The sequence below is a fragment of the Quisquiliibacterium transsilvanicum genome, from assembly GCF_014202215.1.
Classification (GTDB): Bacteria; Pseudomonadota; Gammaproteobacteria; order Burkholderiales; family Burkholderiaceae_E; genus Quisquiliibacterium; species Quisquiliibacterium transsilvanicum.
This window is the reverse complement of record NZ_JACHGB010000006.1, coordinates 268,521-324,417: the sequence shown is the minus strand read 5'-3', so window position 1 is coordinate 324,417 and position 55,897 is coordinate 268,521. Positions and strand designations below refer to the sequence as shown.

Below are 55,897 nucleotides of genomic sequence, written 5' to 3'. Positions count from 1 at the left end.
CGCTGGTCACGATGGACGCCGAAGTGGTCGACGCCGCCACCGGCGCACCGCTGGCCACCGCCACCTCGTCGGTGTTCATCCGCGGCGAGGGCGGCTTCGGCGGCGAGCGCACCCCGTCGCCGCCGTCGCGGATCCCCGAGCGCGCGCCGGACTTCGAGCGCGTGGTCGCCACGCGGCCCGACCAGGCGCTGCTCTACCGTCTCAGTGGCGACCGCAACCCGCTGCACAGCGACCCCGACTTCGCCGCGCGCGGCGGGTTCTCCCGGCCCATCCTGCACGGCATGTGCACCTACGGCATCACCGGCCGCATCCTGCTCAACCGGTTCTGCGACGGCGACCCCGACCGGCTGCGTTCGATGCAGGGCCGCTTCACCCGTCCGGTGCTCCCCGGCGACACGCTCAAGGTGCAGGCCTGGCAGGAGGCGGACGGAATCCGCTTCCGCACGCTGGCCGAGAACGGCCAGCCGGTGCTCGACCAGGGGCTGATCGGGCTGGCGCCATGAGGATCGCGCTGCTGTCGGACCTGCACCTGTCGGTGCAGGGGCTCGAGCATCCGCGCACCGATGCGGACGTGGTGGTGCTGGCCGGCGATCTGGCCCGCCCGGCCGCCGCGATGGCCTGGGCACGGCACTACGAGCAGCCCACGCTGTTCGTCGCCGGCAACCACGAGTTCTACGGCAGCGACCTGGTCACCACGCACGCGCTGCTGCGCGAACATGCGCAGGGCAGCACGGTGCGCGTGCTCGAGCGCAACGTCTGGGTGCACCAGGGGGTGCGCTTCCTGGGCTGCACGCTGTGGTCCGACCACCGGCTCTACGAGTCGCCCGAGCACAAGGAAACCGGCCTGCAGCAGGCGCTGGCCTTCAACCGCGACTACTCCCGCATCCGGCTCGCGCCGGACTTCGACCAGCCCTTCTCGCCGGCCGCATCGCAGCTGCTGTTCGACGCCTCGGTGGCCTGGCTGGAGGAGCAGTTCGCGCAGCCGCACGCGGGACCGACGGTGGTGGTTACCCACTTCGCGCCGGCGCGCGGCAGCATCAACCCGCGCTTCGCGGGCTCGCCGATCAACGCCTGCTTCGTGTCCGATCTCGAGGCGCAAATCCTGCGCTGGCAGCCTGCGCTCTGGCTGCATGGCCACATGCACGACAGCTCCGACTACCGCGTCGGCGCCACCCGCGTGGTGGCCAATCCGCGCGGCTACGCGCCCAAGGGCGAGATCGAGAACAAGGCCTTCGATCCGGAGCTGGTGCTGGAGGTGTGAACCGGGCTCAGTGGACCCCGCGGCCCTCGCCTGCCCAGTACTTCGCCCGCAGCGCCTTCTTGTCGGGCTTGCCCAGCGCGGTCACCGGCAGGCTCTCGGCGAAGTCCACCGTCTTGGGCGTGTAGACCGAGCCCTTGTGCTCGCGCACCAGCGCGGTCAGTTCCTCGGCCTGCACGCTGGCCCCCGGGCGCAGCACCACCACCGCTTTCACCGCCTCGCCCCACTTGTCGTCGGGCACGCCGATCACCGCCGCGGAAGACACCGCCGGGTGCATGGTCAGCACGTCCTCGACTTCCTTCGGGAAGACGTTGAAGCCGCCGCTGATGATCATGTCCTTCTTGCGGTCGACGATGTACAGGCGGCCCTGCTCGTCGGCGCGGGCCACGTCGCCGGTGTGCAGCCAGCCGCCGGCCATGGCTTCGGCGGTGAGCTCGGGCTGCTTCCAGTAGCCGGCCATCGCATGGCCGGCGCGCACGCAGATCTCGCCGGGCTCGCCCTGCTTCACCTCGTTGCCGGCGTCGTCGAGCAGCTTCACCTGGCAGGCGGCGGTGGGGAAGCCGCAGGCCGCCAGCAGCTCCGGGCGCTTCACATCGTGGTCGGCCTTGGGCAGCGAAGCGATCGGATAGCACTCGCTCTGGCCGTAGAGCTGCGAGAACACCGGGCCGATGTTCTCCAGCGCCTCGGCCAGCCGCGTTGGCGACATCGGCGAGGCGCCGTACAGCAGCAGCTCCAGCGAGGACAGGTCGAAGGACTTCAGCTTCGGGTGGTCGAGCAGCGCATAGACCATGGTCGGCACCATCAGCGTGAAATCGATGCGCTCGCGCTCGATGGTGGCCAGCACCCGCTCGGGGTCGAAGCCGCTCATCAGGTGCACGGTGCCGCCCTTGATCAGCGTGGGCATCACGTTGCTGCCGGCCACGTGGCTGATCGGCGCCACCGCCAGGTAGGCGGGCCGCCTGGGGAACTCGAACTCTGCCAGCACCGCGAGGTTCGACAGCGCCAGCGTCGCGCTGTCGCGGTAGGCGCCCTTGGAGCGTCCGGTGGTGCCGCCGGTGTAGTTGAGCGACGCGAGGTCGTCGGGGCGTGCCAGGTCGCGCGCGGTCTGCGCGCCGGCGTCGCGGGCCAGCGCCAGCAGGTCGCCGCCGCGCGCGCCGAGGTCAAGCGCGCCGCCGACGGTGAACACCTTGAGCTGCGGCAGGCGCGCGGCAAGATCGCCGGCCCGGTCGCGATAGACGCTCACGTCCGCCACCAGGGTGTCGACCCCGGCGTCCAGCAGCTGGAACTCATGGCTCTCCAGCGAGCCGATCGGGTGCAGCGGCGTCACCGCTGCGCCGAGCGACTGCGAGGCCAGGCCTGCGCACCAGCTGTCCCAGCGGTTTGCGCTGAGCAGCGCCACCACGCTGCCGCGGCCCACGCCGCGGGCGCTCATCGCCGCCTGCATGCGGGCGACGGTGTCCAGCGCCGCGGCGTAGCGGACGTCGGTGTCGCCGGAACGGAAGGCGACGCGATCGGGGAAGCGCGCCAGCGCGCGCAGCGCGATCGACGGATAGGTGGGGCCGGGCAGGGGTGCGGTCATCGTGGACTCCAGGGGGCGCGGCGCCAGGCCGCGCGGAACGTCGGTTGATCGTGGCCGGGCGGGGCGCGCCGACGGGTCAGGCAACCGCGCGACCCTGGCCGCCCCAGTACTTCGCGCGCAGCGCCTTCTTGTCTGGCTTGCCCAGGCCGGTGACCGGCAGGCCGTCGGCGAAATCGATGGTCTTGGGCGCCTGCACCGCGCCCTTGGCGTCGCGCACCAGCGCGATCAGCTCCTCGGCGCTCACGCTGGCCCCGGCGCGCAGCACCACCACCGCCTTCACCGCCTCGCCCCACTTGTCGTCGGGCACGCCGATCACCGCCGCGGCAGCCACCGCCGGGTGCGTGGTCAGCACGTCCTCCACTTCCTTCGGGTAGACGTTGAAGCCGCCGCTGATGATCATGTCCTTGGAGCGGTCGACGATGTAGAGGAAGCCGTCCTCGTCAGCGCGGGCCAGGTCGCCGGTGTAGAGCCAGCCATGGCGCATCGCCTTCGCGGTCTCCTCCGGCTTGTTCCAGTAGCCCTTCATCACCAGCGGGCCGCGCACGCAGATCTCGCCGACCTCGCCGGTGGGCACTTCCTTGCCGTCGTCGTCGAGCAGCCTCACCTGGCTGTCGTAGATGGGGCGCCCGCAGGACGCGAGCCGCTGCGGGAAGCGCTCCGGGTCGTGGTCGATCCGGCGCAGCACCGTCACCGCATTGGGCGCCTCGGACTGTCCGTAGAGCTGCATGAACACCGGCCCGAACACCTTCATTCCCTCGATCAGGCGGGCCGGCGACATCGGCGACGCGCCGTAGATGATGGTCTGCAGCGACGAGAGCTCCGCGCCCGCAAGCCCCGGGTGGTCGAGCAGCACGTAGATCATCGTCGGCACCAGGAAGGTGGCGGTGATCCGGTGCTTCTTCACCAGCGCGAAGAACTTGTCGGCATCGAAGCCCTTGTTCATCACGAAGGTGCCCGAGCGCATCATCACCGCGACGATCATCGCGCCCGCCGCGTGCGTGATCGGCGTCATCGCCAGGAAGCGTACTTCCTGCGGCCAGTCCCACTCGGAGAGCTCGGCCATCACCATCGACACGTGCACCCGCTGCGTGTGGATCACGCCCTTGGGCTTGCCGGTGGTGCCGCCAGTGTAGATCAGCGTGCAGAGGTCTTCGGGGCTCGCCTCGGCCACCAGCGGCAGGGGCTCGAAACGCGCGGCCTCGGCCAGGATGTCGTCGCCGAAGTCGTTGGGTCCCAGGCCGACCACCGTCCGCAGCGCAGGCAGCCGCGCCTTCAGCGCATGGGCGCGTTCGGAAAAGGTGCCAGGGTCGGCGACCAGCGTGGTGACGCCGGAGTCCTCGAGCAGGTAGGCATGGTCGTCCTCGGAGCCCAGCGGGTGCATCCAGGTGATGCGCATTCCCATCAGGTAGGACGCCGCCGTGCCCAGGAAGGCCTCGGGCCGGTTCGACGACAGCACCGCGATGGCGTCGCCCCGGCCCAGGCCACGGGCCTTGAGCGCCTGCACGAAGCGGCTGAGCAGCGCGCCGAACTCGCGGTAGGTGAACTGCTGTTCGTCCAGGATGAAGGCCACCCGGTCGCCGCCGCGCTGGATGGCGCGGATCAGCAGGTCGCCCATGTTGCAGGGCTGGTGGAAGGGGTCTGGGGCGGTCATCGGGGTTCTCTCCTGGGCAGAGCGTCTGCCGGGATTCTCCGATAGCTGGCCGGTCGAGGGGTTCCGGAAAGCCAAGTGTCGAAGGAGGCGCGGCCGGCTGCACCGAGTCGTGCATCTGCCGAGTGGCCAGAGCGGACCCGGCTTCCGTCATGACTTCGTGCTCAGCGCCACCCCGCCGCAGAAAACTGCATCGATTCCGTATCGCGCCGCAGGGTCACCTTGTTCTGCGACACAGCCAAGAACCAGGTCTGCCGCTCGGCATGGGGCCTGGGCCGGGCAAAGCCTGCGGGCGTGAGCAGCGCCAGGCACCAGGACGGCTGCGGATTGCGCACCGACCGATAGAGGATGCCGCCGGCATCGGCCTCGCGGGTCACGCGCGCGAACTGCTGCGTCGGCCCGTACTCGGTCGGATGCTGCCAGATCGCTGCATCGGCGCTGAACGGCGTGCGCTGCAGATCCACCACCGGGGCCGCAACCTCCACCCGGAAAGCCGTGTGCGCCACCGGCTCGATCCGCTCGAGGTCGACGGCGTCCTGCAGGAATCGCCAGCGCCAGTAGCCCAGTTCTGCGCCAGCAGTCCGGACCGATTCCGCGCCGTAGAAGACGCCGGGATCGGTGGCCGCTCGAAAGCGTGACCCGCCCCGCCTTGGGGGATAGCGAAAGGGCGTGGCCAACAGGTAGTCGAGGCCTGCCGTACCGCCTGGCTGCGCCGGCTTGCCAGATTCCAGCAGGGACTCGAGCAGGTCCTGTTCCTCGCGGTTGTCGACCAGCTTCATGGTGGCGGCAATGTGCTGCGACTCCACCATGCGCCAGACCTGGCCGCGCCAGGCAAACGCCTCAGACGAGACCGCGGGAGGCGTCCAGGTAGTGAACGACACGAACGAGCCCTTCGGTCTGACGGATCAGGTCGACCGGGCGGCCGTTTATGCGCCGGTTCTCACTGTTGAGCCATTTGCTCGCGCTGTGCTCGTCACCGACGATGCGTTGGAGTCGCGCGCGGGCGGGCCGCGCCCCCGCACGCCTGTGCTCACTTCCGCGCGCCAGCCTGCAGCGCCCGTCTAGCCTCGCCTTCGCGTCTCAGCGCCTCGATGCGCTCGGGGTCGATTCGCGCGTACACCTCGCGCCACGACTCGTCGTCGCTCCAGCGCCAGGGCGTCTGCACCGTCGTGCGGGGCAGGAAGGCGTGCTCGAGGAGGTCCAGCGCAAACCCCACGGTGGCGTGCTGCATCGCCGCGTCGTACGGTTTGCCGACCGGATTTCCGAGCGGAAAGTCCGTGAACAGGAAGCGGGCAACCCCGCACTCCTCGACGATGTCGCGCGCACTGCCCATGACGACGGTCGGGATGCCGCGCGACTCCAGGTACCGGCTGACCAGACTCACGGTCTGGTGGCAGACGGGTCAGAGCGCTGCGAGCAGGACGACGTCGACCCGGTCCTCGCGGCACATCGCCTCGATGGCGGGGGCGTCCTCGCGCAGCGTGCGCGACTGCGAGTATTCGGTCGGCACGCCGTAGAAGCGCGGGCCGGCGTCGGCGATCCGGCCCGCCTCGGCATGCGCCTTCAGGTGCCCGATCGGCAGGAAGGACTGCACGTCGCGGGTGTGCGTGCTCTCCTTGTCCCAGGAACGGTTTTCGGTGAGCAGGCGTTCAGGGACGCTGGAGGCGTCGCCCGCCCATACCCCGCTGCGCTCGAAGGGCTTCGGAAGCGCGGCCGGGTCGTCGTTCCAGGGGCTCGTGGTGGTGACCAGCGCTGCCCGGCACTCGGACAGCGGCCTGGCGAGCCGGGCGAACGGCGCGTCGGTGTGGTGCGCGTACTGGTACGGTCGCTCATAGCCGAGCGCGGCGTAGTAGGCCCGCGTCCGGTCGATGTAGCTGACGTGGGTTCGGTGCGTGACTCCCATCGGATTTCCTCCAGGGGTGCGGTGCGCAGGGGGGCGGCAGGTCGAAGATACGCCAACGCCGGCCGCCGCGGCATCTGCCCGGGCCGGCCGGGTGCGCGGCGGGCGAGCATCGGCGCCTGCCGATGAAACAGAGCGGAATCAGAGCGCGCGCAGAACGCGCAGCACGGTGGCGTCGTCAGGAACCGGTTCGGTCTTGAATCCGAGCTCCTGCGCCAGCGCGAGCATCGCGGTGTTCTCGGCGATCACGAAGCCCTCCATGAACGCGTAGCCATCGCTTTTCGCCCGGTCCACCAGGCTGGTCAGCAGCTCCCTGCCAAGACCGCTGTCGCGCCAGTCCTCGGCCACGGTGATCGCGAACTCACACGTCCTGTCCCTGGGTTCGCCTGCCTGCACGTATTGCGCGGCACCCACGATGTCGATCGCGTCGGCCGCCGGCGTCGTGGCCACGAACACGAAATCGAGCCCGGGCCGCGGATGCACCCCGCGCTGGAGGGCGGCCTCGTCGAGCCGCTTCTTGTACCTCATGAAGCGGAAGTAACGCGATTGGGCTGAGAGTCGCGCGAAGGCCTGGACGATCGCGGCTGCGTCGGCTTCGACGATCGCGCGCAAGGTCACCTCGCGGCCGTCACGCAGGGTGATCCCGCGCGGGCAACAGTTCGCCGTCACGTGCGTCTCAGGCGCGCCCGGCCTCAGCTCCCGAACGCGATTGCGCCCTTATCGTGCAGCCCCGCGATCCGTTCCGCGGAATACCCCAGCACCTCGCCCAGCACCTCGCGCGTGTGCTCGCCGATCCGCCAGGGCGCCGGCCCGGTCGGCTTCACCGGCCCGCCGTCCAGGTGGAAGGGCTGCGCGGTGATGCGCGCCTTGCCGCCGGCGCCGTGCGGCACGTCCTGGAAGAACTGACGCTGCGCGAGGTGCGGGTGGTCGATCATCTCCTCGGCCAGGGTCACCGGAGCCGCGGGCATGCGGGCCGCGCTGATGGCCGCCACCGCCTCTTCCACGCTGGCGTAGCCGCTCAGCCACTCGCGGATGATCTCCTCCAGCGCATCCCAGTGCACGCGGCGATCGCCGGGGGTCTGGAAGCGCGGATCGTCGGCCAGCTCGGGGCGGTTCATCAGCTTGAGCAGGCGCGGCCACATCGCCGCACCGCTGCCCAGCTGGGTGGCCACGTAGCGCTCGCCGATCTTGTGCACCACCATGCCGCGGCGCGGCCGGCGATCGACGCTGCCGCCGTTGAGAATGGCGCCGTAGTTGACGTCGTCCGCGGCGATCATGCATTCGAGCATCGACACGTCCACGTATGCGCCCTGGCCGGTGCGCAGCTTGCGGATCATCGCTGCGCAGATCGCGCCAAAAGCGTGGGCGCCTGCGAGCACGTCCGCGGCCTGCAGGTTGGAGGCGCGCGGCTCGAAGATGCCGCCGCGCTCGAGCTCCATCATTCCCGAGAAGGCGTTGATCAGGTGCGCGTACGCCTGCATCGAGGACAGCGGGCCCTTCTGGCCGAAGCCGGAGATGGAGCAGTAGACGATGCCGGGCTTGATCGCCGACAGGCTCGCGTAGTCGAGCTGGTACTTGGTCATCACGCCGGGGGCGAAGTTCTCCACCACGATGTCGGCTTTGGCGAGCAGATCGAGAATCACTTCGCGCGAGGCGGGGTTGGCCAGGTCGATGCCGACGCCGCGCTTGCCGGCGTTGATCCGGGAGAAGTACGCGCTCTGGTCGGTGCTGCCTTCCTGCAGCTGCTGGCCGACGTAGCGCACCTCGTCGCCTTCGCCCGGACGCTCGATCTTGATGACGTCCGCGCCAAGGTCCGCGAGCAGCCGGGTGCTGTAGGGACCCGCGAGCACGCGGGTGAAGTCGAGCACGGTGATCCCGGACAGGAGGGGCTCGGCAGCAGTTGCGGGATTGGGCATGGAGAACGGCTCGTGGAAGGATGATCAAGCCGTCGATTCTGTGCGTAGCGCCGCCCGCGCGGAACGCTGCCATGCTTGCGACCGGACCGGTTCGGTCCGTTTTTCCCGGGGAGGTGCGAGAATCCGCCGCGCCAGCCGCCGCGATTGCGGCCGGTGGCGCAACCCCGTCGCCGGGGATCAGCCGGCGCGACGGCGCCTGATCATCCCGAGCCCGGCCAGCCCAAGGCCCAGCAGGGCCAGCGAGGCCGGTTCCGGCACGGCCGTGGCCGTGTAGAACTGGAAGTATTCGTTGGTGTTGGTCGCCCCGTCTTCCTCGCGCACCGTGACCTTGTTGAAGGCGAGGTCGCTGGCGAAGCCGATGAACTTGCCCTGGGCGAAGGGCGCGGTGCTGGTGAACTGGGTGGAGCCGACATTCGTCGCGCCGTTGAAGAAGGTCAGCGTGAACACGCTGATCGCGCTGTCGTCGGCGTAGTTCATCGCGAACGCCGTCTGCGGCGACGCGAAGAGGATGTCGAAGTTCTCGTCGCCGCTGATGGCGTATTCCATGCCCGCCAGGGGCGACGCCGCCCAGTTGGTGTAGGTGGCGTTGGTGGTTGCCGGATTGCCCGTCCCGGAGGCCGTGTCGAGGGTGACGCTGCCGCCCGCGCTGACGATGTTCGCCGTCGTGAATGCAGTGTCCGGGAAAGCGACCGCCGTCAGGTTGAAGTCCGCGGGGTTGGTCGAGATGACGATGGCGGCGCTGGCCGTCGCGCTTGCAGCCATGGCCACGAGGCCGATCGCCGCATTTTTCAGGAAGCTCGAATTCACGCAGTATCTCCGGGGTAGGCACGTGCCGGAGCGCAGAAGAATCGCGCCCGACGAACTTGCTAGTGAAAGCAAGAAACGCGCCGACCTGCATCGATAGCCATTTAAGTTTCAATCATTCAATGACTTGCGAAAAATTGTTCGAGTCTCGTACCAGGATTTCCGGTGACGATGTAAAGCACGCCGACAACCGGTCGCGCCGGTCGCGCAGATCTGGGCCATGAAGATCGACCACCTCTCAGAGACGATGGCCGCCCATGGCGCCGGCCCTGCCCATCGACGGCTGCTGCTGCGCAACTGGGCGCGCGCGGAGCCGCTGGGCCGCGGCCGCCAGCGCCCCGAGGACTTCATGCCCGCGCGGCTGCGAGATGCGCTGCCCGCGCTTGCGCAGACGCTCGCTGCGGTGGCGCGCGTGCGTTCGGAGCACCCGGGCGAGGATGGCTCGGCGCGCCTGCTGGTGGGGCTGGCCGACGGGCAGGCGGTCGAGAGCGTGCTGCTGCCGCGCGACGGGGTCTGCGTGTCCACCCAGGTCGGCTGCGCGGTGGGCTGCGTGTTCTGCATGACCGGCCGCGACGGGCTGCTGCGCCAGGTCGGCAGCGCCGAGATCGTCGCGCAGGTGGCGCTGGCCCGTGCGCGGCGTCCGGTGAAGAAGGTGGTGTTCATGGGCATGGGCGAGCCGGCGCACAACCTCGACAACGTGATGGAGGCGATCGAGCTGCTGGGCACCGAGGGCGGCATCGGCCACAAGAACCTGGTCTTTTCCACGGTGGGCGACCGGCGGGTGTTCGAGCGCCTGCCCGAGGGGCCGGTGCGGCCCGCGCTGGCGCTCTCGCTGCACACGACCCGCGCAGCATTGCGCGAGAAGCTGCTGCCGCGCGCGCCGCGCATCGACCCCGCGGAGCTGGTCGAGCTGGCCGATGCGTACTCGCGCGCCACCGGCTACCCGGTCCAGTTCCAGTGGACGCTGCTGGAGGGAATCAACGACGGCGACGACGAGGTGGAAGGCATTGCACGGCTGCTCGCCGGCCGCTACGCGGTGATGAACCTGATCCCCTACAACGCGGTGGACGAGCTGCCGTTCAGGCGGCCGTCATGGGAGCGCGCGGCGGCGATGGCGCGGGCGCTGCACCGGCGCGGCGTGCTCACCAAGCTGCGCCACTCCGCTGGGCAGGACGTGGAGGGCGGCTGCGGGCAGCTGCGGGCGCGTGCGCTGGGCCGCACGGACATCAGCCCGGCGCAGGCCCTCCAGGCCTCGAGGCGGTCCGGCGCCTAGTCACTTTTCCGCCGCTTGCAATGGCCGATGCGTCGGCGTAGCGTTGATTTGCGGGCTTGCTCGCGGCCGTCTGCATCCGGGGAGCGACGAAATGAACCTCACGCGACGTCAATGGATCGGCATGAGTACGACGGGCCTGCTGGGCGCGGCCGTCTCGGGCTTGAAACTGTCACCGATTGCCCAGGCCCTCGCCGCCACCGCCCCCGACGAGGCGGCGCAGCTGGCAGCGCTCAGAGCCTTCAGCGGCAAGGTGTCGCATGCCACCCACTACGGACCGCTGATCGCCACCGTGGAGAAGGGTCGGATCGTCAAGATCGAGGCGCAGGGCAGCGACAAGATGCCCACGGGCATGCTGACCGAGGGCGTGCTCGATCGCACGTACGACAAGACCCGCGTCGTCGGCCCGATGGTTCGCAAGTCCTACCTCGAGTGGGAAAGGGCCGGCCGCAAGGGAAGCAACAAGCCCGAATTGCGCGGCAAGGACGCATGGGTGCAGGTGAGCTGGGACACTGCCCTGGGCCTGACCGCCAAGGCCATTCTCGACACCATCGAGAAGCAAGGCAACGAAGGATGCTTCTCCAGTTCCTACGGGGGCTGGTCGCACGCGGGAATCTTCCGTCCCAACGTGCTCCAGGGGCGCTTCTTCAACCTCCTGGGCGGGTCATCGATCACCACGGGCGACTACTCGGCCGGCGCCGGACAGATCATCATGCCGATGGTGATCGGCGACATGGAGGTGTACTCGGCCCAGACCGCATGGGAGCAGTTGCGCGACAACACGGAGCTGGTCGTGTTCATCGGCTGCGATCCGGACAAGAACAACCGCATCGAGTACACCGTGCCCGACCACGAGATGTACGGTGGCTGGGAAGCCATCAGGAAGGCCGGCTGCAAGTTCATTTCCATCAATCCGCAGGTGACCACCACCGACGAGAAGATGGGCGCTGACTGGGTTCGCATCGTCCCCAACACCGACACCGCGCTGTTCCTTGCGATGAGCCAGCACCTGCTCAGCCAGGGCAAGCACAACCAGGCCTTCATCGACAAGTACACGGTGGGTTTCGACAAGTACCGCGCCTATCTGGAGGGCAAGGACGGCACGCCGCCCAAGACGCCCGAATGGGCCGCGAGGATCACAGGCATTCCGGCGGCCAGGATCCGCTCGCTGGCCGAGGTGATGGCGGCGGCGGCATGCCGCAGTCGGGCGGCACGGCGCCCACCGGCTTGTCCCAGGGCCGCAATCCCGTCAGGAAGATCTGCCCGGCGTCGCGCATCAGCGAGATGCTGCTCAACCCCGGCAAGGAGTTCACCTACAACGGCAGCAAGTACACCTACCCCAAGGTCAAGCTGATCTACAACGCCGGCAACAACGCCTTTTCGCACCAGCAGGACCTGAACGAGCTGGCGCGTGCCATCGGAACCGTGGACACCATCGTCTGCCAGGAGCCGTGGTGGAACGGCTCGGCGCGCTGGGCCGACATCGTGCTGGCCGCCACCACCACGCTGGAGCGCAACGACATATCGACTGCCGGCACCTACAGCATCGACAAGGTCTACGCGATGAAGCAGGTCATCGCGCCCCAGCATGACGCGCTCGACGACTTCGAGATCTTCCGCCGCCTGTCGGTGCTGTGCGGCGTGGAGTACGCGTTCACCGAGGGCAAGACGCAGATGGACTACGTCAAGGCCGCCTACGAAGCCTGCAGCGCGGCCAAGGACACGCCCTTCGAGAAGTTCTGGGCCGATGGCACGGCGCGCATTCCCGTGCCGCCGGAAGCGCACAAATGGGTGCGCCACGGCGACTTCCGTGCCGACCCGGTCAAGAATCCGCTGCACACCACCAGCGGCAAGATCGAGATGTACTCATCCACGATCGAGAAGATGAACATCCCGGACATGCCGCCCATGCCCAAGTGGCAGGAGCCGGGCGAGTACCTCGGCAACGCGCGCAAGGGGCAGGTTCATGTAGTGAGCCCGCATCCGTACTGGCGCCTGCATTCGCAGTTGAACAACTCCGCAACGCTGCGCAAGCGCTACACGGTCCAGACTCGCGAGCCGCTGACGCTCAGCGTGGAGGACGCCAAGGCCAACGGCATCAGGGACGGTGACCTGGTCGAACTCTACAACGACCGCGGGGCGGTGGTGGTGGGCGCGCGAGTGTCGGACAAGATCATGCCCGGCGTGGTGAGTCTCTTCGAGGGCGCCTGGCCGCAGCTCGACAGCAAGGGGCGCTGCAACAACGGTCTGGTCAATTTCCTGACCTCGAGCCGAAGCGCGAGCGGGCTGACGCAGGCGACCACCGCCAACACCTGCATCGCCTCGATCCGCAAATGCACGAACCCCGATCCGGGTGGAACGAAGGCCTTCGATCCGCCCAGAATCGTCAAGAGCGACGTCAAGTTCGACGAGGCCTTCTACGGACTTGGGCGCGCAGCCGCGTTGCGCGAAAAGGCCATGGCATCGCTGTCGCCGGCGGAGAAGATCTACTACCAGCGCTGCACCGTGTGCCATGGTCCACGCGATCCGGGCCAGTTCACCGAGAAGCAGTGGATGGGCATCACCCCCAGCATGTTCCAGCGCGCCGGCTTGAGCGCCGAAGAGCAGAAGACCGTGCTCGACTTCCTGATGAAGAACGCCAAGCAGTAGCGAGTCCGCGAATGGGGCCGGACGCCAGCGCTTCGCGCGGGCGTCCGGGGATTGCAGCCGGTCGGCTAAGATCGTGCGGGTTGACGAACCCGAAGCGATCGCCATGACCCCTCCGAAGAAGCCCGGCGATGCCGCCGGCCACCGGCTTCGCGCCGAACCCTGGTACCTGCCGCTCGGCGACGAGATCGAGATCTTCGAGGCGGCCTATGCGGCGCGCCTGCCGGTGCTGCTGAAGGGGCCCACCGGCTGCGGCAAGACGCGCTTCGTCGAGCACATGGCCTGGCGCCTGTACCGGCAGGCGGACACGGAGCGGCGCACGCTGGAGACGCCACTGATCACCGTGGCCTGCCACGAGGACCTGACCGCCACCGACCTGGTCGGCCGCTTCCTGCTGTCCGGCGACGAGACGGTCTGGACCGACGGACCTCTGACCCGGGCGGTGCGCTCCGGCGCCATCTGCTACCTGGACGAGGTGGTGGAGGCGCGCAAGGACACCACCGTGGTGGTTCACTCGCTGACCGATCACCGGCGGCTGCTGCCGATCGAGAAGACCGGCGAGTTGCTGGACGCGCATCCGGACTTCCAGCTGGTGATCTCCTACAACCCCGGCTACCAGAGCGTGCTCAAGGACCTCAAGCCTTCGACGCGGCAGCGCTTCGTCAGCCTGGAGTTCGACTATCCGTCGGTGGAACTGGAGGCGCAGATCATTGGCCACGAGAGCGGCGTGGGTGCGCAGGACGCGCAGCGCCTGGCGCTGATCGGCGCGAAGGTGCGCAACCTGCGCGAGCACGGCTTCGAGGAGGGCGTCAGCACGCGGCTGCTGGTCTATACCGGGCAACTGATTGCCGGCGGCATCTCGCCACGGCGCGCCTGCGACGTCGCGATCGCGCGGGCCGTGACCGACGACCGCGAGGTGCAGCAGGCGGTGGCCGACATCGTCGACGTGCTGCTGCCGTGAACGCGCCGGCCGGCGCCGTTGGGCTCGCCGACGTCCAGCGCCTGCTGTCGCTGTTCGCGCAGGGGCTCGCCGGGCGCTACCTGCACCTGCGGCCCGCCGGCCACGTGGGGCCGGACGCGCCCGCCGGGCCGGCCGCGCTGCGCGAGGCGCGCCGCATCGGCCTGGTCGCCGATGGCTCGGCGCTGGTCCTGCCCGTAACCATCGCCGACTTCCCGGTGCGGCGGCACAACTACGGCGCCTACCGCGTGGCGGTGCTGCACCAGCTCGGTTACCTGGAGAACGGCAGCTTCGCCTTCTCGCTCGACACCGCCCGGGCGCGCATTCCCGGCCTGCCCGCCGAAGGCCCGGGGCTGGGCGCGGTGCGCTCCGGGCTGCATTCCGAGCCTGCCGATCCGCGCTCCGCGCCCTCCGAGCTCGCGCGCTTCCTGGCGCTCTGGCCGACGCCCGCACTGATGCGGCGGCTGTTCGAAACGCTGGAGGCGATGCGCATCGACCATGCGATCCGCAGGCGCTATCCCGGCGCCCGCGCCGACCTGGAGCGGGTGCTCGCGCATGCGCTCGAGGCCCGCCCTCCGCTGTCGGGGATGGCGCCGCTGGCCGCGCTGCTGGAGGGGCTCGCGCGCCGATCGCTGGGCGCGCCGCGCGAGGCGCTGCTGGACGAAGACGCCACCGGCCTGCTCGCCGGCCTGCTGGAGGCGGCGGATCGTGTCGCGGACGAGGGCGCCGACGTGCACGACAGCGCCGCAGCCGCGGTCGACTGCCTGCGCCTGCTGGCGCGTGCCGGCCTCGCGCGCCGTGCGCCGGACGACCTGGCGCTGGACGATCTGGCAGGTTCGGGCGTCGAGGAGTCCGCGCCCGGGCGCGGCGACGCGCCAGGGATTCCGGATGGCGACGTCAGCGGCGACCCGGACGCGCCGCCGATCGACGACGACGTCGGCATCGAGATGATCGCCTTCCGCGGCGATGTCGATCTCGCGGTGCTGCAGCGCGGGCTGAAGGCGGCGGGAATCGTCGCCGCGATGGAGGGCGCCGGCCTGGTCGTCCCCGACGATGCGTCTCAGGCAGAGGACGAGACGGCTCGCGCCGAGCGCGCCCCGGCGGTGACCGTCAGGCGCTCGGCCGAGTCGGATGATGGCGCCACCCGCACCTTCCTGTACGACGAATGGGATTTCCATGCGCAGGCCTACCTGAAGGGCTGGTGCCGGCTGCACGAGCAGCGTCTGAAGGGGGACGACCACGACTTCATCGGCACGGTGCGCCACCGCCACGGCGAGCTGATGCAGCGGATCAAGCGGCAGTTCCGCGCCATCCGGCCCGAGGCCCGCCAGCGCGTGCGCCGGGTCAGCGACGGCGAGGAGCTCGAGCTCGACGGCATCATCGATACCGTGATCGACCGGCGCGCCGGCCATGCCACCGACGAGCGCCTCTACATGCGGCGCGACCGTGCGCTGCGCGACGTGGCCGCCGCCTTCCTGCTCGACATGAGCGCCTCCACCGACATCCCGGTGCCGGACAAGGACGCCCCGCCGCCCCCGCCCGTGCAGGCCCCGCCCGCAGGCGAGGAGGATTCGCCCTACCTGTGGACCGTGAACGTTGGGCAGGACGACCCCGACGCGGCGCCGGTGCGCCGGGTGATCGACGTGGGCCGCGAGTCGATGGCACTGATGTGCGAGGCACTTCAGACCCTGGGCGACCGCTACGCGATCTACGGCTTTTCCGGCTACGGGCGCGAGCACGTCGAGTTCTACGTCGCCAAGGAGTTCGACGACCGGCTCTCGGCGCGCACCTGGGCGGCCATCGGCGCGATGGAGCCGCGCAAGTCCACGCGCATGGGCCCGGCGATCCGCCACGCGCTGGCCAAGCTGGAACGCCAGCCGACCCGCATGAAGGTGCTGGTCATCGTCTCCGACGGCTTCCCGCAGGACTGCGACTACGGCCCGGACCGCAATGACGACGAGTACGGAGTGCAGGACACCGCACGCGCGCTGCTCGAGGCCGCGCGGGCCGGCGTCGAGACCTTCCTGGTCACCATCGACCCCAGCGGTCACGACTACCTGCGGCGCATGTGCGCCGACGAGCGCTACATGGTCATCGACGAGGTGGCCGACCTGCCGGAGGCGCTGACCAAGGTGTACCGGGCGCTGACGGCCTGAGCGACACCCTCAGGCGGGCTGCCAGGCGGTCACCTGGATCATCCGGGGGTCCGTGGCGTGCTCGACCAGCATCCTGCGCACGCGCTCCTGCCACAGCAGGCCGAAGCGCTCCAGTTCCTCCGGGCTGGCGCTGCCGACCACGGCCCGGAGCATCAGCGGCCGCATCTCCGCGTCCCAGGGGACGACCGATGCGTCGAGCCGCACCTGGACCGCGGCTCCCGTGTCCCTGCGGCGCAGGCCGAGCTCCCCGTCCACCGGCTCAGTGAATTTCAGCAGACCCTGGCGGGCAAAGCGGCGTCCCATCCCGATGCCCTGGAAGCCGGTCTCGGCGGCGGCGCCGGTCAGCAGCTGCGCCACGCTGGCGATCACCCCGGTGACGCCGCTGTCGGCGGCGCCGGCCATCGACACCTCGATCTCGCCGCGCACCGGCAGGTCGCTGCCATGGAGCGCGCGCAGCCCGTTCAGGACCATCAGGTACGCGCCGGCGACGGTCGGGCAGGAGTGCCCGGCCAGGCGGACTGCGTCCGAATAGCGGTATTCGATCAGGCCCTGGCTGGCCGCTCCGAGGAACAGGGCCAGCGGATCGCGCACCGTCAGGGTGGGCGCATCGGCGAAGAAGGCCGGAAATCCCTGCTCGCGCGTCTCGACGTTCATGGCATCTGCTCCTGCGCGCCTTGCCTTGCCTTGCGGGCGCGGCGCTGTCGTTCCCAAGCAGCAAGTCTGGCGCGGGGCGAGGCCGAGCGCCTCGATGACCCTGCCGCCGACAGGAAGGGTTGCGCCAGTGGCCGACGGCCGGGACTACACTGCGTCTCCGGAGATTTCGGCGCCTGGCGGCGCGGATCCTGCCGAGCATTCGGTCTGCCGCAGCATAGTCAACCCGTATTTTTCGCCATAGCGGATGAAGACCTTCGAGATCCGTGCCGCTCAAGACGGCGCCGACTACACGGCCGCCGCGCAGCTGTTCCGCGAGTACGCGGGCACGCTCGGCGTCGACCTCGGCTTCCAGGAATTCGAGGCCGAACTCCGTGACCTGCCGGGCATGTACGGCCCCCCGCAGGGACTCCTGGTGCTTGCCTGGCCTGCGACGCCGCTGGACGTCGCCCGACGCGACCCGCTGCCTGCGGGCGGTGCCGCTGGGGCCGTAGGGGCCGGGGAGGCGGGCCGGACCGCGCCGGTCGGCTGCGCCGCGGTGCGCAGCCTCGATGGCGGCGACTGCGAAATGAAGCGGCTCTACGTGCGCGATCCCGCACGCGGCTCCGGGCTGGGCCGCGGGCTTGCGCTCGCGGTCATCGACGCGGCTCGAGTGCTGGGCTACCGGCGCATGCGGCTCGACACACTCGGGCGCATGACGGCCGCCCGCGCGCTCTACGCGTCGATGGGCTTCGTCGAAACGCCTGCCTACTACGATAACCCGCTGCCGGACGTTCGCTACATGGCGCTCGAGCTCGGCGCCACGAGCGCGGGAGGAGCGCGATGCAGCGTCTGCTGATCGTCCTGGGCGTGCTGCTCATCGCTGCCGGGCTGCTTTGGCCCTGGCTCGCGAAGCTGCCCTGGGGGCGGCTGCCCGGCGACTTCTCGGTGGAGCGCGAGGGCTTCTCCTTCCACTTTCCGCTGATGAGCTCGCTGGTGGTATCGGTGGTCGTGTCGCTGCTGCTGTGGTGGTGGCGGCGGTGATCCGCGCACGCTCGCAGGGGCGCTGGTGAGCCGGCCGAGCCCGACCTCCGACGCGCCGCGCTCGGCGCCGGCGCTGCCCGCGCTGGATTGCGACGCATCGGCGCGCCGCGCGCTCAGGCGCCCGGTCACGCTGCGGGTGCGCTTCGCCGAGGCGCCTGGCGTGCTGCAGACCTTGGAAGGCCCGGTGCGCTATCGCGCGGGCGCCGCGCTGGTCTGCGGGCTGCGCGGCGAATGCTGGCCGGTCGAGCGCGGACCCTTCGAGGGCCGCTACGAACCCGCGGCAGGCACCGCTGCGGGGCGGGACGGGCTCTATCGCCGCCGGCCAGGAGTGGTGCTCGCCCGCCGCCTGGAGGCTCACATCCAGGTGCCGGTGGGCGCGCACGGCGACCTGCTGCGCGGCCGGCCCGGCGACTGGCTGCTGCAGTACGCGCCTGGCGAATACGGAATCGTGGCGCCGGACATTTTCGGCGACACCTACGCGCTGATCGCCGACGCCGACGCCGATGCCGATGCCGATGCCGATGCCGATGCCGATGCCGATGCCGATGCCGATGCCGATGCGGGCGGGGGCTGCGGAGCGCCGGAATGAAGCGCGAGCAGCTCGCCCGCGTCTGGCGACGCGTGGTCCCGGCGACGGCTGCGCTGGCCTACCTGCTCGGCGTGGCCAGCTTCCTGCCGGCGGACGGCATGCCGGGCGCGGCGCTCAAGAGCCTGCAGCTTTTCGTGATCAACGTCGGTCCCGCCGAGATCCCCGATGCTGCCGGGTGGTTCGCCGCGATCCTGGCGCCGCTGGCGACCGCCGGCGCCGCGATCTACGCGTTCGGCGAGCGGTCCTGGGGGGCCTGGCAGCTGCTGCGCCTGCGTGCCCGCCCTGCGGACGATCTGTTCGTCGGTGGCGGCGCGGCGGCGGCGGGCGTGGCCGTGCGTCGCGCGCGGATGCTGGCCACGGGCGGCGGCGGGCGCGGCAAGCTGGTCGGCATCGACCTGCGCGAGGAGGCCCCGCTGGCCCGTGCAATGGAGGAGTTCGATCTGCCGGGTTTCGTGCTCGCCGGCGATGCGCTCGCCGAGGGCGCGCTGCGCCCGCTGCTGCCGCATCGAGCCGGAAACGTCTGGGTGATGACCGGCGACGACCATCGCAACCTGGAGGTCGCGCGGCGCGTCCGCAGTGCGATCGAGTCCGCACCGCGTCCGGTCCGGCAGCGAGCGGTCCGCCTGCTGGTGGACGTGCGCGACCGGCGCCTGCTCAGGGCCGCGGATGTGCTGTCCGCAGGGCTCGACGCAACGCGCCTGTCGATCGACTTCTTCAGCCTGCCGCGGCTGGCGGCGCGAACGCTGCTGCGCGAGCATCCGCCCCGGCCGGGCGAGGCCGCGCGTGCGCCCCACCTGCTGATCCTGGGTGCGGGCGAGCTCGCAGCCGCGCTGCTCGTCCACGCGGCCCAGCACTGCGTGCACGACGAGGACCCGGCGCACTGCGTGCGCATCGCGCTGGCGGGAAGGGGTGCGGCCGCGCTGCTCGAGCGGCTGCGGCGCGCATTCCCTGCCTTGTCCGTCGACAGCGCCGATCCGATGCTGGCCCCGCTGCTGCCGCTGGCGCGCATCGAGGTGATCGACTGCGATGAGGCCGAGCTTGCGCATGTCGACTGGCTGCGGCTGCAGCGGGTGCAGCCCTTCGACGCCGTTTACGCCGCCTGCGAACGCGATCTCGGCACGCTTGCCGCGGCCACGCGGGCCGTGGCGCTGCGCGAGCTGACTCCAGGGGCGCGCGCTGCGGCGCAGCCGGTGATCGCCTGCCTGCAGCAGCCGGCCGACAGCGCGCGCTCGCTCGATCCGCGCGCATCGCCCGCGGCGCGGTTTATGCAGGTGGTGCAGCCCTTCGATCTGCATGCGCGCTGCTTTCGAGTGGATGAAACCTATCCGGGCGAAGGACAGGACCGGCGCGCGATGGTCGTCCACGCGGTTCACCAGCTGCCTCAGGGCGAGGCCTTCGCCGCCTCACCCGAACGGGTGCGCGAGGCCAGCGCGCTCTGGGCCGCGGCCCGCCAGGAGGATTTCCGCTGGTCGGATCGGCTCGCCGCCGACCACGTGGACGTCAAGCTCGACCTGGCGGCGCGCGCCACCGGCGATCCTGTGTTGCGCGACTGGCGACTGCTGCTGGCCGCCGATCCCGAGCGGGTGGCGCGGTCGGTGGCAGGCGCGCTGCGCGCCGATGCCGGGCTGCGGACCGCGCTGGCGCGGCTCGAGCATCGGCGCTTCATCGCCGAGCGCCTGCTCGAGGGCTGGCTCCCGCTGCCGGCGGAGCTGCGCAATCGCGGCGCCAGCGGACTGCCGGCGTCGCTGCAGAAGAGCGTGCTGCGCCTGAACCACACGCTGGTGCCCTTCGACCGCCTGCCGGAGGCGGACCCGGAGATCGACCAGCAGGCGCGGGACCTCAAGGTGGTGGACGCGATCCCGGAGATCCTGCGCGCGGAGGCGATGCTGCGCGGCGCCTGAGCCGCTTCGAACCTTTGTTCATGAGCAAAGTCGAAAACGCTCGTTCCGTCCGGCCGGTGGTGCGCCTAGGCTCGTGATCCCGACACGCTCCGGGCCCTGCGGGGCCAGTCCGCCATGGCAGATTCCCTCGATTCCGCTTCCTCCGGCGCGGCCGCGCCGGCCGGCATGGCGCCTGCGCGCGCCGACGTGCCTGACACCCAGCTCCCCAGCGCTGCCAAGCCTGCGCCGCGCCGCGCGGGCGACCTCTCGCCGCCGCACGCCTGGTCGCTGATCCAGACCGGCCAGGCCGTTCTGGTCGACGTCCGCACCGAAGAGGAGCTCGCGCTGGTGGGCCGCGTTCCCGGTGCGATCCACGTGCCTTGGGCGCATGGCGTCGACATGACGCCAAACCAGGAGTTCATCCGCGAACTGGCGGCCGTGGCGCCGCCCGAGCTGCCGCTGCTGTTCCTGTGCCGCAGCGGCAAGCGCTCCGAGCGCGCCGCCGATGCGGCGAGCCTGGCGGGCTGGGCGCGAGCCTTCAACGTGCTCGAGGGTTTCGAAGGCGAGATCGACGACGCCGGGCGACGCGGCAAGGTCGACGGCTGGCGCTTCCACGGACTGCCCTGGGAACAGGACTGAGGGATCGCTGCGCCGCATTCCGGAATCCGCAGCGGGGCCGCTCCGGCGACCGGCAGGCGAACGTCGCGCGGATCGGTGGGCGCAGCTGCGGAGTCCGGGTTCGCCGGGAACCGTTATCGTGTCGGGATCGACCACGGCATTTCCGCGATGAACCCGAAACCCACCCTCGAGACCGGCACGATGGGCGAGCTGATCGCCTCGGCCGTGCAGCGCTTCCCGGATCGCACCGCCTTCCTCGAACCCGACGGCAGCCGGATCGGCTATCGCGAGCTGGGCGAGCGCATCAGCCGCGTGATCCAGGCCTTCGAACGGCTGGGGCTGCGGCGCGGCGACACCATCGTCCAGCTGTCGGCCAACCGGCCAGAGACCTTCATCGTGGTCGCCGCGGTCTACGTCGCGGGCCTGCGCTCGGTGGCGCTGCACGCCATGGGCAGCGAAGACGACCACGCCTTCGTCATCGAGGACAGCGAAGCGAAGGCGGTGATCGTCGATCCCTACTACGCGCAGCGCGGCGCCGCGCTGCGCGCCCGCTCCCCGCAGGTCACTCACTGGCTGGCGCACGGCGAAATCGATGGCATGGCCGATCTCTGGGCGGCGTCGGCGGGCTTCCAGGCTCAGAGGCTGAGCCCTGCGGGCGAAGCCGAGGACATCATCCGCCTCGCGTACACCGGTGGCACCACCGGCCGCTCCAAGGGCGTGATGCTGTCCAACCGCTCGCTGTGCACCAACACCGTGCTGGCGCTGTCCGGGATGGACTGGCCGGACCAGGTGGTCTACCTGTGCCCGGCGCCGATCTCCCATGGCGCGGGCTCGCTGGTGGTGCCCACGCTGATGCGCGGCGGCTGCGTGATGCTGCAGCGCGGCTTCGACGCCGGCGCCTTCCTCGACGCCATCGAGCGCAACCGGCCCACGCTGACCTGGCTGGTGCCGACGATGATCTACGCGCTGCTGGACCATCCGCGGGCCCGGGCGATCGACTGGAGCTGCCTGCATTCGCTGGTCTACAGCGCCGCGCCGATGGCGCCGGCGCGCATCCGCGAGGCGCTCGAGGTGATCGGCCACTGCCTGATCCAGTGCTTCGGCCAGACCGAGTCGCCCAACACCATCCTCACGCTCTCGCGCGCCGATCACGTCGCCGGCGGCGATCGGCTGTCGTCGGCAGGCCGGCCCTTCCCGCTGATCCGCGTCGCGCTGCTCGACGACGACTGCCGCGAGGTGCCGGACGGCGAGATCGGCGAGATCTGCGTGCGCGGTCCGCTGCTGATGTCGGGCTACTGGAAGCAGCCGGAGCTCACTGCCGACGCCTTCAAGGGCGACTGGCTGCACACCGGCGACCTGGCGCGCCGCGATGCGGACGGATTCATCCACATCGTCGACCGCAAGAAGGACATGATCATCTCCGGCGGCTTCAACGTTTATCCGAAGGAGATCGAGGACGTGCTCGCTGCGCATCCGGCGGTGGCGGCCGCGGCGGTGATCGGCGTGCCCGACGAGAAGTGGGGCGAGGCCGTCAAGGCGGTGGTCGCGCTCAAGCCCGGCGCGCGGGTCGAGGCGCAGGAGCTGATCGACGCCGTGCGCGCCGCCAAGGGATCGGTGCATGCGCCCAAGTCGGTGGATTTCGACGCGGCGCTGCCGCTGACACCGCTGGGCAAGATCGACAAGAAGGCGCTGCGGGCCCGCCACTGGCAGGCCGGCGGGCGCGCGGTGAACTGAGGACCCGAAAGGGTCCGTACTCCAGACGGGAGCACGAGATGAGCAACAAGGGAAGCGCCTGCGTCGTCGGCGCATGGGAGCACCCCACGCGGCTGGCGCCCGACAAGTCGGTCGCGCAGCTGCACGCCGAGTGCGCGATGGGCGCGCTGGCCGACGCCGGCCTCACGCTGGCCGACGTCGACGGCTACTTCTGCGCGGGCGACGTGCCGGGCGGCGGGCCGCTCTGGATGGCCGACTACCTGAACCTGCGGCTGAGGTACCTGGACGGCACCGAGGCGGGCGGCTGCTCCTACCTGATCCAGATCGAGCACGCTGCCGCGGCGATCGCAGCCGGCAAGTGCGACGTGGCGCTGATCACGCTGGCGGGCAAGCCGCGCAGCAAGGGCCAGGCCACTGGCACCAAGCCCCGCCCCTTCGGCCCCGAGCGGCCGGAGACCCCATGGGACCTGGCCTACGACGCCACCATCGCGGCGATCTACGGCATGTACGCGATGCGTCACATGCACGAGTTCGGCACCACCCAGGAGCAGCTCGCCTGGGTCAAGGTGGCTGCCTCGCAGCACGCGCAGCACAACCCCAACGCGATGCTGCGCAAGCCGGTGACCGTCGAGGAGGTGCTCGCCTCGCCGGTGATCGCCGATCCCTTGCACCGGCTCGACTGCTGCGTGATCAGCGACGGCGGCGGCGCGCTGGTGCTGGCGCGGCCCGAGATCGCGCGCAGCCTGAAGCGTCCGCTGGTCAGGGTGATCGGCACCGGCGAGACGATCAACACCAACGCCGGCGGCGACATCGACGTGGTGCGCACCGGCGCGCGCTGGACCGGCGCGAGCGCCTTCGCGCAGGCGGGCGTCACTCCCGCCGACATCAAGTACGCATCGATCTACGACAACTTCACCATCATGGTGATCATGCAGCTCGAGGACCTGGGCTTCTGCGAGAAGGGCCGCGGCGGCGAGTTCGTCGCCGACGGCAACCTGATCTCGGGCGTGGGCAGGCTGCCCTTCAACACCGACGGCGGCGGACTGTGCAACAACCACCCCGAGAACCGCGGCGGCATCACCAAGGCGATCGAGGCGGTGCGCCAGCTGCGCGGCGAGGCGCATCCCGCGGTCCAGGTGCCCAACTGCGACCTGGCGCTGGCCTGCGGGCCGGGACTGGTGGTGGGCAGCGCGCATGCCCACGCCACGGTGATCTTCGAGCGGGAGTGAGACGGTGAGCGAATCCACGAACACGATCGGCTTCGAGCAGGACGCCTACGCCGCGGCCTACCCCGAGACCCGGCCCTTCTGGGAGGCGGCCGCCGAGGGGCGGCTGCTGGTGAAGGCCTGCCGCGCCTGCGGCCGCGCGCACTGGTATCCGAAGGTCGTCTGTCCCTTCTGCCACAGCGCGGACCTCGAGTGGCGCGACGCGAGCGGGCGCGGAACCATCTACACCTACAGCGTGATGCGCCGGGTGGAAGTCCCCTACGTGCTGGCCTACGTCACGCTGGAGGAGGGGCCCACGCTGATGACCAACATCGTCGACTGCGACGTCGACTCGGTGCGCATCGGCCAGGCAGTGCAGGTGCGCTTCCGCCAGGCGCCGCAGGGGCGCACCGTGCCAGTGTTCGCGCCGGCCTGAGCGCCGGTAGCCTCACCCGTTCACGATCGACGCCAGCAGCAGGTCGTCCGCCGCCACGGGCGCGAGCGCGGGGCGGTAGCGGCTGGCGTCGTCGGGCCGCGTGTACATGCGCTGCGGCTCGGTCTTGCGCGGCATCACGGCGCGGGTGCGGTCATGGTAGGGGTTGGGGTCGAACAGCCCCGCGAAGGCCGGATCGACCAGGTAATTGGGCAGCCTGGCCACCACCGCCTCGTCGCCGGCGAGCTGCAGCACCATCTCGTCGTGCTCCAGGTCGAGGATCGCGCTGCCGTCGGCGAAGCCGGTCAGTTCCGACATCCCCTGCGCGGCCACCTGGTTGAGCGCGCCGAAGCACTGCAGCACGCGGCAGTTGTTCACCATCGTCTTCCAGTCGCGCGGGTAGAGCAGCTGCAGCTGACTGGCGTCCTGCCAGAAGCTCCAGGTCTGCAGCCCGTAGCCGCGCAGCAGCGTCACCGCCTGGCGCAGCTGCGGCAGCTCGCCGAGCTGGGCGGCCTCGTCGAGAATGAACAGCGTCGACATCGGCGGGCGCGCCCGGCGCCGCGTGAAGCAGGTCATCAGCGCGCCGAGCCACAGCCGCAGCAGGCGGCTGTGCGACTCGAGCATGTGCGGCGGCAGCACCAGGTAGATGGACAAGGGCGCGCCCCGGGTGACTTCGTCGAGGTCGAACGAGGTCTTTGCAACGTTGGCCTGGACCAGGTCGCCGCGCAGGAAGTCCACCATCTCCTGGCTGAACGAGATGATGCCGCCCAGCGTCTCGGCCGCGGCGATGTTGAGCATCCGCGCGATGCGCTGCACCTCCGGGTGTTCGGATTCCAGCATGCGCCTGGCCATTGCTGCCGGGTCGGCAGCGGCGGCGTTGATCATCTCGCGCACCGCGATCAGGTTGCCCCACTGGCTGCCGCTCGCGCGCGCGTCGACCAGCACCTGCAGGATGGCGCCGATCGCCAGGTGCATCCCGCGGCTGCTCCAGTAGCGGTTGCGTTCGTCCTGCTGGCTGGCGTTGAGCGCCTGCGCGAGCGCCGCCACCTCGTCGACCGCGCTGGCCTCGCCGATGTCGATCGCGTCCAGCGGGTTCAGCGAGTCGGACGGCTGGTCGGTGATTCCCATCGGGTCGATCACCACGACGCGCTGGCCCATCTCGCGGCGGCGGCGCGCGGTGATCGCCACGTTCTCGCCCTTGGGGTCGACGACGATCACCGGGCCCGGGTAGCGCAGCAGCGCAGGGATGATGCAGCCGGTGCCCTTGCCCGCGCCGGTGGGCGCGATGCTCATCAGGTGGCCTTCGCCGCCGAGCAGGATCGGGTCCAGGAAACCGGTGGCCGGCGAGCGCAGCGGGTGGCCGTAGGTGAAGCCGATCGGCCGGCGCGGATGGCGGCTCTCCAGCGACCAGCCGACCAGCAGGCCGGGTTCGGGCAGGGCGTCGGGCAGCCGCAGGTGGGCGGCGGTCTTTGCGAACGGCATCGGCTACTCCTGCGTGCGGCGCAGGTCGCGCAGCGGGGCCGCGTTGACGCGCTCGGGCAGCACGTCGGCGGCGATCGGGGCGTCGTCCTCCATGCGCACTCTGCCGTCGCGCACGCGCAGCCGCGCCTCGAACAGCGAGCGCCCGTAGGCGATCACCCCCTCGGCGACGAGCTCGTCGCCGTCACGGCTCACCACGAGCGGCCGCAGGCGCCCGAGCCAGCCGGAGTCGTGCGCGTCCAGTCCGTGCAGCACCGGCGAGCCGGCGGACTCGACTGGCATGAACGGCCCTTCCTCGCCCCAGACGCAGGCGCAGTAGAAGCGCAGGAAGTCGGCGCCTGTGGCGGGATCGTCCAGGCCGCGCAGCGGACTGGCGATGAAGCCCGCTGCGTCGTGCGCGTGCGGCGAGCCGGTGTCGCCTGTCCCTTGGATCGCTCCGGCGGCAAGATAGCGCGCCAGGTCGCGCGGCACGCTGCCGGCGTTCAGGTCGTTGAGCACGCGGCTCTCCCCGTCGATCAGCCACATCAGCCCCGGCCCGTAGAGCACGTCGAAGGTGCCAGAGAGGCCGGGCTCGACCAGCGCTTCGCCCTCGACGACGGCCCAGCCCGGGTAGAAGGACAGCGGCATCGCGCGCAGGTTCGTCACCCGGTGGTGCGGTGCGAGTCCCTCGTGGGTGTGCGCTTGCGCGAGCAGCGCCGCCAGCCGTAGCGAGAAACCGGCGGCATGTCCTGGCGTCAGCGGGCGCCAGGGGCCCGGCAGCAGGGGAATGGGGGGTGGCGGCATCGTTGGGCGGCGCGGCGGCGGGTATGGGAGCCACGATTCTGGGTATCCTCGCCGGATCGGGCAAGCACGGCGGCCTGCGCAGGCTTGAGGCCGGGGAGGAGACGGACGTGAGCGAAGCGGACGTGAGCGAAGCGATCGACAGCCTCGAGCGGGCGCGCGCCGGCGCGGTTCCGCCGCTGCGCCCGCAGCCGGCGCTGCAGCCGGACGCCCGCGGATCGCGCCGGCGCGAGCCCTTCTGGCGGGTGCCGGACGCCGTCAAGGCCGCGGTCTGGCAGCGCGACGACCACACCTGCCGGTATTGCGGCTTCCGCTCGCTGCGCTACCAGGAGGTGCTGGTGGGCGGCGGCAACGCGCGTGACCCGGACCAGATGGCCACGGTCTGCCTGTTCTGCCACCAGTGCCTGCACCTGGACGAGGCGGCGGCGATGCGCTCCGGGGTGCTGGTCTGGCTGCCCGAGGTGCCGCAGACGGAGCTGCACTGGATGGTGCGCGAGCTCTACCTGGCGCTGATCACGCAGCGGGCCGGCGAGCGCGCGCGGCGCGTGCTGGATGCGCTGATGGCGCGGCGCGAGCCGGCGCGGCAACGGCTGGGCAGCGACCACCCGGCGGAGCTTGCGCAGCGCATGCGCGGGTCAGGGGGGACGGTCGACGACGCCGTGCTGGCGGGTCTGCGGCTGCTGCCGCTGGACCGGCGCATCGTGCGCGTCGACGAGCTCGAGTTCAACCAGTTCCCGCAGGTGCTCGCGTACTGGCGTTCGCCCTCGGGGCCGCTGGCTGCGGCGACCGGCGCCCGGGCCGAGTTCTCGTGGCTGTGGCGGCTTGAGGGCATCCTGCTGCCGGACGCGCCTGGCGAGGCGTCGGCGGGCGACGAGGCCGCCCCCGCGGACCCGCGGCAGCAGTCTCCCAGCCACGCGGAGCTCGCGGCCCGGCTGCTCGGCGACGCTGCCACCTTCTTCCGCAAGGTCGGGGAGCAGAACCCGGCGCTTGCGCAGCAGATGAAGACCAGCGCAGATGTCTACGACCAGGTCGCGGCGCTGCTGCGGTCGGACCCGATGGACAGCCTCGATCTGCCGGGCGCGGCAGGCGATCCCGCTGCGCAGCTGCGCGGCCGGCAGACGGTCGCTGCGCTTGGGGTGCGGCTGCTCGAGGACTCGGCCAGCTTCTTCGAGTCGGTCGGCATGCAGAACGCTCCGCTGGCGGAACAGATGGCGGACAACGCGCGGGTCTATCGGGAGCTTGCCGCCCGCCTGCGCGAGGATCCGCTTGGCGTGCTCGAGCTGGATTGAACGCAGGGTCAGGCGATCGGCGCCTCGGCACGGATCGGCAGGTCGGCTGCGATCGGCTCATCGGACAGCATCTCCATCATCCCGTTCGAAGCGATTCCGAAGCGGGCGATGAACAGCGCGTTGCTGTACCAGACCACCGCATCGCAGACGTGGCGGCCCTGCTCGTCGAGGCCGTCCAGAAAGGCCGGGCGGACGGTGTCGCGCAGCAGGCGGCGCAGCGACTCGTCGACGTCCGGGGGCACCATCGGATCGTCGGCCTGCTCGAGGATGTAGAACGCGCCCTCGTTGCCGCGCACGAAGAAGCAGAAAAACTTCAGGTAGCCGAGCACGTTCTCCGGGGAGAGCCGCAGCGGCTCGCTGGCGGCAAGCTCGTGCAGCGGCGGCGAGACGCCCGCCAGCCGCACCAGCGTGCCCGCCGAACTCAGCACGAAGTAGACGGTGAGCGCGGGATTCGGCCAGCCGGGGTCGCTGATGCGCACCAGGCTTGCGCGCTCGTACCAGGCCAGGCCGGTGATCTCCACCTTCGTGTCCGGCGCCGTGCAGCGCAGGCCGGCGGCTGCCAGCCCGGGCTCCGCGGCCACCAGCACGCGGACCTGGGCTGGCGCGGGCCGCCAGCGGTACTGCAGGACGCCGGCCGTGGCAGTGAGCAGCCGCGCCTGCGCGGCGTCGATCGCATCCTGCGCGCCGGTGGCCGAGGCGCTCCAGCCGGCGCCGCCCGCCGCTGTGGGGCCGCCGGCGTTGAAGATCCCGCGCAACGGGGACGATGGCACGGTGTCGCCGTCCGATGGCGCGCAGCTGGCGTCGCCGGCAAGCAGCCGGGCGACCCAGGCGGCTTCCTGCGGATCGACGCGGGCGCCGGCGCGCAGCAGTGCGCGCGCGGTGTTCAGCTGCCGGAAGCGCAGTGCCGCCTCAAGCGGCGCCGGTTTGTGCGCGGTGCCGCCTTCGATCGCAGCGCCCGCACCGATCAGGACCCGGGCGAGCTCCGCGTGGCCGAGTTCGGCGGCGACGATCAGCGGGCGGGTTTCGGGCAGATCGGACAGCGGGTCTGGCGCGGCCCCTGCGCCGAGCAGCGCCCGGGCGGTATCGGCATGCCCTCCGAGTGCGGCGAGGTGCAGGGGCGTCCAGCCGTCCGCGTCACGGGGATCCGGGGCGGCGTGGTGGGCCAGCAGGTAGCCGACCGCGGCGGTGTGCCCGGCCGCGGCGGCCAGGTGCAGCGGACCCAGGCCGTCGGCATTCCGCGCATCGGCATCCGCCGCGGGCAGCGTGAGCAGCAGCTCGAGGACCGGTAGCTGGCCGCGTCTCGCGGCATGGTGGAGCGCGATGCATCCGTCGTCGTCGCTCAGCCTGGGGTCGGCGCCTGCATCCAGCAGTTGGCGCAGCAGGCCCTCGCGGCCCTCCGCGGCGGCGCGCTGCAGCGCTGTGCGGCCACCGGGGTTGCGGGCGTCGGCGCGCGCGCCGTGCGCGAGCAGGAAGCGGACCCGCGCCTCGTCCCCGTCGGCGACGGCAAGATCCAGGCAGGTGTGCCCGTCGCGTGCCGGGGCGTCGGGGTCGGCCCCGGCCTGCAGCAGCGCCTCCGCGCAGGCGATGCGGCCGGTGGACAGCGCGAGCTGCAGCGGCGTGCGGCCGAGGTCGTCCTGCGGATTCGGGTTGGCGCCGGTCTCGACCAGCGCGCGCGCGCAGCCGGGCAGGTCCTTGAGCACGGCCAGGTGCAGCGCGGTGCATTCCTTGCGCTGTTCGTAGTCGACGCTTGCGTCCGGCGCCGCGCCGGCCGCGCACAGCGCGCGCACCGCGTCTTCCCGGCCGTTGAGGGTGGCGACGTGCAGAGGGGTGTAGCCGCTCTCCGGCAGCCTGGCATCGGCGGGCGCGCCGCGCTGCGCGAGGCGGCGCGCCACTTCCGCATGTCCTTCGGCCGCGGCCGCGTGCAATGGTGTCCAGCCGCCGGCGGCCTGCGCCGGATCGGCGCCGAGGTCCAGCAGGCGCTCGACCGCGGCGAGGTGCGCGTTCGACGCCGCCAGGTACAGCGGCGGCGTGACGCTGCCGTCGCTGGCCAGCGGCAGCGAGGCGCCGACGGCGAGCAGCGCATCGATTGCCGCCACCTGCCCGGCGCTCGCTGCGATGTGCAGCGGTCGCCAGCCGTCGGCCTCGGCGTGGTCGACGTCCGCGCCCGCTTCGACCAGCGCGGCGATCACCGGCAGGTCGCCGCCGAAGCACGGGCCGAACAGCGGCGTGCGCCGGTCGCGGCGCTCCACGTCCACCGCCGACGGGTCCGCGGCGAGCAGCGCCCGCACGGTCGGCAGGTCGCCGTAGGTGGCGGCCAGGTGCAGGTGGGTCGAGCCCGAGGTGCTGCGCTCCACGGGACGGCGCGGCGCCGGGTGCGCGCGCAGCAGCGCCAGCCCGTAGTCGCGCAACCTGCGATCGGCTGGCGACGGGTCGCTGTCCTCGCCGGCCGCGCGGCCGCCGAACACGTCGAACCATTGCGCCAGCAGCTCGGCCGCCTCGTCGACGTCGCGCGCGCCGTGCGCGTCAAGCGAGGCGTCGGCGCGCCCGCCCGCCTCCCACTCATCCGCCTTGAAACCGACGATGCCGTGCAGCCTGAGCAGGCGGCGCTGCCCGTCGAGCCAGGCGCTTGCGGCCGGCCAGTGGCGCAGCACCGCCTCGTGGACCAGCTTGATGCGCCCGCCGGCCTCCGGAAGAAGCAGCCGGCGCGCCGCCAGCGCTGCGGCCAGCCGGCGCGGCGCGGAGCGCGTGGGCATCGGCGCGTCCGGCAGCACTAGCCGGTCGTTGGCGGCGCCGCTCAGCCGCACCAGCCGGCGCAGCAGGCTGCCGATGGCGTCGTCGGTCCAGTCGGCGCCGGCCGCTGCGCGCGCCTCCTGCACGGCCGCTTCGGCGAGCTCGGCGATGGCGTCCTCGACGTCCAGCAGTCCCTGGCAGTCCTCGACGGCGAGGCGCTGCGGGGAGTTGGCTCCGGCCAGCGCGTCCGCGACGCCGCCGGACGCGCCGCGATCCGCGCCATCCGCCGTGCCGCCCGCCGTGCCGCCGGTTCCGGTTCCGGTCCTGGCGTCCGCGGCGATCCGCTTGCTCGCCTCGAAGATCCGCTGCAGCGTCAGCGACACCAGCGGCAGCAGGCTGCCGGTGGATTCGCCGTCGCTCTGGTGGGCGAAGCGCACGATGCGCTCGCGCAGCACGCGCACCAGCCCGGGCTCCAGCTCGGCGACGCCGGCGAACTCGAAGGGCTTGCGGATGATGTCGTCCAGGCTGTGTTCCGGGAAGGCCAGCCGCAGGTTGCCGCCGCGCGCCCACAGCGGTCCCAGTTTGGGGTCCTGGGCGATCAGCTCCGCGCGGTTGGTCTGCAGCGTGTAGACCACGCCCATCGCCGGGTGCGCCGCCGCGCGCGCGATGAAGTCGACCACCGGCTCCCAGGCAGCAGCGCCGCCGGTGTCGGCGCGGCGGTCCAGCAGCTCCTCGAACTGGTCGAAGGCCAGGATCAGCCGCCACTGCGCGCCGCGGCCCGCGAGCGCTCCGGCCAGCCGCTGCACGGCCTCGCCGGCCGCCATCTCGTCGCGGACCGCGGTGAGCGAGGCGCGCGCCTTCTCGAAGGCCAGCGCAGCCCCGGCCGCATCGTCGGCCTGCTGCACCTGTACCTGCGCGAGCGCGAACGCATAGAGCCTGGGCAGCGGATCCGGCAGCAGCTCGTCGGGGCGGACGATGCAGCCCAGGTAGCTGCCCTGCGAGGTCTGGTGGCACAGATGGCCGACGATGCCGGCGCGCGCCAGCGAGGACTTGCCCACGCCGCTGCCGCCGATGACGCCGTAGAAGGTGGGATGCGCGGCGTCGTTCCACAGTGCGGTGAGTTCAGCCACCGCCTGCGTGCGCTCGGCCTCGCGGCCGACGAACACGCCGTTGTCCTCGCGGTCGAAAGCCTGCAGGCCCTTGAATGGGTTGCGCGCCTGCTCGCGCACCCGCAGGTCCAGCTCGCGCATGAGGAAGGCGCGCAGTTCGGCGCGCGCCTGTTCCTCGTCGGCGACGATGCGCGGGAAGATCCCGCGGCCCTCCAGGTAGCGCACGAAGTTGCGCAACTGCGTGACCTGGGGCACGTACTGCGTCTGCTCCCATTCCCGCGAGGCGGTTCGCCAGCGCGCGCCATGCGAATCGCGGAAGCGCCGCTCGGCGGCTTCGAAAAGCCGGTGGCCGCCCCAGTTCGCGTCCAGGGGATCGAGGTCCTCGCGTACCGTCTCGTCGCCGACGACCAGCAGCAGCACCGGCGGCTGGCCGCGCTCGGCGCCGCCCTCGTCGTGTCCTCGCTCGCGGTTGGCGTGCAGCGCCGCCAGGTACTCGAACACCGTGCCGGTCAGCGCGAAGCCGCCTGCGTCCTCGGCGCCCGGCTCCCACGGGTGCACCAGGCCGACCCCGTCACCGCGCAGCGACTGGATGGGTCCGAGCGGCCGCGTGTCGAAGTCCGCCGCCAGCGGTGTGCCGATCCGCTCCCCCAGCATGCAGATGACGGCGCGGCACTGCGAGTCGGAGGGCAGCGGGATCTGCCCCTGCGGGGGCACCCAGTCGCGGAAGCCGTCCTCGGCCTTGTCGACCTGCCAGTCGTAGAGCCGGATGCCATGGTCGTCGGCCACCTTGCGCTGCAGATCTTCGAGTTCGCGCGCCACCGCCTCGCGGAGGTAGGCGAGGTCGCCGGGGGCGGCGACGAAGACCGAAGGCTGGATGAGCGCGGGGAAGGTCCACATCGGCAAGGCACCATGGGGGGCATTCGACGCTCCCCGGCAGGTTGATCGCAAGGTGATTACGCTAGCACGCCTGCCTGTCGGGGCGGTATCTTCGGGCAGAGCCGGTGGGCCCAGCCGTTCTGCCGGATGCAACCCGGATTCCTAGGAGGTGAGCGATGAGCCAGTCCGCAGTCGACCTTGAAGCCGCATGGCGCGCTCCCGCCGAGGTGTTCGCGCGACCCGAGGACGTGGTCGCGCACGCCGCCCTTTCCCAGGAGCAGAAGATCGAGATTCTGATGCTCTGGGAGCACGACGTGGTGGAGCAGGAACAGGCCACCGACGCGGGAATGCCCGGCGGCATGGAGGGTGACCTGCTCCGGCGGATCCTCCTCGCCCTCGAGGCGATGACGGCCGGCGCCTCGACCGGCGACCGCGCTCCGGCGAGGCGCGAGGTGGTCACGCGCCGGCGTCCTGCGGGCGGCGTGTGATCCCGGCCGCTGGGCACAGCGCCGGCATGCAGCTTCCCGAATCAGACGAGAGAGTCCGATGAACGAGACCGTCAAGCCCGCCTTCGATGACCCCGCAGGCACCTGGAACCAGCGCTTCTCCAAGGAAGGCTTCCTGTTCGGCACCGAGCCGAACGCCTGGCTGCGTGAGCACGCTGATGCCTGGAAGCCCGGCGAGCGCGTGCTGTGCGTGGCCGACGGCGAAGGCCGCAACAGCGTCTGGCTGGCGGCCCGCGGGCTCGAGGTGGAGGCCTTCGACATCGCCGAGGTCGGCATCGCCAAGGCCCGCCAGCTGGCCGCGCGCCACGGCGTGCAGGTGCACTTCGAGGTCGCGGACTGCGACGGCTACGCATGGCGCGAGGGTGCCTTCGACGGCGTTGCCGCGATCTTCGTGCAGTTCGCCGATCCGCCGACGCGCACGCGGCTGTTCGAGCACATGAAGCGTGCGCTGCGTCCGGGCGGCACGCTGGTGCTCCAGGGCTACACGCCGAAGCAGCTGGACTACCGCACCGGCGGCCCGCCGATCGCTTCGCATCTCTACACCAAAGCGATGCTGCGCGAGGCCTTCGCCGACATGGAGATCGTCGAGCTGCGCGAGTACGAGGCCGACGTCGCCGAGGGCACCGGCCACCTCGGCCGCTCCGCGCTGATCGGCATGGTGGCGCGGCGCCGCTGAGCCGAGCGTCTGTGCTGCGCTTCCGTCGCGTGTTCCCGGCCGACCGGAATCCGCGACGGGTTCCCGAAACGGGCCGGACCAGGCCCCTCACCAGGTTTCCTCAATGCCCCGACCGATCCCCCAGGACCTGTCCTTCGCCTGCGAGAAGCGCCCCGCCACGGGCACGCTCGGCATGGTGGTCACCAATCATCCGCTGGCCAGCGCGGCGGGCGCCGAAATGCTCGCCGCGGGCGGCAATGCGATCGACGCCGCGGTGGCGGCGCTGTTCGCGCTCAGCGTGGTCGAACCGATGATGGTCGGCATCGTCGGCGGCGGAATGGCGCACCTGCGCCTGGCCGACGGGCGCCATCTCGTCATCGATGGCATGGCCTGCGCGCCCGCCACGGCAGGCGCCGACGCCTTCCGTCCGGTGTCCGATGTTCCGCCCGACTACATGGAGACCGAGGGCAGGGAGAACGCGGTCGGCGCGAAGTCCGTCGCGGTGCCGGGCACCCTGGCCGGCTGGTGCGACGCGGCGCAGCGCTTCGGGCGGCTGCCGCTGGCGGACCTGATCGAGCCCGCGATCCGCCTGGCGCGGCGCGGCTTCGCGGTCACCCCCTACCTGTCCAGCTGCATCTCGGAATGCGCGGCCGACCTGCTCGTCGATGGTGAGATCGCGCGGCGCTTCCTGCCCGGCGGGCGGCCGCTGCAGGCCGGCGATCGCCTGGTGGCAGCCGACTACGCGCACACGCTCGAGGTCATCGCAAAGGAGGGCGCCGCGGCCTTGTACGGAGGCAGCCTGGGGCGGACCATCGTCGATCACCTCGCGCGGCGGGGCGGCTGGGTCTCGATGGAGGACCTCGCCGGCTACCGGCTCGTCGACCGGGAGCCGGTGCGCGGCCGCTATCGCGGCCACGAGGTGATCGGCCCGCCGCCGCCTTCGGCGGGCGGCGTGCACGTGCTGCAGATGCTGTCCATCCTCGAAGGCTTCGACCTGCGCGCGATGGGCTTCGGTTCGGCAGATTCCATGCACCTGCTGGCCGAGGCGCTGAAGATCGCCTTCGCCGACCGCGCCGCCGCCACTGCCGATCCGGCCTTCGTCGACGTGCCGGTGGAGCGCCTCCTTTCCGCCGAGTACGCCGCGCAGCGCCGCGCGCAGATCGACCCGCTGCGCGCCCGCGCCTGGAGCGCCGGCGTCGCGTCCTCGGAGTCCGCCAACACCACGCACGTCAGCGTCGCCGATCGCGACGGCAACGTCGTCGCCAGCACCCAGACCATCAACAGCCTGTTCGGCGCCCGGATCATGATTCCGGGCACCGGCATCGTCCCGAACAACTACATGTACCTGTTCGATCCTCACCCGGGCAAGGCGCTGTCGATCGCGCCCGGCAAGCGGGTCACCACCTCGATGGCGCCCACCATCGTGCTGCGCAACGGGCGGCCGCGCTATGTGCTGGGCCTGCCCGGCGGCCTGCGCATCTTCGGATCGGTGATGCAGGCGGTGGTCAACCTGCTGGAGCACGGCATGACGATCCAGCAGGCGGTGGAGGCGCCGCGGCTCTGGACCCAGGGCCAGGAAGTGGAGGTGGAGGACGGGCTGCCCGGGGCGGCGCTCGAGGCGCTGCGCGCGCGCGGCCACGCGCTGGCCGTGGTGCCGCACGTGGGCGGCGGGATGAACGGGATCAGCTTCGAGGACGACGGCAGCATGACCGGAGCGGCCTGCTGGCGCGCCGACGGCACCGCAGTCGGGCTGGGCGGCGGGCTGGCGCGCGAGTCGACGCGGTTCTGGCCGGACGCGCCGGGCGCAAACGCTGACGCGCCGGACTGACTCCCCCGTGCCGGCGTCTGCGCGCCGGGGTTCAGCGCTTGCCGATATCCTGCAGCTGGCGCTGCAGCGCCAGCCGGTCCAGCGAGCGGATCGGCAGCACCAGCAGGTACTCGATGCGGCGCTTGAGCACCATTGCGGTGTCCCAGAACACCTTGGCCTTCTGCTCGTCGCTGCCTTCGAAAGCCACCGGATCGGCCACGCCCCAGTGCGCGGTCAGCGGCTGGCCTGGCCAGACGGGGCAGACCTCGCCCGCCGCGCGGTCGCAGACGGTGAACACGAAGTCCATCGCCGGCGCGCCCGGTTCGGCGAACTCCTGCCAGTCCTTGCTGCGGTAGCCCTCGGTGGGCAGGCGCATCGTGGCCAGCGTCTGCAGCGCGACGGGGTTCACCGCTCCCGCCGGATGGCTGCCGGCCGACCAGGCGCGGAAGCGATCGCCGCCGAGCGCATTCAGCAGCGCCTCGGCGATGATCGATCGGGCGGAGTTGCCACTGCAGACGAACAGCACGTTGTAGATCTTGTCACTCACCGTGGAGCTCCTGGGGGTTCTGGACGGGGCCGACAGCTCGGCGGTACTAGGCAGGCGGTATCAGGCAGGCGGATTCAGGCAGGCGGATTCAGGCACGTGCGCCCTTGTGCACCGGCAGTGCGAGGGTCACCAGCCAGCAGACGATCAGCATCGCCGCCGAGCCCGACAGCGACCAGCCGAGCCCGCCCCACTGGTAGAGCAGGCCGGAGAGCAGCGTTCCGAAGAACCGGCCGAGCGCGTTGGCTGCGTAGTAGAAACCGACGTCCTCGGCAGCCTTCTCCGAGCCGGCGTATGCGAGGATCAGGTAGGAGTGCACCGAGGAGTTCACCGCGAAGGCGAAGCCGAAGATGCCCAGGCCCACGACCACCACCCATTCCAGCGCGGGCACCTCGAGGGCTACCAGGACGGCCAGCGCCATCGGCACCAGCGCCAGCCCCGCGGACCACCAGCGCGCTGCAGGCACCTCGCTGCTCAGGCCGTCGGCGCTGCGCCGCACCAGCGCCGGCGCCATCGCCTGCACCGCGCCATAGCCGATGGTCCACAGCGCCAGGAAGGCGCCCACCATGGTGAAGGTCCAGCCAGACGCATAGAGGAAGACCGGCACCCCGACCACGAACCAGACGTCGCGCGCGCCGAACAGCGCAACGCGCGCCGCGGCCAGCAGGTTGATTCCGCGGCTCTTGGCGAACAGCTCGCTGGCCGACTTCGACGCCTTGCTCTTGCCCATCAGGGGCGGGACGAACAGCAGCACGCCGACCAGCACCACGGCGAGCATCGCTGCCATCGCCCACAGCGCGCCTTGGAAGCCGAGCAGGTCCAGCAGCAGTCCGCCCAGGAAGAAGCCCACCCCCTTCATCGCGTTCTTGCTGCCGGTGAACCAGGCCACCCAGCGGAACAGCTGCCCAGAGGCCTCGCCCGCGGTCAGCTTGATCGCGGACTTGCTCGCGGTCTTGGTGAGGTCCTTGGCCACGCCGCATACGCCCTGCGCCACCACCACCCAGGCCACCGACATCGCGGCGCTCCAGCCGGGCGAGAGCATCGACAGCAGCAGGAAGCCGACGATCTGCGTCGACAGCCCCACCGAGAGCATGCGCGCGATGCCATAGCGGGTGGCCAGCCAACCGCCCACCAGGTTGGCCAGCACGCCGGCGGCCTCGTACAGCAGGAACAGGAAGGCCAGCGTGAAGGGCGAGTAGCCGAGCCGGTAGAAGTGCAGCAGCACCAGCATGCGCAGCGCGCCGTCGGTGAGCGTGAAGCCCCAGTAGGAGGCCGTCACGATCGCGTAGTTGCGCGCCGCGGTGCGTGCCGCGTCGGTGGGGGCGGGCGTCGGGCTCACCGCATGCGCCTGTCGCTGCGCCACGTCAGAGGCCGCGGCCACGGACGTGGCAGGCAAGGTCGACCATCCGGCAGGCGTAGCCCATCTCGTTGTCGTACCAGGCGTAGACCTTGAGCAGCGTGCCGTCGGTGACCATCGTCGAGAGCGCGTCCACGATCGAGCTGCGCGTGTCGCGCGCGTAGTCGGCGCTCACCAGCGGCCGATCCTCGTAACCCAGGATGCCGGCCAGCGGACCGCGCGCCGCCTGCGCGAACAGGGCGTTGACCTCCTCCGCGCTGGTCGGGCGGGCGAGCTCGAACACGCAGTCGGTCAGCGAGGCGTTGAGCACCGGCGCACGCACCGCGTGGCCGTTGAGCTTGCCCTTGAGTTCGGGATAGATCAGCGCGATCGCGGTGGCGCTGCCGGTGGTGGTCGGCGCCAGGCTCAGCATCGCGCTGCGCGCGCGGCGCAGGTCCTTGTGCGGGGCGTCCACCACCAGGTTGGTGTTGGTGGGGTCGTGGATGGTGGTGATCTGGCCGTGGCGGATGCCGATGGCCTCGTGCACCACCTTCACCACTGGCGCCAGGCAGTTCGTGGTGCAGGACGCGGCGGTGAGGATCCGGTCCCGCGCGGGCTCGTAGAGCTCGTGGTTGATGCCTACCACCACGTTGAGCACGTCGCCGGTCTTGACCGGCGCGGCGACGATCACGCGCTTCGCGCCGCGGTCCAGGTGGCCCTGCAGCGTCTCGGGCGTGAGGAACTTGCCGGTGCACTCCAGCACCAGGTCCACTCCCAGCTCGCCCCAGGGGATCTCGCCGGGCGTGGAATGCGCCGAGAACGACAGCGCGCGCTCGCCGATCCGGATCGTGTCCTCGCCGCGCGCCTCGATCGGCGCGCGCCAGCGGCCCTGCACGCTGTCGAAGCTCAGCAGGTGGGCGGTGGCCGCGGCGCCTCCCTTGATCTCGTTGAGGTGGACGACTTCGATGCGGTTGCCGGCCCGGGGATCGTCCTCGGGACGCTCGGCGGCGCCGAAGGCGGCGCGCAGCGCCAGCCGGCCGATCCGGCCCATGCCGTTGATGCCTACTTTCATGATTCGCCGACTCCGTCGATGGACGTTTGAACGCAAAGAATTCTAGAACAGTTGAAATGTAGAGCCGAAATGTGACGAAACGATGACTGCGAGCGCTTGCTCACGAGTCCCCGCGTGCCGCCTCCGGGGGCTCTTCCGGGGGATCTTCCGGGGGCGCCTCGAGCATGGCGGTCATCGCGTGGGCGAAGTGCGAGAGGGTGTGGGGCGAGCCCCAGGTGGGGTGGCTGCGCGAAGTGTCGGCGAGCCCGGTTTCGCGGGCTGCCATGACGGCGCCCAGCGCGGCGCCCAGGAAGAGCAGCCGCTGGTTCTTCATCGCGGGAGGGAGGGGCGGCATCAGCCTGCGCAGATGGTCCAGGCAGCGCTGGTAGCCGGAGTTCCATTGCCCCGCCAGGGTCTCCATGAAGAATTGCCGGTGCGTCATTCCCAGCATCACGATGAAGCGGTTGTAGTTCTCGTCCTCGCCGATGTCCACCGAAGCCTGCACCAGAACGTCGACCACCTCGCGCACCGTGCGCGGGCCGCCCTGCGCCTCCTGGCGGTCGAGCCAGGCGTTGCGCCGCTCGTCGATCACCCTGGCGCCGTGGATGACGAGCTCCCGGATCAGCGCGTCCTTGGAGCCGAAGTGGTAACCGACCGCGGCGTGGTTCTTCTGTCCCGACGCCTCGGCAATCTGGCGCACCGTCACGCCGTCGACTCCGCGCTCGGCGAACAGCCGGCGCGCGACGCGTTTCAGGTTTTCTGCCGCCTCGTTTCGATTCGTGCCCGCCGTCCTGGTCATCGGCCGCGCCTCCCGTTGTTCGTCGCCTGCATCGGGCGCATTATCCAGTTGTCTTAATTTCAAGTCAGTCCCAGGGAGCAAGCACGATGGATTTCGAACATTCCGCCAAGGTCAAGGCCCTCATCGAGAAGCTCGAGGCCTTCATGGACGAGCACATCTACCCGAACGAAAAGGCGCACAACGACTGGGTGAACGATCCCGCCAGGCTCTGGCAGCCCTGGCCGAAGGTCGAGGAGCTCAAGGCGAAGGCAAAGGCCGCCGGTCTGTGGAACCTGTTCCTGCCGCACGAGTACGGCAAGTTCAGCCCGGGGCTGACCAATCTCGAGTACGCGCCGCTGGCCGAGATCATGGGCCGCTCGCCCTGGTCGTCCGAGGTGTTCAACTGCGCCGCGCCGGACACCGGCAACATGGAGGTGCTCGCCAAGTACGGCACGCCCGAGCAGCAGCGCCAGTGGCTGGTGCCGCTGCTGGACGGCGAGATCCGCTCCGCCTACGTGATGACCGAACCGGCGGTGGCCTCGTCCGACGCCACCAACGTGTCGACCACCATCGTGCGCGACGGCGACGACTACGTGATCAACGGGCGCAAGTGGTGGATTTCCGGCGTGATGGATCCGCGCTGCAAGCTGCTGCTGGTCATGGGCCGGACCCTGCCCGAAAACCCGCGCCACGAGCAGCACTCCACCATCATCGTCCCGCGCGACACCCCGGGGGTGAGCATCGTTCGCAACCAGACGGTGTTCGGCCGGATGCACTCGCCCGGCGGCGAGGCCGAGATGCTGTTCGAGAACGTTCGCGTTCCGGCGTCCAGCATGATCCTCGGCGAGGGCCGCGGCTTCGAGATCGCGCAAGGCCGCCTCGGACCGGGGCGCATCCATCACTGCATGCGCTCGATCGGCCAGGCGCAGCGCGCGCTGGAGATCATGGCGCGCCGCGTCGAGAACCGCGTGGCCTTCGGGCGCAAGCTGGCCGACCAGAGCAGCATCCGCCAGGAAGTGGCGCGCTCGTACTGCGAGATCGAGCAGGCCCGCCTGCTCACGCTGAAGGCGGCCGACCAGATGGACCGCTACGGCAACAAGAAGGCGAAGGACATCATCGCCGCGATCAAGGTGGTGGCGCCGCAGATGGCGCAGACCGTCGCCGACCGCGCGATCCAGGCGCATGGCGGAATGGGGGTCAGCGACGACACCGAGATCGCCTACTTCTTCGCGCTGAACCGCTTCCTGCGCATCGCTGACGGTCCGGACGAGGTGCACATGTCGCAGCTCGGCAAGATGAAGATCCAGGAGTACAACGCGCTCAAGCCGCGCTGAGCACAGCAGGCAGGGGGCGGCTCCAGCCAGGGTGGCCCGGGCGCACGTCCGTCTCTCAGTAGTGCGGCGGAATCTCGTCGCGCAGGCTCGCCGGAGCGCCGTCGCCGCTGCCGGCGGCTGCCACCTGCCTGCGCAGCAGCAGCATCTCCCTGGCCAGCATCTCGATCTGGTCCTGCTGCCGCGCCACCTGCCGGTTGAGCACGTCCAGCAGGTCGTCGCTGAAGGCGGCCTTGATCTCGAGCTCGGCGATCCGTTGTTCCAGTTCGTTCGCTTGTTCCATGGCGTGATTGTGCGCCAGCGCGCGGGCGCGCGTCCGGATGGGCATATCGGACCGGGACTGTTCCGTTCGCGCCGCGGCCGTGCGTGAAGCGGTGCCGCCAGGTGGCGGGCCGCGTGCTTCCCTCCTATCTTCATGTCTCCACTACGTGAGGAGACATGCAATGCAGAACGACACCGGGCGTCGCCGCTTCATCGGCCAGGCGGGCGCCGCAGGGCTGGCGCTGGGCCTGGGCGTGCAGGCGCGCGCCCAGCAGGCATGGCCGCAGTCGCCGGTCAGGGTGATCGTGCCCTTCCCGGCAGGCGGGTCCACGGACCTGCTCACCCGCCTGGTCGGCCGCGGCGTGTCCGCCCGCATCGGTCAGCCGGTGGTGGTCGACAACCGTGCCGGGGCCAGCGGCATGATCGGCACCGGGGCGATCGCGAAATCGCCGCCCGATGGTCACCACTTCGGCATGACCACGGTGTCGTCGATCGTCACCGCGCCCTTCCTCTACGAGAAGGTGCCGTACGATGTCGACAGTGAAATTGCGTTCGTCAGCCTGCTCTGCACAGTGCCGATGGTGCTCGCGGTGCATCCCAGCCTGCCGGTGCGAACCGCGCCCGAGCTGATGGAGCATCTGAGACGCAACAAGGGCAGGCTCTCCTACGGCACCGTGTCGATCGGCCACTACGGCCACGTTGCGACCGAGCACATGAACGTGCGCAACGACGCCGGCATGGTCCACGTGCCTTACAAGGGCGAGGCGCCCATGCTCCAGGATCTGCTGGGCAACCAGCTGCCGCTGAGCTTCGTCACCATCGCCACCGCCAAGCCGCACGTCGAGGCGGGCAAGCTTCGGCTGCTGGCGATCACCGGCACGAAGCGCCACTCGTCGATGCCCGATGTGCCGACCTTCGGTGAGCAGGGGCTCCAGGACGAGGTCTATGCGATGAACCCCGGCTGGATCGGCATGATCGCGCCGGCCAGGACCCCGGCAGACATCGTGCGGCGGATGTCCACCGAGGTGGTGGCGGCCGCCCGGGAGCCGGAGGTCTTCGAGCGGATCGCATCGATGGGAATGGATTTCGTGGGAAGCACGCCCGAGGCCTATCTCGAGGCCTACCGCGCGGAGAAGCGCACCTGGCAGAAGCTGCTGGCGCAGGCGGGCGTGCGGCCCCAGTAGGCTCCCTGCCGGAGGGGCTGACCGGCGGGGGTTCGGGTCCGGACGGGAGCAAGGCGCTTTGAAAAGATTCAGCGAAGATGTATCTTCCGGTTTCAGCGATCGGCACCGCCAGGCGTCCAGGCGGCGCCGCCAGTCCCGACCGATCCGGAAGCGCCATGAATCCTGCGGCCGATGCTTCACCACTCGCGCCCGCCCCGGAAAACCGCCCCAGGGGTCCCGGGTCCGCTCCCCGCCGTCCGGGCGGCCCGGACCTGCCGGCGCCGCTGCGCGGCAAGGTGTATCCCCGCGCCGTCACCGGCGTGTTCGCGCGCTGGCGCGTTGCGCTGATCTGGATCACGCAGGCGGTGTTCTACGGCCTGCCCTGGCTGCAGTGGGACGGTCGCCAGGCGATGCTGTTCGACCTGGAGGCCCGGCGCTTCTTCATGTTCGGCACGGTGCTGCATCCGCAGGACTTCATCTACCTGACCGGGCTGCTGGTCATCGCGGCGATGGCGCTGTTCCTGTTCACTGCGGTTGCCGGGCGCGTCTGGTGCGGCTATGCCTGCCCGCAGACGGTGTACACCGAAATCTTCCTGTGGATAGAGAAGCGCGTCGAGGGCGACCGCGCGCGCCGCATGAAGCTCGACCGCGCGGCGATGTCGCCGCGCAAGGCCGGGCTGAAGCTTGCCAAGCACGCCGCCTGGCTCGCGGTGGCGCTGTGGACCGGCCTGAGCTTCGTCGGCTACTTCAGCGGCATCCGCGGCCTGCCGGCCGAGGTGCTGGCGCTGCAGACCGGCCCCTGGGAGAGCTTCTGGATGATCTTCTATGCCGGCATCCTCTATGCCAATGCCGGCTTCCTGCGCGAACAGGTCTGCACCTACATGTGTCCGTATGCGCGCTTCCAGAGCGCGCTGATCGACGGCGACACGATGGTCGTCACCTACGACAGCGAGCGCGGCGATCCGCGCGGCTCGCGTCCGCGCAAGGCCGACCCGAAGCTGATGGGACTCGGCGACTGCATCGACTGCGGCCTGTGCGTGGAGGTGTGCCCCACCGGGATCGACATCCGCAAGGGACTGCAGAACGAGTGCATCGGCTGCGCCGCCTGCGTCGACGCCTGCGACGACATCATGGGCCGCGTCGGCTATCCGAAGGGCCTCATTCGCTACGACAGCGGCAACGGCCTGCGCCGCGACCAGGGCCGCGTCGCGATGCTGCGCGGCATGCTGCGGCCGCGGGTGCTGGCCTACGCGGCCCTGCTGGTCGCGGCCACCCTTTCGGTCTTCACCCACATGGCGCTGCGCTCGCCGCTGCGGCTGGACGTGATCCGCGACCGCGGCGTGCTGGCGCGCGAGGTGGAGGACGGCATGATCGAGAACGTCTACCGGGTGCGCCTGTCGAACCACACCGACCGTGCCCACCGGTTCACGGTGGCGGTCGGCGGCCTGCCATCGGCGGTCGTCGCCACCGAGGCCATGGTGGATGTGGAGGCGGATTCCGAGCGCCAGATACCGGTGCGGGTGCGCGTGCCCCATGGTGTTGGCAAGCCCGGCTCCAACGCGATCGAGTTCAGCGTCGAAGCGCGCGGGGAGCCCTCGCTGGCCATCGCCGAGCGGTCCACCTTCTTCGTGCCGCGCTGAGCGGCGCCCCGGGGCTGGGCGCCGCCGCGCGGCGGCAACTCAGGCGGCCTGGCGCCAGTGCACCGTCCGCTGCGGGAACGGGATGGTCACGCCCTCGGCGTCGAAGCGCTTCTTCGCGGCCTCCTGCATGTCCCAGTACAGGCCCCAGTAGTCGCCGGAATTCACCCAGGGCCGCACGATGATGTTCACGCTGCTGTCGGACAGCTGGCTGACGGCGACCATCGGCGCCGGATCCTTCAGCGTGCGCGGGTCGCTGGCGACCAGGTCGAGCAGGATGGCCTTCGCGTGGTCGATGTCGTCGCCGTGGCTGATGTTGAAGGTGAGGTCGACTCGGCGCGTGCCGTAGGCGTTGAAGTTGACGATCTGCCCGCCCATGATCTGCGAGTTGGGCACGGTGATGCCCTTGTTGTCCGGCGTGCGCATGTGCGTCATCAGAATGCCGATTTCGTCGACGGTGCCCATCACGCCGCCGGCCTCGACGAAGTCGCCCACCTTGAACGGACGGAACAGGATCAGCAGCACGCCGCTGGCGAAGTTCGACAGCGAGCCCTGCAACGCCAGGCCCACTGCCAGGCCGGCGGCACCGAGCACCGCCACGAAGGACGTGGTCTGGACGCCGAGCTGCGACACCGCGGCGATCACCACCGCCACCATCAGCAGGTAGAAGACGATGTTGGACAGGAAGCCGATCAGCGTCTGGTCCACCTTCGCGCGTTCCATCGCGCGGCGGGTCGCCTTGCGGACCATGCCGGCGATCCATTTGCCGACGAGGAAGACCAGCAGCGCCACGACGATCTTGATGCCGTACTCGGCGACGTAGCGGATGACGGTGTCGATGTTCTCCTGGGACATGCAGGCTCCTATGCATTGCGGTGGTCGGCCGAGCCGCGCGGGTCCCGTTCCGCGCGGAAACGGGGCGACCCCATGGTCGGGGCCGGCGGGCAGTCGGGTGCGCTCCGGGGCAGGGCTTGCGCCGGGGCCGCCGAGGGGGCGCGGAATCGTTCGCGCGGGCACGCGGGTGCCGAACGCGAGGCCGGGGAGGACGCAGCAGGGGCGCCATCCGACAACGCTTCAGGAGCGGTCGCCGGCCGGTTTCAACAGAGCGATCCTAACATCGCTGTCCCGAGGGAAGCCTCGGGAGCGGCTGCGCCAGCGGCGCTCAGGCAGCGTGCCAGAGCACCGCGAAGTAGTGCGCGCCGGTGCCGGCGGCGACGAACAGATGCCAGATCGCGTGCCCGTAGCGCAGCCGCGAGTCGGTGGCGAAGAACGCCACGCCAGCGGTGTAGGCCAGGCCGCCGGCAACGAGCCAGGCCAGGCCCTGGGTGGACACGCGCTCCAGCAGGGGGTCGGCGGCGATCACCACCACCCAGCCCATCGCCAGGTAGAGCCCGGTCGACAGCATGGGATGGGAGGCACGGCCCATCGACTTCAGCGCGACCCCGATCGCGGCCAGCCCCCAGACCAGGCCGAACAGGGTCCAGCCCCAGGCGCCGCGCAGCGCCCCGAGCGTGAACGGCGTGTAGGTGCCTGCGATCAGCAGGAAGATCGCGGAATGGTCGATGACCCGGAACACCCGCTTGGCCTTGCCTGCCGGCAGCGCGTGATAGATGGTCGAGGCCAGGTACAGCAGGATGACCGTGACCGCGAACACGGTGGCGCCGGCGACAAAGCCGGCGTCGCCGAGGCGGGTCGACTGAACGATGAGGAAGGGCGCGCCGACGATGGCGGCCAGCAGCGGCAGGCCGTGGCTGATGCTGTTGGCGATCTCTTCGCCGCGCGATTGATCGCGCTCAGGGCCGGCGGGGAGCAGGCGCATTTCCATCTCCACTTCAAACCTCCATGCTAAACCGTCGCGCGGATGTCCTCGCCGCCGCAAGGGGCGCGATGGCGGTCGGCCGGCCAGGTCCGGCGCGGGGAAGGTCAGCGCCGGAGTTGCGGGGCGCGCAGGCGGCGCTCGGCCGTGTCGAAGCCCCATTGCACCAGCAGCGCGAGCAGCGCCGCAGGCGCCGCGCCGGCCAGCATCAGCGTGCTGTCGTTGACCGCGAGGCCCGCGACGATGCGCTCGCCGAGGCCGCCCGCGCCGATGAAGGCGGCCACGGTGGCGGTGCCCACGCTGATCACCGCGGCCGTCTTGATGCCGGCCAGCAGGGTGGGCGCGGCCAGCGGCAGCTCGACGTGGCGCAGCACCTGCGCCGGCCGCAGCCCGAGGGCGGCAGCCGCATGGGCGAGCCCGGCCGGCACCGCGCACAGCCCGGCGTGGGTGTTTCGCACGATGGGCAGCAGCGCGTAGACGAACAGCGCCAGCAGCGCAGGCAGGAAGCCGATGGTGCCCAGCAGCGCGATCAGGAAGGCCAGCAGCGCCAGCGAGGGCACGGTCTGCAGCACGCCCACCCCCGCCATCACCGGCCCGGCGAGCGCCGGCTGCCGGAACGCCAGGATGCCCAGCGGCACGCCGGCCAGCACTGCCAGCGCGAGCGAGCCGGCGACCAGCGCAAGATGCTCGGCGAGCAGGCGGCCGAGGTCCGGTGCGAGCAGGCGCGCAAGGAAGCCGGGGCGGGCCGCCGGGACTGCGCCGCCGTCCGGGCTTCCGTCACCCGGGGCGCCGCCGTTCGCGCCCACGCCCTCCGGACTCCCGCCGCTCCCGCCGCTCGTGCCGCTCGTGCCGCCGCCGGCCGTCGGAGAGCGCTCGAGGAAGCTTCGAGCCACCTCCTCGAAGCCGCGGCCGTTCAGTTCCGCCTCGGCGTTCATTGCGGTCATTGCCGCCTCGTCTATGCGCTGCGCCAGCGCGCGCGCCAGCGGCCGCTCGTCCAGCGTGGCGCGCATCAGCAGCAGCGCGTCGTAGCGAGGGAAGAAACCGAGGTCGTCGCGCAGCACCCGCAGCCGGTCGCCGGCGATGCGGGCATCGGTGGAGTACACGTCGATGAGGTCGACCCTGCCCAGGGCCATCGCCTCGTAGGCCAGGCCGTGGTCGAGCCCGCGCCCCGGCGACTGCGGCAGACCATAGGCCTTCTTCAGCCCCGGCCAGCCGTCGGTCCGCGCGAGGAACTCGTGCGAAAGCCCGAAGCGCAGCGCCTGCGCCTGCTCCTGCGGCAAGCGCGCCAGCGCCGAGATCGAGTCGACGCCGAGGCGGAGCGCGTCAACCTCGCGCATTGCAAGCCCGTAGGTGTTGTTGAAGCCCAGCGGCACCGCCACCTTCAGTCCGCGCGGCGCCAGCCTGAGGTTCAGCTCCTCCAGCGTCAGAGCGGAGGCTGTCCCGGCGTCCAGGCCGAGCAGCTCACGCGCAATGGTGCCGGTGTATTCCGGGTAGACGTCGACTTCGCCGGCGGCCAGCGCCTGCGCCAGGATGCCCGTGTTACCCAGCCCCTGCCGGTGCCGCGCGGGGATGCCCTCGCGCAGCAGCGCCTGCCGCACCAGCTCGCCCAGCAGGTAGCTCTCGGTGAAGCGCTTGGAGCCGACGACGATTGGGGCGGCTATCCCGGCTGCCCGGTTCGTCGCGGCAGCTGAGGCGGCTGCGTCGGAGGTTGCGCCGGCGGGCGCCGCCATGGCCATGCCGAGGCACAACCACCACGTCAGCAGCGCTGCCAGCAGCGCGTGGCCCGGAACCCGTGAAGGGAGGCGTCCCTTCACGGGAGGCTCAGGTCGCAAAGGCCTTGCGCAATGCCGGTCTCGCCAGCAGCCGCTCGACGTAGGCAGCCACGTTCGGCTTGTCGGAGACGTCGGCGCCGAGCTTCGTGGACACCACGCAGGCATGTCCGGTCATGATGTCCGCGCCTGAGAATTCGCCGGCCAGGTACTCGCGCCCGGCCAGCTGCGCGTCCACGGGTTCCAGCATCTTCGTGAGCAGCTTTCGTGCGCGGGCCAGGTTCTCGGCGTTGCGTTTCTCCGGGGGGAGGAACATGGTTTCGACGACGATCACGTTCACCTGCGGCATCAGCATGCCCTCGGCGTAGTGCAGCCACTGCAGGTAGGCCGGGAAGTCGGGCGATGACACCGGAGGCACCATGCGGCCGTTGCCATGGCGCGCGAGCACGTACTCGACGATGGCGCCGGACTCCAGCAGGGTCACGTCGCCATCCTGCAGCGCGGGCACCCGTCCCATCGGATGGATGCGGCGGTAGTCTTGCGTGCGCATCTCGGGCGCCCCCAGCGCGAACTTCTCCAGCTCGTACGGCAGGCCGAGCTCCTCGAACAGCCACACGATTCGGACCGAGCGGCTGTTCGGGGCGTGGTAGATCTTCATCGACACATCCTCTCCTTCACGATCGCATCGTGCTCGCTCAGTCCCACACAACGGGGCCCTTGGCCGCATACCAGCGCGCCAGCCGATCGGCCACCGAGGCTTCGACCTTGGCGCGCTTGACCTTCATGGTGGGCGTAAGCAGCCCGTTCTCCACCGTCGGCGGGCTGCTGGTCACCACCAGCATCTTCAGTTGCTCGTAGTCCGCCACCTGGGCGTTGACCCGCTCGAGGAGCTCGCCGAGCTCGCGCTCGATGCGCTCGCGCACGCCGGGGTCGCCCAGGGTGGGGCGGATCTCCTCGGAGAGCAGGACCAGCGCGTAGGCTGCAGGCTGGCCCACACCCGACACCATCGACATCTCGATCAGCGGGCTCTCGCCGAGCAGGTTCTCGATCGGCGCCGGGGCCACGTACTTGCCCTTGGCGGTCTTGAACAGCTCCTTGGCGCGGCCGGTGAGCTTGAGCAGACCCTGCGCATTTCGCTCGCCCAGGTCGCCGGTGCGGAAGAAACCGTCCGCGTCGAAGGACTCGGCAGTGAGTTCGGGCTGCTTGTAGTAGCCCACCATCTGGCCTGGGGACTTGATCAGCACCTCGCCGTCCTGGCTGATCTTCACCTCGACGCCCGGGTAGGGGATGCCGACGTAGCCGGGTGCATGCGCATTCACGCGCGACACGTGCGAGTAGGCGAAGTCCTCGGTCATCGCGTAGCCCTCCATCAGGTTCAGGCCCAGGCGCCGGTACCACTCGATCACCTCATGCGGGATCGGCGCCGAGCCGCTGCCGGCCAGGCGCGCCTGGTCGAGTCCCAGGCCGTCGAGGATCTTGCGGCGCACGATGTTGTTGAGGATGGGGATCTTGAGCAGCAGGTCGAGCTTCTTCTGCGGCATCTTGTGCTGCACGCCATGCTGGAATTTCACCCACAGCCGCGGCACCGAGATGAACAGCGTGGGCCGCGCGCGACGCACGTCCTGCACGAAGGAGTCGAGCGTCTCGGCGAAGAACACCTTGGAGCCGGACACGAAGGACGCGGACTCGATGAATGCGCGCTCGAACACGTGGGCCAGCGGAAGGTAGGAGATCAGCCGGTCCTCGGGCGTGTAGCGCTCGCTGGCGACGATGCTCGCGGCGGAAACGGACACCCCGCGGAACGCATGCATCGCGCCCTTGGGCGTGCCGGTGGAGCCCGAGGTGTAGATGATCATCGCCAGATCGTCCGGGCGGCGCTGCACCCGGCCCTGGATCGGTTTGGTGCGGGCGACGATGTCGTCCCAGCGGTCGAAGGGCGTGTCGGGCGCCAGCGGCAGCGCGATGCGCGGCATGCCCTCCGGGACACCGGGCGCCTGCCTGGGCCAGTCGTCGAGCTTGCCGACGAACAGAAGCTTTGCGTCGCTGTGCTCGAGGACGTAGCGCACGGTGTCGGGGCCTTCGGTGGGGAAGATCGCCACCGTGGTGCCGCCGGCCATCCAGATCGCGAGCTCGGCGATGAAGAAGTGGGCGCAGTTCTTCGAGAGCAAGCCGATGTGGTCGCCGTCGCGGATGCCTGCGCTGCGCAGGTGGGCCGCCATGCGGCGGGCCTGGTCCACGACCTGCCCCCAGGTGTACTCGACCGTCCTGCCGCCGTCGTAGGGCTGCACGAGGTAGACGCGGTCGGGGTGGTCGCGTTCGTGGTCGAACACGTACTCGAGGATCAGCTTCGGCTCGGCCATGCGTGTCTCCATCTCCGGGGTATGGGATCCACACTAGCCTACCCGCACCGCGGGCGCGCACCAAGCAGGGACAATCACCGGGGTCAGCCGAGGCTGCGGCCCTCGCCGGGCTCCTCGTGCGTGACCCCGTCGCGGATGTGATAGATGCGCCGGAAGGTGGGGATGATCTTCTCGTCGTGGGTCACCACGATGATCGCGGTGTCGAACCTGCGCGCCATGTCGTTGAGGATGCGGATCACTGCCAGCGCCCGCTCCGAGTCGAGCGGCGCGGTGGGTTCGTCGGCCAGTATCACCGGCGGCCGGTTTACCAGGCCGCGGGCGATCGCCACGCGCTGCTGCTCGCCGCCCGAGAGCTGCGAGGGCATCGCCTGCGCGCGGTGGGCCACGTCCAGCGCGCCGAGCAGCTCCAGCGCACGGGCCCGGGCTTCGAGGTTGGGTACGCCCGCCAGCATCGGCAGCAGGGCGACGTTGTCGGTCACGTCGAGGAAGGGGATCAGGTAGGGCGCCTGGAAGACGAAGCCGATCCGGTCGCGCCGCAGCGCTCGCAGGTCGCTCACCTTCCAGCCTTCGTCGTAGATGATCTCGTCGCCGAGCGTCATGCGCCCGGCCGAGGGGCTGATCACCGCGCCCAGGCATTTCAGCAGAGTGCTCTTGCCCGAGCCGGACGGGCCGATCAGACCGACCACCTCGCCGGGCGCCACCACCATGTTCACATCCTTGAGCGCGTCGACCGCGGTGTCGCCCTGGCCGTAGCGCTTGCGCAGGCCCTCGATGCGGATGCCATGGCCCGCCACGTCAGCCTCCGATCGCTTCGGCCGGGTCGACCCGCAGCGCCATGCGGATCGCCACCAGGCTCGCCAGCACGCAGATCCCCATCACTGCGAGGAACCCTGCGATCGAATCCGCCGGCATCAGCAGCACGTACTTGGGGAAGTAGGGTGCGGAGAAGGTGGCGGCGATCTTGCCGACCACGAAGCCGATCGCGCCCAGCGCCACGGACTGCTGCAGGATCATGCCGGCGATCGTCCGGTTGCGCGTGCCGATCAGCTTGAGCACCGCGATCTCGCGGATCTTGTCCATGGTCAGCGAGTAGATGATGAAGGCGACGATGGCGGCGCTGACGATCGCCAGGATGGCCAGGAACATGCCGATCTGCTTGGCGGACGTGGCGATCATCTTGCCGGTGAGGATGCCCTCCATCTGCGCGCGGTCGTAGACCTGCAGGCGCTTCCAGCGGCGGATCGGCTCGGCCGCCTCGGCGGGGTCGAAGCCGGGGCGGAGCTGAACGAGGATGGCGTTGACATAGGCGTTGGTGGTCTGCGCGGCGGTCACCGCCTCGAGCAGGCCGGGGACGCCGGGACGGTCGAACGCCGGATTGGCGGCGGTGCGGCGGCGCTGCATCAGGATGGCGTCGTTGTCCTTCAGGAACTGCGCCTGCTGCGCGTCCTTCAGCGGGATGAACACCATCGGGTCGCCGCCCGAGGAGACCATGCGGCGGGTCAGCCCGACCACGGTGTAGTGGCTGCGGCGAACCTTGATGCGGTCGCCGATCGCGAAGCCGGTGGCGGCGTCCGCGACCGCCTCGTAGTGGCCGCGCACGAGCTGCCGGCCAGCCACCAGGAAGGGCGGCCAGCCGGGGCTGCCCGGGCCGTCGGCGACCACGCCGCTGACCATCGCGCGCACGTCGCGCTCGCCCTGGCGCACCTGCATGGTCAGGTAGGTGACGTTGGCGGCCCGGGCGACGCCGGGCATGGTGGCGATGCTGCGCCAGAGGTCGTCCGGCACGCTGGAGGGCTCGGCGTACGGGCCCAGGGTGTCCTTCTGCACCACCCAGAGATCAGCGCCGCTGTTGTCGAGCAGCACCCGCGCGTCGTCGACCATGCCGCGGTAGACGCCCGCCATGATCAGCGTCACGCCGATCAGCAGGCCCAGGCCGATGCCGGTGAAGACGAACTTGCCCCAGGAATGGAGGATGTCCCGCCCGGCCAGGCTGATCATCGCCCCGCTCCCGCAAGGCGATCGACGACTTCGATGCGGCTGCGCGCGGACAGGGGCTTCTCGCTGTAGACCACCACCCGGTCGCCGGCTGCCAGGCCCTTGACCTGTACCCGGCCGTCGAGATCGCGCGCGATCGGCTCGATGGCAGCGAACTCCAGTCCGTCGCCGGCCAGGCGCCAGACGCCCAGCGCCCCGTCCACCCGCTTGAGGGCCGCGTTGGGCACCACCGGTGCTGCGGGACGCTTGCCCAGCGCCACGGTGACCTCGGCGAGCTCGCCCAGCGGCGGCAGCAGCTGCGAAAGCTCGGGCGAGACCGCCTTGGCAAGCAACTCCTCGGTGATCGCGTCGGCGCGCGGTTCGACCCTCAGCACAGTGCCTGCAAGCGCCTGCGTGGGGCGGGAGCGGAGCACGATCCGCGCCGGCAGTCCGGCCTGCAGGCCCTCGGCGCTGACCTGGTCGAAGCGCGCATCCACCCAGAGGCTGGCGGGGTCGACGATCTCCACCACCGGCTGGCCGGCCACCACCGTGCTGCCTGGCTCGGCGGAGCGCTCCACCACCAGGCCGTCGACCGGCGCGACCAGATCCAGGTTGGAGCGCTGCGCCACCGCTGCGCGCCGCTCGGCGCCGGCGCGCGCCAGCTCCTGCTGCGCGCCGGCCAGTGCGGTCTCCAGCACCTCGCGCTCCTGGCGCTTCGCGGCGTACGCCTCTTCGGTGGTGGCGCGCGAGGCGAACAGCCGCTGGTAGCGGAGCTCCTGCGAACGGGCGAAGTCGAGCCTGGCGCGCGCCTCGTTCAGTCCGGCCTGCGCGCGCTGCTGCGCGGCCTCCTGCGCACGGACCCGGTCGGCGAGCTCCACCGGCTCCATCGCGCCCACCGGCTGGCCCGCTCGCACCCGGTCGCCGACGTGGACGTCGACCCGCGCCACCCGGCCGGCCAGCGTCGGTCCGATCCGGTAGGTGAAGCGCGCCTGCACGGCGCCGATGCCGAACAGCGCCGGCGACACCCGCTCCTCGGACACGGTTGCCACCACGACCGGCACGGGCGCCAGCGGCCCCGAGCGCAGGCCTACCCAGGCGAACAGCAGGAGCAGCGGCAGCAGGACGGCGGCCAGCATCAGGGTCTTGCGGCGGACCGGCGGCAGCTTCATCTCAGGCTCCTGTTCCGCGGCGATAGATCTCGAAGACCGCGGGCGCCTGCGCGCGGATGCGGCCGATGTCGCCCGCGATCAGAGACTGCATGGCGAGCCCCTGGATCGCGCCGATGAAGGCCACTACGGCATCGGCGGTGGCCAGGCCGGCGCGCAGCCCGCCGCGCTCGCGCAACTGCTCCAGCAGCGCTGCAATGTGCGCGCCGTAGCCTGCCAGCAGGTCCCGTGCGATGCGCTTTGCCGGGGTGTCCTCGGCGCGCTGCAGTTCCCCGAGCAGCAGCCGCGGCACTCCGGGGTGCTCGGCGATGAAATCGACGTGGGCGATGAACATCGCTTCCAGCGCCGCCAGCGGATCCGGCGCTGCGGCGCGCGCCTGGTCGAGCCGTGCGGTCAGGCGGTCCGCCACCCACTCCATCACCGATTCCAGCAGCGCTTCCTTGGTTGGGAAGTGGCGGAAGATCGCGCCCTGGGTCAGTCCCATGCGCCTGGCGATGGCGGCCGTGGTGATGTCGGTCGGATTCTGCTCGGCGGCCAGCGCAAGCACGGCCTCGACCGTGATCTCGCGGCGTGCATCGGCCGGCAGGTGCGAACGGGGAGCGGGCATCGGTCGCCTGTAAGATAGTAATTGCTTGCTATCTTCCGTTCCGAGTCTGTTGCTGTCAAGGGTGCCCTGGGCAGGTTCGGCCTCGGTGCTCAGAAGCGCGAGCCCGGTTCCTTCAGGAAGGCGAGTTCCTCCGGCGTGGATGTCCGGCCGAGGATCGCATTGCGGTGCGGGTAGCGGCCGAAGCGCTCGACGATCGCCTGGTGGCGGCGCGCGAAGTCGAGGTTGTCCGCGATTCCGTTGCGCTCGTAGAGCGCCACCGATTGCGCCTGGATCGCGCGCGATTCGCTGTGCATGTAGGGCAGGTACAGGAAGACGCGCTCGGTCGGCGTCAGCGCCAGGTCGTCGCCGCGCGCCACCGCCTCCTGCGCCAGCGCCAGCGCCAGCGGGTCGCATGCGAAGGCGCCGGGCGCGTCGCGGTGGATGTGGCGCGTGAACTGGTCGAGCACCAGCACTTCGGCGAGGCGGCCCCGCGGCGTCGCACGCCAGGCGTGCAGCTCGCATCGCGCAGCGCGCGCCAGCAACTCGCCGAAGCGCTGCGCGATGCGCGCGTCCAGCGTCTCGTCCTTGCCCCACCAGTCCTTCGGGCCGAGCTCGCCGAACCAGAAGGCGAGCACGGTTTCGGGATCGTCGGCGGGCGGGCGGGGCGGATCGATGCTCGTCATGTGTCTGGTCCGGTGGCCGGCGACGCGCGCGGCGCCGCCGGCGCGGGCGGGGTCAGCCCGGGATGCGCACCGGCAGCGAGGTGATGCCGTGGACGAAGTTGGAGAACAGCCGCTTCTCCGGGCCGGCCTGCTCGATGGTCTCGAAGCGCGCCAGGATCTCCTCCCAGAGGATCCTCAGCTGCAGCTCGGCCAGGCGGTTGCCCACGCAGCGATGGATGCCGAAGCCGAAGGACAGGTGCTGGCGCGCGTTCCTGCGGTCCACCAGGAACTCGTGCGGGCGCTCGATCGAGTCCTCGTCGCGGTTGCCCGACAGGTACCACATCACCACCTTGTCGCCTTTGCGGATGGACTTGCCGCCGAGCTCGAAGTCGGCGACCGCGGTGCGCCGCATGTGCGAGATCGGCGTCTGCCAGCGGATGATCTCGGAGACCGCGTTCGGCACCAGCGACGGGCTCTCGCGCAGCTTCTTCCATTCGCCCGGGTTCTGCAGCATCGCCAGCATGCCGCCGGACATCGAGTTGCGGGTGGTGTCGTTGCCGCCCACGATCAGCAGCATGACGTTGCCGAGGAACTCCATCGGCGGCAGGTTCGCGGTCGCCGGATTGTGCGCGAGCATCGACACCAGGTCGTTGCGCGGCGGCAGCGCCTGGCGCTCGTCGAACAGGCGCTTGAAGTAGGCGTAGCAGTGCATCAGCTCCGCCGAGCGCTTCTCGTCGGAGTCGATCGGCCCGCCGGCGGTGACGTCCGCGGTGGTGACGTCCGACCACCAGGTCAGCAGGTGGCGGTCCTCGAAGGGGAAGTCGAACAGCGTCGCGAGCATGCGCGTGGTCAGCTCGATCGACACCTTCGGCACCCAGTCGAACACCTCGTTGCGAGGCAGGCTGTCCAGGACTTCCTGCGTCCGGCTGCGGATCAGCGACTCCATCCGGGCGAGGTTGGTCGGCGCCACGATCGGGCTGACCGCCTTGCGCTGCTCGTCGTGCTTGGGCGGATCGGCCTGGATGAACATCGGCCGGCGATGTTCCATCGGCAGGTCGCGCACCGTGATGCCGCCGAGCATCACGTCCGAGGAGAACACCTTGTGGTTGATCTCCACCGACATGATGTCCTTGTACTTCGTCACCGACCAGTACGGGCCGAAGCGGCTCTCGGCGCAATAGTGCACCGGGTCTTCCCGGCGCAGGCGCGCGAAGTAGCTCTCGATGGTGTCGTCCTGGAACAGCCTGGGGTCGGCGACGTCGAACTTGTCGAGTGGCGTCGTGTCTGCCGCGCTGCGCGGCCTGTCGCTGGTGGCGGTCTGCATGTCGTCTCCTGCGTTGTCTTGCCCTGCGCGAGTGCCCCGCGCACACGTGGCGCCCGCTGCTCAGTGCTGCCCGTCCGGCATCCGCACGACGAGCCCGTCGAGCGCGTCGGTCACGGTGATCTGGCAGGACAGCCGGGAGTTGTCCTGCGCCACCGCGGCGAAGCCCAGCATGCTCTGCTCCATCTCGCTGCGCTGGCCGGTGCGCGCGAGCCAGTCGGGCTCCACATAGACGTGGCAGGTGGCGCAGGCGCACTCGCCGCCGCAGTCGGCGTCGATGCCCGGCACCCCGTTGTCCACGGCGGCGCGCATCAGCGACTGTCCGTTCGCGGCGTCGACCTGGTGCGCGGTGCCGTCATGCTCGATGAAGGTGATCCTGGGCATCTCTCGCAGTCTCCTCTCTGTGGTCCTGGTCTGGGTCTTCCTGCCGCGGCGGTCGGCCGTCATGTGCGGCCGGCGGCCGCGAGTTCCTTGGCCGGCACCGCGGGGTCCGCAATGCGCGCCGGGTCGAGCGTCGCGGCCGCCCCGACCAGGGCGCGGCCGGCGACGAACTCCTGCGGCGAATTCACCGCCTCGACGGCCTGCGCGCGGTTCTCGGCGTCGAGGTGGAAGACAGCGAACTTCCCGCTCGCCGGATCGCCGCGCACCACGGTGCGCGCGACGT

The 55,897-nt window shown here is 70.7% G+C and carries 52 protein-coding genes and 1 pseudogene (2 of these 53 only partly in view); 22 read left to right on the top strand and 31 right to left on the bottom strand.

Going from position 1 to position 55,897, the window contains the following annotated elements; genetic code table 11:
- Together HNQ70_RS16650 and HNQ70_RS16645 are read left to right on the top strand one after the other, a co-directional pair.
- Positions 1–503 carry the 3' portion of a MaoC family dehydratase gene (locus tag HNQ70_RS16650; RefSeq protein WP_183969761.1) on the top strand. The gene continues 352 nt to the left of window position 1, outside the view, so the window shows 503 of its 855 coding nt (coding positions 353–855); its start codon lies beyond the left edge, outside the window; its stop codon occupies positions 501–503.
- Positions 500–1,261, top strand: a complete 762-nt coding sequence (locus tag HNQ70_RS16645) for a metallophosphoesterase (RefSeq protein ID WP_183969759.1) — start codon at positions 500–502, stop codon at positions 1,259–1,261. The genes HNQ70_RS16650 and HNQ70_RS16645 overlap by 4 nt, the downstream gene beginning before the upstream one ends.
- Positions 1,262–1,268: 7 nt before the next feature.
- Here the strand turns inward: HNQ70_RS16645 and HNQ70_RS16640 are convergent, their stop codons facing one another.
- The 9 genes from HNQ70_RS16640 to HNQ70_RS20550 form a co-directional block, all read right to left on the bottom strand.
- Positions 1,269–2,837, bottom strand: coding sequence for an AMP-binding protein (locus HNQ70_RS16640; RefSeq protein WP_183969757.1), 1,569 nt, complete (start codon positions 2,835–2,837; stop codon positions 1,269–1,271).
- A 76-nt stretch (positions 2,838–2,913) separates the two neighbouring features.
- Positions 2,914–4,488, bottom strand: coding sequence for an AMP-binding protein (locus HNQ70_RS16635; protein WP_183969755.1), 1,575 nt, complete (start codon positions 4,486–4,488; stop codon positions 2,914–2,916).
- 161 nt (positions 4,489–4,649) lie between these two features.
- Positions 4,650–5,264, bottom strand: coding sequence for an RES family NAD+ phosphorylase (locus tag HNQ70_RS16630; RefSeq protein WP_246435015.1), 615 nt, complete (start codon positions 5,262–5,264; stop codon positions 4,650–4,652).
- Between the two features lie 61 nt (positions 5,265–5,325).
- Positions 5,326–5,469: an MbcA/ParS/Xre antitoxin family protein gene (locus HNQ70_RS20285; protein ID WP_425504384.1), complete on the bottom strand. Its 144-nt coding sequence runs from the start codon at positions 5,467–5,469 to the stop codon at positions 5,326–5,328.
- Between the two features lie 46 nt (positions 5,470–5,515).
- Complete coding sequence (locus tag HNQ70_RS16620) at positions 5,516–5,869, bottom strand: hypothetical protein (RefSeq protein WP_183969751.1); 354 nt, start codon at positions 5,867–5,869, stop codon at positions 5,516–5,518.
- A gap of 18 nt (positions 5,870–5,887) precedes the next feature.
- Positions 5,888–6,388, bottom strand: coding sequence for a hypothetical protein (locus HNQ70_RS16615; protein ID WP_183969749.1), 501 nt, complete (start codon positions 6,386–6,388; stop codon positions 5,888–5,890).
- Between the two features lie 138 nt (positions 6,389–6,526).
- Positions 6,527–7,054, bottom strand: a complete 528-nt coding sequence (locus HNQ70_RS16610) for a GNAT family N-acetyltransferase (protein ID WP_183969747.1) — start codon at positions 7,052–7,054, stop codon at positions 6,527–6,529.
- Between the two features lie 23 nt (positions 7,055–7,077).
- On the bottom strand, positions 7,078–8,301 hold the full coding sequence (locus HNQ70_RS16605; RefSeq protein ID WP_183969745.1) for a CaiB/BaiF CoA transferase family protein: 1,224 nt from the start codon (positions 8,299–8,301) through the stop codon (positions 7,078–7,080).
- A 177-nt stretch (positions 8,302–8,478) separates the two neighbouring features.
- Positions 8,479–9,108, bottom strand: a complete 630-nt coding sequence (locus HNQ70_RS20550; protein ID WP_221302850.1) for a PEP-CTERM sorting domain-containing protein — start codon at positions 9,106–9,108, stop codon at positions 8,479–8,481.
- 217 nt (positions 9,109–9,325) lie between these two features.
- On the opposite strand from HNQ70_RS20550, the gene HNQ70_RS16595 reads away from it, so the two are divergent.
- From HNQ70_RS16595 to HNQ70_RS16580, 5 genes and pseudogenes are all read left to right on the top strand, one after another.
- Positions 9,326–10,378, top strand: a complete 1,053-nt coding sequence (locus HNQ70_RS16595; RefSeq protein ID WP_183969743.1) for an RNA methyltransferase — start codon at positions 9,326–9,328, stop codon at positions 10,376–10,378.
- 91 nt (positions 10,379–10,469) lie between these two features.
- A pseudogene (locus tag HNQ70_RS19980) lies at positions 10,470–11,944 on the top strand (molybdopterin-dependent oxidoreductase); the annotation flags it as partial.
- Entirely contained in the window at positions 11,939–13,024 is a 1,086-nt protein-coding gene (locus HNQ70_RS19975; RefSeq protein WP_221302870.1) for a molybdopterin dinucleotide binding domain-containing protein, read from the top strand. The pseudogene HNQ70_RS19980 and the gene HNQ70_RS19975, both read left to right, overlap by 6 nt.
- Positions 13,025–13,127: 103 nt before the next feature.
- Complete coding sequence (locus HNQ70_RS16585) at positions 13,128–13,982, top strand: CbbQ/NirQ/NorQ/GpvN family protein (RefSeq protein ID WP_183969741.1); 855 nt, start codon at positions 13,128–13,130, stop codon at positions 13,980–13,982.
- Entirely contained in the window at positions 13,979–16,135 is a 2,157-nt protein-coding gene (locus HNQ70_RS16580; RefSeq protein ID WP_183969738.1) for a nitric oxide reductase activation protein NorD, read from the top strand. The genes HNQ70_RS16585 and HNQ70_RS16580 overlap by 4 nt, the downstream gene beginning before the upstream one ends.
- A 9-nt stretch (positions 16,136–16,144) precedes the next feature.
- Here the strand turns inward: HNQ70_RS16580 and HNQ70_RS16575 are convergent, their stop codons facing one another.
- The gene (locus HNQ70_RS16575; protein WP_183969736.1) at positions 16,145–16,789 is read right to left on the bottom strand and encodes a hypothetical protein; all 645 of its coding nucleotides are present in this window, start codon (positions 16,787–16,789) and stop codon (positions 16,145–16,147) included.
- A 244-nt stretch (positions 16,790–17,033) separates the two neighbouring features.
- Here HNQ70_RS16575 and HNQ70_RS16570 point away from each other — a divergent pair, with 244 nt between their 5' ends.
- The 8 genes from HNQ70_RS16570 (at position 17,034) to HNQ70_RS16535 (ending at position 24,250) form a co-directional block, all read left to right on the top strand.
- A complete protein-coding gene (locus HNQ70_RS16570) occupies positions 17,034–17,624 on the top strand; it encodes a GNAT family N-acetyltransferase (RefSeq protein ID WP_183969734.1) in 591 nt (196 codons plus the stop codon).
- A complete protein-coding gene (locus HNQ70_RS16565; protein ID WP_183969732.1) occupies positions 17,609–17,809 on the top strand; it encodes a DUF2905 domain-containing protein in 201 nt (66 codons plus the stop codon). The genes HNQ70_RS16570 and HNQ70_RS16565 overlap by 16 nt, the downstream gene beginning before the upstream one ends.
- A 25-nt stretch (positions 17,810–17,834) precedes the next feature.
- A complete protein-coding gene (locus tag HNQ70_RS16560; protein WP_343060812.1) occupies positions 17,835–18,398 on the top strand; it encodes a PGDYG domain-containing protein in 564 nt (187 codons plus the stop codon).
- Positions 18,395–20,299 carry a hypothetical protein gene (locus HNQ70_RS16555; protein WP_183969730.1) on the top strand — a complete coding sequence of 635 codons (1,905 nt, stop codon included), beginning with the start codon at positions 18,395–18,397 and terminating at the stop codon, positions 20,297–20,299. Before HNQ70_RS16560 ends, HNQ70_RS16555 begins: the two co-directional genes overlap by 4 nt.
- Before the next feature lie 165 nt (positions 20,300–20,464).
- A complete protein-coding gene (locus tag HNQ70_RS16550; protein ID WP_183969977.1) occupies positions 20,465–20,917 on the top strand; it encodes a rhodanese-like domain-containing protein in 453 nt (150 codons plus the stop codon).
- 147 nt (positions 20,918–21,064) lie between these two features.
- Positions 21,065–22,630, top strand: a complete 1,566-nt coding sequence (locus tag HNQ70_RS16545) for an AMP-binding protein (protein WP_183969728.1) — start codon at positions 21,065–21,067, stop codon at positions 22,628–22,630.
- A gap of 38 nt (positions 22,631–22,668) precedes the next feature.
- Positions 22,669–23,838, top strand: coding sequence for a thiolase domain-containing protein (locus tag HNQ70_RS16540; protein WP_183969726.1), 1,170 nt, complete (start codon positions 22,669–22,671; stop codon positions 23,836–23,838).
- 4 nt (positions 23,839–23,842) lie between these two features.
- A complete protein-coding gene (locus tag HNQ70_RS16535) occupies positions 23,843–24,250 on the top strand; it encodes an OB-fold domain-containing protein (protein WP_183969724.1) in 408 nt (135 codons plus the stop codon).
- 12 nt (positions 24,251–24,262) lie between these two features.
- Here the strand turns inward: HNQ70_RS16535 and HNQ70_RS16530 are convergent, their stop codons facing one another.
- Both HNQ70_RS16530 and HNQ70_RS16525 read right to left on the bottom strand, forming a co-directional pair.
- Positions 24,263–25,729 (bottom strand): type IV secretory system conjugative DNA transfer family protein, encoded by a 1,467-nt coding sequence (locus HNQ70_RS16530; RefSeq protein WP_183969722.1) that lies wholly within the window; start codon positions 25,727–25,729, stop codon positions 24,263–24,265.
- A 3-nt stretch (positions 25,730–25,732) separates the two neighbouring features.
- Positions 25,733–26,509, bottom strand: a complete 777-nt coding sequence (locus tag HNQ70_RS16525) for a hypothetical protein (RefSeq protein ID WP_183969720.1) — start codon at positions 26,507–26,509, stop codon at positions 25,733–25,735.
- Between the two features lie 107 nt (positions 26,510–26,616).
- On the opposite strand from HNQ70_RS16525, the gene HNQ70_RS16520 reads away from it, so the two are divergent.
- The gene (locus HNQ70_RS16520; protein ID WP_183970006.1) at positions 26,617–27,795 is read left to right on the top strand and encodes an HNH endonuclease; all 1,179 of its coding nucleotides are present in this window, start codon (positions 26,617–26,619) and stop codon (positions 27,793–27,795) included.
- An 8-nt stretch (positions 27,796–27,803) separates the two neighbouring features.
- On the opposite strand, the gene HNQ70_RS16515 is transcribed toward HNQ70_RS16520, so the two are convergent.
- Positions 27,804–32,531 (bottom strand): ankyrin repeat domain-containing protein, encoded by a 4,728-nt coding sequence (locus HNQ70_RS16515; RefSeq protein WP_183969718.1) that lies wholly within the window; start codon positions 32,529–32,531, stop codon positions 27,804–27,806.
- Positions 32,532–32,686: 155 nt separating this feature from the next.
- Between HNQ70_RS16515 and HNQ70_RS16510 the strand changes: the two genes are divergently transcribed.
- From HNQ70_RS16510 to ggt, 3 genes are all read left to right on the top strand, one after another.
- Positions 32,687–32,998, top strand: coding sequence for a hypothetical protein (locus tag HNQ70_RS16510; RefSeq protein WP_183969716.1), 312 nt, complete (start codon positions 32,687–32,689; stop codon positions 32,996–32,998).
- A 58-nt stretch (positions 32,999–33,056) separates the two neighbouring features.
- On the top strand, positions 33,057–33,692 hold the full coding sequence (locus tag HNQ70_RS16505) for a class I SAM-dependent methyltransferase (RefSeq protein ID WP_183969714.1): 636 nt from the start codon (positions 33,057–33,059) through the stop codon (positions 33,690–33,692).
- A gap of 103 nt (positions 33,693–33,795) precedes the next feature.
- Positions 33,796–35,499: a gamma-glutamyltransferase gene (gene ggt, locus HNQ70_RS16500; RefSeq protein WP_221302848.1), complete on the top strand. Its 1,704-nt coding sequence runs from the start codon at positions 33,796–33,798 to the stop codon at positions 35,497–35,499.
- Positions 35,500–35,530: 31 nt separating this feature from the next.
- On the opposite strand, the gene HNQ70_RS16495 is transcribed toward ggt, so the two are convergent.
- The 4 genes from HNQ70_RS16495 to HNQ70_RS16480 all read right to left on the bottom strand — a co-directional run bounded on the left by HNQ70_RS16495 (position 35,531) and on the right by HNQ70_RS16480 (position 39,208).
- A complete protein-coding gene (locus tag HNQ70_RS16495; RefSeq protein ID WP_183969712.1) occupies positions 35,531–36,025 on the bottom strand; it encodes an arsenate reductase/protein-tyrosine-phosphatase family protein in 495 nt (164 codons plus the stop codon).
- Positions 36,026–36,113: 88 nt separating this feature from the next.
- Complete coding sequence (arsJ, locus tag HNQ70_RS16490; protein ID WP_183969972.1) at positions 36,114–37,361, bottom strand: organoarsenical effux MFS transporter ArsJ; 1,248 nt, start codon at positions 37,359–37,361, stop codon at positions 36,114–36,116.
- 25 nt (positions 37,362–37,386) lie between these two features.
- The gene (locus HNQ70_RS16485; protein ID WP_183969710.1) at positions 37,387–38,430 is read right to left on the bottom strand and encodes an ArsJ-associated glyceraldehyde-3-phosphate dehydrogenase; all 1,044 of its coding nucleotides are present in this window, start codon (positions 38,428–38,430) and stop codon (positions 37,387–37,389) included.
- Positions 38,431–38,530: 100 nt separating this feature from the next.
- Positions 38,531–39,208, bottom strand: a complete 678-nt coding sequence (locus HNQ70_RS16480; protein ID WP_183969708.1) for a TetR/AcrR family transcriptional regulator — start codon at positions 39,206–39,208, stop codon at positions 38,531–38,533.
- 86 nt (positions 39,209–39,294) lie between these two features.
- Here HNQ70_RS16480 and HNQ70_RS16475 point away from each other — a divergent pair, with 86 nt between their 5' ends.
- Positions 39,295–40,521, top strand: a complete 1,227-nt coding sequence (locus HNQ70_RS16475) for an acyl-CoA dehydrogenase family protein (protein ID WP_183969706.1) — start codon at positions 39,295–39,297, stop codon at positions 40,519–40,521.
- Positions 40,522–40,576: 55 nt separating this feature from the next.
- On the opposite strand, the gene HNQ70_RS16470 is transcribed toward HNQ70_RS16475, so the two are convergent.
- Positions 40,577–40,801 (bottom strand): SlyX family protein, encoded by a 225-nt coding sequence (locus HNQ70_RS16470; RefSeq protein ID WP_183969704.1) that lies wholly within the window; start codon positions 40,799–40,801, stop codon positions 40,577–40,579.
- 160 nt (positions 40,802–40,961) lie between these two features.
- On the opposite strand from HNQ70_RS16470, the gene HNQ70_RS16465 reads away from it, so the two are divergent.
- Both HNQ70_RS16465 and ccoG read left to right on the top strand, forming a co-directional pair.
- Positions 40,962–41,963 carry a Bug family tripartite tricarboxylate transporter substrate binding protein gene (locus HNQ70_RS16465; RefSeq protein WP_183969970.1) on the top strand — a complete coding sequence of 334 codons (1,002 nt, stop codon included), beginning with the start codon at positions 40,962–40,964 and terminating at the stop codon, positions 41,961–41,963.
- A gap of 155 nt (positions 41,964–42,118) precedes the next feature.
- Entirely contained in the window at positions 42,119–43,582 is a 1,464-nt protein-coding gene (gene ccoG / locus HNQ70_RS16460) for a cytochrome c oxidase accessory protein CcoG (RefSeq protein WP_183969702.1), read from the top strand.
- Positions 43,583–43,621: 39 nt separating this feature from the next.
- On the opposite strand, the gene HNQ70_RS16455 is transcribed toward ccoG, so the two are convergent.
- The 13 genes from HNQ70_RS16455 to HNQ70_RS16395 all read right to left on the bottom strand — a co-directional run.
- Positions 43,622–44,434 (bottom strand): mechanosensitive ion channel family protein, encoded by an 813-nt coding sequence (locus tag HNQ70_RS16455; RefSeq protein WP_183969700.1) that lies wholly within the window; start codon positions 44,432–44,434, stop codon positions 43,622–43,624.
- 307 nt (positions 44,435–44,741) lie between these two features.
- The gene (trhA, locus tag HNQ70_RS16450; protein WP_183969698.1) at positions 44,742–45,398 is read right to left on the bottom strand and encodes a PAQR family membrane homeostasis protein TrhA; all 657 of its coding nucleotides are present in this window, start codon (positions 45,396–45,398) and stop codon (positions 44,742–44,744) included.
- Between the two features lie 104 nt (positions 45,399–45,502).
- Positions 45,503–47,125 carry a glycine betaine ABC transporter substrate-binding protein gene (locus tag HNQ70_RS16445; protein WP_183969968.1) on the bottom strand — a complete coding sequence of 541 codons (1,623 nt, stop codon included), beginning with the start codon at positions 47,123–47,125 and terminating at the stop codon, positions 45,503–45,505.
- Positions 47,126–47,216: 91 nt separating this feature from the next.
- Positions 47,217–47,822: a glutathione S-transferase family protein gene (locus HNQ70_RS16440; RefSeq protein WP_183969696.1), complete on the bottom strand. Its 606-nt coding sequence runs from the start codon at positions 47,820–47,822 to the stop codon at positions 47,217–47,219.
- 37 nt (positions 47,823–47,859) lie between these two features.
- Positions 47,860–49,524, bottom strand: a complete 1,665-nt coding sequence (locus tag HNQ70_RS16435) for an AMP-binding protein (protein ID WP_183969694.1) — start codon at positions 49,522–49,524, stop codon at positions 47,860–47,862.
- 83 nt (positions 49,525–49,607) lie between these two features.
- Positions 49,608–50,318 carry an ATP-binding cassette domain-containing protein gene (locus HNQ70_RS16430; RefSeq protein ID WP_183969692.1) on the bottom strand — a complete coding sequence of 237 codons (711 nt, stop codon included), beginning with the start codon at positions 50,316–50,318 and terminating at the stop codon, positions 49,608–49,610.
- Position 50,319: 1 nt separating this feature from the next.
- The gene (locus HNQ70_RS16425) at positions 50,320–51,522 is read right to left on the bottom strand and encodes an ABC transporter permease (RefSeq protein WP_183969690.1); all 1,203 of its coding nucleotides are present in this window, start codon (positions 51,520–51,522) and stop codon (positions 50,320–50,322) included.
- Complete coding sequence (locus HNQ70_RS16420) at positions 51,519–52,667, bottom strand: efflux RND transporter periplasmic adaptor subunit (protein ID WP_183969688.1); 1,149 nt, start codon at positions 52,665–52,667, stop codon at positions 51,519–51,521. Before HNQ70_RS16420 ends, HNQ70_RS16425 begins: the two co-directional genes overlap by 4 nt.
- Position 52,668: 1 nt before the next feature.
- Positions 52,669–53,271, bottom strand: coding sequence for a TetR/AcrR family transcriptional regulator (locus HNQ70_RS16415; RefSeq protein WP_183969686.1), 603 nt, complete (start codon positions 53,269–53,271; stop codon positions 52,669–52,671).
- An 89-nt stretch (positions 53,272–53,360) separates the two neighbouring features.
- Complete coding sequence (locus HNQ70_RS16410; protein ID WP_183969684.1) at positions 53,361–53,933, bottom strand: DUF924 family protein; 573 nt, start codon at positions 53,931–53,933, stop codon at positions 53,361–53,363.
- Between the two features lie 52 nt (positions 53,934–53,985).
- Complete coding sequence (locus HNQ70_RS16405; RefSeq protein WP_183969682.1) at positions 53,986–55,236, bottom strand: cytochrome P450; 1,251 nt, start codon at positions 55,234–55,236, stop codon at positions 53,986–53,988.
- 60 nt (positions 55,237–55,296) lie between these two features.
- A complete protein-coding gene (locus HNQ70_RS16400) occupies positions 55,297–55,617 on the bottom strand; it encodes a 2Fe-2S iron-sulfur cluster-binding protein (RefSeq protein ID WP_183969680.1) in 321 nt (106 codons plus the stop codon).
- A gap of 59 nt (positions 55,618–55,676) precedes the next feature.
- Positions 55,677–55,897: the 3' portion of an NAD(P)/FAD-dependent oxidoreductase gene (locus HNQ70_RS16395; RefSeq protein WP_183969678.1), read on the bottom strand. It continues 1,015 nt past the right edge of the window; only the last 221 of its 1,236 coding nucleotides appear in the window; its start codon lies beyond the right edge, outside the window — the gene reads right to left on this strand; its stop codon occupies positions 55,677–55,679.

What these genes read in the sequence shown, in the direction of transcription:
- HNQ70_RS16470 (WP_183969704.1), bottom strand. Translation starts at nt 40,801, where the DNA reads ATGGAACAAGCGAACGAACTGGAACAACGGATCGCCGAGCTCGAGATC.
- HNQ70_RS16565 (WP_183969732.1), top strand. Translation starts at nt 17,609, where the DNA reads ATGCAGCGTCTGCTGATCGTCCTGGGCGTGCTGCTCATCGCTGCCGGG.
- HNQ70_RS16540 (WP_183969726.1), top strand. Translation starts at nt 22,669, where the DNA reads ATGAGCAACAAGGGAAGCGCCTGCGTCGTCGGCGCATGGGAGCACCCC.
- HNQ70_RS16440 (WP_183969696.1), bottom strand. Translation starts at nt 47,822, where the DNA reads ATGAAGATCTACCACGCCCCGAACAGCCGCTCGGTCCGAATCGTGTGG.
- HNQ70_RS16475 (WP_183969706.1), top strand. Translation starts at nt 39,295, where the DNA reads ATGGATTTCGAACATTCCGCCAAGGTCAAGGCCCTCATCGAGAAGCTC.
- HNQ70_RS16525 (WP_183969720.1), bottom strand. Translation starts at nt 26,509, where the DNA reads ATGCCGCCACCCCCCATTCCCCTGCTGCCGGGCCCCTGGCGCCCGCTG.
- HNQ70_RS16415 (WP_183969686.1), bottom strand. Translation starts at nt 53,271, where the DNA reads ATGCCCGCTCCCCGTTCGCACCTGCCGGCCGATGCACGCCGCGAGATC.
- HNQ70_RS16595 (WP_183969743.1), top strand. Translation starts at nt 9,326, where the DNA reads ATGAAGATCGACCACCTCTCAGAGACGATGGCCGCCCATGGCGCCGGC.
- HNQ70_RS16605 (WP_183969745.1), bottom strand. Translation starts at nt 8,301, where the DNA reads ATGCCCAATCCCGCAACTGCTGCCGAGCCCCTCCTGTCCGGGATCACC.
- HNQ70_RS16555 (WP_183969730.1), top strand. Translation starts at nt 18,395, where the DNA reads ATGAAGCGCGAGCAGCTCGCCCGCGTCTGGCGACGCGTGGTCCCGGCG.
- HNQ70_RS16585 (WP_183969741.1), top strand. Translation starts at nt 13,128, where the DNA reads ATGACCCCTCCGAAGAAGCCCGGCGATGCCGCCGGCCACCGGCTTCGC.
- ggt (WP_221302848.1), top strand. Translation starts at nt 33,796, where the DNA reads ATGCCCCGACCGATCCCCCAGGACCTGTCCTTCGCCTGCGAGAAGCGC.
- HNQ70_RS16635 (WP_183969755.1), bottom strand. Translation starts at nt 4,488, where the DNA reads ATGACCGCCCCAGACCCCTTCCACCAGCCCTGCAACATGGGCGACCTG.
- HNQ70_RS16420 (WP_183969688.1), bottom strand. Translation starts at nt 52,667, where the DNA reads ATGAAGCTGCCGCCGGTCCGCCGCAAGACCCTGATGCTGGCCGCCGTC.
- HNQ70_RS16640 (WP_183969757.1), bottom strand. Translation starts at nt 2,837, where the DNA reads ATGACCGCACCCCTGCCCGGCCCCACCTATCCGTCGATCGCGCTGCGC.
- HNQ70_RS16400 (WP_183969680.1), bottom strand. Translation starts at nt 55,617, where the DNA reads ATGCCCAGGATCACCTTCATCGAGCATGACGGCACCGCGCACCAGGTC.
- HNQ70_RS16630 (WP_246435015.1), bottom strand. Translation starts at nt 5,264, where the DNA reads ATGAAGCTGGTCGACAACCGCGAGGAACAGGACCTGCTCGAGTCCCTG.
- HNQ70_RS16445 (WP_183969968.1), bottom strand. Translation starts at nt 47,125, where the DNA reads ATGGCGGCGCCCGCCGGCGCAACCTCCGACGCAGCCGCCTCAGCTGCC.
- HNQ70_RS16530 (WP_183969722.1), bottom strand. Translation starts at nt 25,729, where the DNA reads ATGCCGTTCGCAAAGACCGCCGCCCACCTGCGGCTGCCCGACGCCCTG.
- HNQ70_RS16515 (WP_183969718.1), bottom strand. Translation starts at nt 32,531, where the DNA reads ATGTGGACCTTCCCCGCGCTCATCCAGCCTTCGGTCTTCGTCGCCGCC.
- HNQ70_RS16480 (WP_183969708.1), bottom strand. Translation starts at nt 39,208, where the DNA reads ATGACCAGGACGGCGGGCACGAATCGAAACGAGGCGGCAGAAAACCTG.
- HNQ70_RS16570 (WP_183969734.1), top strand. Translation starts at nt 17,034, where the DNA reads ATGAAGACCTTCGAGATCCGTGCCGCTCAAGACGGCGCCGACTACACG.
- trhA (WP_183969698.1), bottom strand. Translation starts at nt 45,398, where the DNA reads ATGCGCCTGCTCCCCGCCGGCCCTGAGCGCGATCAATCGCGCGGCGAA.
- HNQ70_RS16405 (WP_183969682.1), bottom strand. Translation starts at nt 55,236, where the DNA reads ATGCAGACCGCCACCAGCGACAGGCCGCGCAGCGCGGCAGACACGACG.
- HNQ70_RS19975 (WP_221302870.1), top strand. Translation starts at nt 11,939, where the DNA reads ATGAAGCAGGTCATCGCGCCCCAGCATGACGCGCTCGACGACTTCGAG.
- HNQ70_RS16545 (WP_183969728.1), top strand. Translation starts at nt 21,065, where the DNA reads ATGAACCCGAAACCCACCCTCGAGACCGGCACGATGGGCGAGCTGATC.
- HNQ70_RS16505 (WP_183969714.1), top strand. Translation starts at nt 33,057, where the DNA reads ATGAACGAGACCGTCAAGCCCGCCTTCGATGACCCCGCAGGCACCTGG.
- HNQ70_RS16455 (WP_183969700.1), bottom strand. Translation starts at nt 44,434, where the DNA reads ATGTCCCAGGAGAACATCGACACCGTCATCCGCTACGTCGCCGAGTAC.
- HNQ70_RS16575 (WP_183969736.1), bottom strand. Translation starts at nt 16,789, where the DNA reads ATGAACGTCGAGACGCGCGAGCAGGGATTTCCGGCCTTCTTCGCCGAT.
- ccoG (WP_183969702.1), top strand. Translation starts at nt 42,119, where the DNA reads ATGAATCCTGCGGCCGATGCTTCACCACTCGCGCCCGCCCCGGAAAAC.
- HNQ70_RS16510 (WP_183969716.1), top strand. Translation starts at nt 32,687, where the DNA reads ATGAGCCAGTCCGCAGTCGACCTTGAAGCCGCATGGCGCGCTCCCGCC.
- HNQ70_RS16615 (WP_183969749.1), bottom strand. Translation starts at nt 6,388, where the DNA reads ATGGGAGTCACGCACCGAACCCACGTCAGCTACATCGACCGGACGCGG.
- HNQ70_RS16425 (WP_183969690.1), bottom strand. Translation starts at nt 51,522, where the DNA reads ATGATCAGCCTGGCCGGGCGGGACATCCTCCATTCCTGGGGCAAGTTC.
- HNQ70_RS16645 (WP_183969759.1), top strand. Translation starts at nt 500, where the DNA reads ATGAGGATCGCGCTGCTGTCGGACCTGCACCTGTCGGTGCAGGGGCTC.
- HNQ70_RS16485 (WP_183969710.1), bottom strand. Translation starts at nt 38,430, where the DNA reads ATGAAAGTAGGCATCAACGGCATGGGCCGGATCGGCCGGCTGGCGCTG.
- HNQ70_RS16550 (WP_183969977.1), top strand. Translation starts at nt 20,465, where the DNA reads ATGGCGCCTGCGCGCGCCGACGTGCCTGACACCCAGCTCCCCAGCGCT.
- HNQ70_RS16465 (WP_183969970.1), top strand. Translation starts at nt 40,962, where the DNA reads ATGCAGAACGACACCGGGCGTCGCCGCTTCATCGGCCAGGCGGGCGCC.
- HNQ70_RS16435 (WP_183969694.1), bottom strand. Translation starts at nt 49,524, where the DNA reads ATGGCCGAGCCGAAGCTGATCCTCGAGTACGTGTTCGACCACGAACGC.
- HNQ70_RS16410 (WP_183969684.1), bottom strand. Translation starts at nt 53,933, where the DNA reads ATGACGAGCATCGATCCGCCCCGCCCGCCCGCCGACGATCCCGAAACC.